Annotated in this window: 59 protein-coding genes and 3 tRNA genes (1 of these 62 cut by a window edge); 13 read left to right on the forward strand and 49 right to left on the reverse strand. The window is 70.5% G+C overall.

The window, feature by feature from the left end:
* The 8 genes from AB4880_RS12765 to AB4880_RS12800 all read right to left on the reverse strand — a co-directional run.
* Positions 1-408, reverse strand: partial view of an ABC transporter ATP-binding protein gene (locus AB4880_RS12765; protein WP_367919590.1) — the 5' portion only. 636 nt of this gene lie to the left of the window's left edge; the window shows 408 of its 1,044 coding nt (coding positions 1-408); it begins with the start codon at positions 406-408; its stop codon lies beyond the left edge, outside the window.
* Positions 405-1,295: an ABC transporter permease gene (locus tag AB4880_RS12770; RefSeq protein WP_367919591.1), complete on the reverse strand. Its 891-nt coding sequence runs from the start codon at positions 1,293-1,295 to the stop codon at positions 405-407. The genes AB4880_RS12765 and AB4880_RS12770 overlap by 4 nt, the downstream gene beginning before the upstream one ends.
* On the reverse strand, positions 1,282-2,334 hold the full coding sequence (locus AB4880_RS12775; RefSeq protein WP_367919592.1) for an ABC transporter permease: 1,053 nt from the start codon (positions 2,332-2,334) through the stop codon (positions 1,282-1,284). Before AB4880_RS12775 ends, AB4880_RS12770 begins: the two co-directional genes overlap by 14 nt.
* Complete coding sequence (locus AB4880_RS12780; protein ID WP_367919593.1) at positions 2,331-3,752, reverse strand: ABC transporter substrate-binding protein; 1,422 nt, start codon at positions 3,750-3,752, stop codon at positions 2,331-2,333. Before AB4880_RS12780 ends, AB4880_RS12775 begins: the two co-directional genes overlap by 4 nt.
* A 1,214-nt stretch (positions 3,753-4,966) precedes the next feature.
* Positions 4,967-6,106, reverse strand: a complete 1,140-nt coding sequence (locus AB4880_RS12785; protein ID WP_367919594.1) for a DUF2306 domain-containing protein — start codon at positions 6,104-6,106, stop codon at positions 4,967-4,969.
* Positions 6,107-6,115: 9 nt separating this feature from the next.
* Positions 6,116-6,379 (reverse strand): WhiB family transcriptional regulator, encoded by a 264-nt coding sequence (locus AB4880_RS12790; protein ID WP_179729359.1) that lies wholly within the window; start codon positions 6,377-6,379, stop codon positions 6,116-6,118.
* Positions 6,380-6,392: 13 nt separating this feature from the next.
* The gene (locus AB4880_RS12795) at positions 6,393-7,856 is read right to left on the reverse strand and encodes an NAD-dependent succinate-semialdehyde dehydrogenase (protein ID WP_367919595.1); all 1,464 of its coding nucleotides are present in this window, start codon (positions 7,854-7,856) and stop codon (positions 6,393-6,395) included.
* Entirely contained in the window at positions 7,853-9,169 is a 1,317-nt protein-coding gene (locus AB4880_RS12800; RefSeq protein ID WP_367919596.1) for a purine-cytosine permease family protein, read from the reverse strand. The genes AB4880_RS12795 and AB4880_RS12800 overlap by 4 nt, the downstream gene beginning before the upstream one ends.
* A 153-nt stretch (positions 9,170-9,322) precedes the next feature.
* Here AB4880_RS12800 and AB4880_RS12805 point away from each other — a divergent pair, with 153 nt between their 5' ends.
* Positions 9,323-9,748 carry an SRPBCC family protein gene (locus tag AB4880_RS12805; protein ID WP_367919597.1) on the forward strand — a complete coding sequence of 142 codons (426 nt, stop codon included), beginning with the start codon at positions 9,323-9,325 and terminating at the stop codon, positions 9,746-9,748.
* Here the strand turns inward: AB4880_RS12805 and AB4880_RS12810 are convergent.
* Positions 9,739-10,872, reverse strand: coding sequence for a PucR family transcriptional regulator (locus AB4880_RS12810; protein ID WP_367919598.1), 1,134 nt, complete (start codon positions 10,870-10,872; stop codon positions 9,739-9,741). The genes AB4880_RS12805 and AB4880_RS12810 overlap by 10 nt on opposite strands.
* 92 nt (positions 10,873-10,964) lie before the next feature.
* Between AB4880_RS12810 and AB4880_RS12815 the strand changes: the two genes are divergently transcribed.
* Both AB4880_RS12815 and AB4880_RS12820 read left to right on the forward strand, forming a co-directional pair.
* Positions 10,965-11,930 carry a 5-oxoprolinase subunit B family protein gene (locus AB4880_RS12815; protein WP_367919599.1) on the forward strand — a complete coding sequence of 322 codons (966 nt, stop codon included), beginning with the start codon at positions 10,965-10,967 and terminating at the stop codon, positions 11,928-11,930.
* Positions 11,927-12,916 carry a 5-oxoprolinase subunit C family protein gene (locus AB4880_RS12820; RefSeq protein ID WP_367919600.1) on the forward strand — a complete coding sequence of 330 codons (990 nt, stop codon included), beginning with the start codon at positions 11,927-11,929 and terminating at the stop codon, positions 12,914-12,916. Before AB4880_RS12815 ends, AB4880_RS12820 begins: the two co-directional genes overlap by 4 nt.
* A gap of 65 nt (positions 12,917-12,981) precedes the next feature.
* Here the strand turns inward: AB4880_RS12820 and AB4880_RS12825 are convergent, their stop codons facing one another.
* From AB4880_RS12825 to AB4880_RS12885, 13 genes are read right to left on the reverse strand one after another with little or no spacing between them, the layout of a single operon-like run.
* The gene (locus tag AB4880_RS12825) at positions 12,982-13,965 is read right to left on the reverse strand and encodes a 5-oxoprolinase subunit C family protein (RefSeq protein WP_367919601.1); all 984 of its coding nucleotides are present in this window, start codon (positions 13,963-13,965) and stop codon (positions 12,982-12,984) included.
* Positions 13,955-14,836, reverse strand: coding sequence for a 5-oxoprolinase subunit B family protein (locus AB4880_RS12830; protein ID WP_367919602.1), 882 nt, complete (start codon positions 14,834-14,836; stop codon positions 13,955-13,957). Before AB4880_RS12830 ends, AB4880_RS12825 begins: the two co-directional genes overlap by 11 nt.
* Positions 14,829-16,202, reverse strand: a complete 1,374-nt coding sequence (locus tag AB4880_RS12835; protein WP_367919603.1) for an acetyl-CoA carboxylase biotin carboxylase subunit — start codon at positions 16,200-16,202, stop codon at positions 14,829-14,831. The genes AB4880_RS12830 and AB4880_RS12835 overlap by 8 nt, the downstream gene beginning before the upstream one ends.
* Before the next feature lie 5 nt (positions 16,203-16,207).
* Positions 16,208-16,450 carry an acetyl-CoA carboxylase gene (locus AB4880_RS12840; RefSeq protein WP_367919604.1) on the reverse strand — a complete coding sequence of 81 codons (243 nt, stop codon included), beginning with the start codon at positions 16,448-16,450 and terminating at the stop codon, positions 16,208-16,210.
* A gap of 11 nt (positions 16,451-16,461) precedes the next feature.
* Positions 16,462-17,193 carry a 5-oxoprolinase subunit PxpA gene (gene pxpA / locus AB4880_RS12845; RefSeq protein ID WP_367919605.1) on the reverse strand — a complete coding sequence of 244 codons (732 nt, stop codon included), beginning with the start codon at positions 17,191-17,193 and terminating at the stop codon, positions 16,462-16,464.
* Between the two features lie 38 nt (positions 17,194-17,231).
* The gene (locus AB4880_RS12850; protein WP_367919606.1) at positions 17,232-17,489 is read right to left on the reverse strand and encodes a tautomerase family protein; all 258 of its coding nucleotides are present in this window, start codon (positions 17,487-17,489) and stop codon (positions 17,232-17,234) included.
* Positions 17,490-17,539: 50 nt separating this feature from the next.
* On the reverse strand, positions 17,540-17,875 hold the full coding sequence (locus AB4880_RS12855; protein WP_179729346.1) for a monooxygenase system ferredoxin subunit: 336 nt from the start codon (positions 17,873-17,875) through the stop codon (positions 17,540-17,542).
* A 23-nt stretch (positions 17,876-17,898) separates the two neighbouring features.
* On the reverse strand, positions 17,899-18,924 hold the full coding sequence (locus AB4880_RS12860; protein ID WP_367919607.1) for a 2Fe-2S iron-sulfur cluster-binding protein: 1,026 nt from the start codon (positions 18,922-18,924) through the stop codon (positions 17,899-17,901).
* A gap of 4 nt (positions 18,925-18,928) precedes the next feature.
* A complete protein-coding gene (locus AB4880_RS12865; protein WP_367919608.1) occupies positions 18,929-19,924 on the reverse strand; it encodes a ferritin family protein in 996 nt (331 codons plus the stop codon).
* Positions 19,921-20,265: an MmoB/DmpM family protein gene (locus AB4880_RS12870; RefSeq protein WP_179729343.1), complete on the reverse strand. Its 345-nt coding sequence runs from the start codon at positions 20,263-20,265 to the stop codon at positions 19,921-19,923. The genes AB4880_RS12865 and AB4880_RS12870 overlap by 4 nt, the downstream gene beginning before the upstream one ends.
* Before the next feature lie 11 nt (positions 20,266-20,276).
* Positions 20,277-20,531 (reverse strand): toluene-4-monooxygenase system B family protein, encoded by a 255-nt coding sequence (locus AB4880_RS12875; protein ID WP_179729342.1) that lies wholly within the window; start codon positions 20,529-20,531, stop codon positions 20,277-20,279.
* A 12-nt stretch (positions 20,532-20,543) separates the two neighbouring features.
* The gene (locus tag AB4880_RS12880; RefSeq protein WP_367919609.1) at positions 20,544-22,040 is read right to left on the reverse strand and encodes a YHS domain-containing protein; all 1,497 of its coding nucleotides are present in this window, start codon (positions 22,038-22,040) and stop codon (positions 20,544-20,546) included.
* Positions 22,041-22,069: 29 nt separating this feature from the next.
* Entirely contained in the window at positions 22,070-22,780 is a 711-nt protein-coding gene (locus AB4880_RS12885) for a hypothetical protein (RefSeq protein ID WP_367919610.1), read from the reverse strand.
* A gap of 69 nt (positions 22,781-22,849) precedes the next feature.
* On the opposite strand from AB4880_RS12885, the gene AB4880_RS12890 reads away from it, so the two are divergent.
* Complete coding sequence (locus AB4880_RS12890) at positions 22,850-23,302, forward strand: hypothetical protein (protein WP_367919611.1); 453 nt, start codon at positions 22,850-22,852, stop codon at positions 23,300-23,302.
* 135 nt (positions 23,303-23,437) lie between these two features.
* Here AB4880_RS12890 and AB4880_RS12895 read toward each other — a convergent pair whose 3' ends face one another.
* From AB4880_RS12895 to AB4880_RS12905, 3 genes are read right to left on the reverse strand one after another with little or no spacing between them, the layout of a single operon-like run.
* The gene (locus tag AB4880_RS12895) at positions 23,438-24,547 is read right to left on the reverse strand and encodes a serine hydrolase domain-containing protein (RefSeq protein WP_367919612.1); all 1,110 of its coding nucleotides are present in this window, start codon (positions 24,545-24,547) and stop codon (positions 23,438-23,440) included.
* A complete protein-coding gene (locus AB4880_RS12900) occupies positions 24,535-26,127 on the reverse strand; it encodes an amidohydrolase (protein ID WP_367919613.1) in 1,593 nt (530 codons plus the stop codon). The genes AB4880_RS12895 and AB4880_RS12900 overlap by 13 nt, the downstream gene beginning before the upstream one ends.
* Positions 26,124-27,593 (reverse strand): APC family permease, encoded by a 1,470-nt coding sequence (locus AB4880_RS12905; RefSeq protein ID WP_367919614.1) that lies wholly within the window; start codon positions 27,591-27,593, stop codon positions 26,124-26,126. The genes AB4880_RS12900 and AB4880_RS12905 overlap by 4 nt, the downstream gene beginning before the upstream one ends.
* An 84-nt stretch (positions 27,594-27,677) precedes the next feature.
* Here AB4880_RS12905 and AB4880_RS12910 point away from each other — a divergent pair, with 84 nt between their 5' ends.
* The gene (locus tag AB4880_RS12910; RefSeq protein WP_367919615.1) at positions 27,678-28,319 is read left to right on the forward strand and encodes a TetR/AcrR family transcriptional regulator C-terminal domain-containing protein; all 642 of its coding nucleotides are present in this window, start codon (positions 27,678-27,680) and stop codon (positions 28,317-28,319) included.
* 560 nt (positions 28,320-28,879) lie between these two features.
* On the opposite strand, the gene AB4880_RS12915 is transcribed toward AB4880_RS12910, so the two are convergent.
* The 12 genes from AB4880_RS12915 to AB4880_RS12970 form a co-directional block, all read right to left on the reverse strand.
* Positions 28,880-30,232: an MFS transporter gene (locus AB4880_RS12915; RefSeq protein ID WP_367919616.1), complete on the reverse strand. Its 1,353-nt coding sequence runs from the start codon at positions 30,230-30,232 to the stop codon at positions 28,880-28,882.
* 76 nt (positions 30,233-30,308) lie between these two features.
* A complete protein-coding gene (locus AB4880_RS12920) occupies positions 30,309-30,821 on the reverse strand; it encodes a flavin reductase family protein (RefSeq protein ID WP_367919617.1) in 513 nt (170 codons plus the stop codon).
* Positions 30,822-30,834: 13 nt separating this feature from the next.
* A complete protein-coding gene (locus AB4880_RS12925) occupies positions 30,835-31,191 on the reverse strand; it encodes a cupin domain-containing protein (protein WP_367919618.1) in 357 nt (118 codons plus the stop codon).
* Positions 31,188-32,660: a 4-hydroxyphenylacetate 3-hydroxylase family protein gene (locus AB4880_RS12930; RefSeq protein ID WP_367919619.1), complete on the reverse strand. Its 1,473-nt coding sequence runs from the start codon at positions 32,658-32,660 to the stop codon at positions 31,188-31,190. Before AB4880_RS12930 ends, AB4880_RS12925 begins: the two co-directional genes overlap by 4 nt.
* Positions 32,660-33,352 (reverse strand): DUF2848 family protein, encoded by a 693-nt coding sequence (locus AB4880_RS12935; protein ID WP_367919620.1) that lies wholly within the window; start codon positions 33,350-33,352, stop codon positions 32,660-32,662. The genes AB4880_RS12930 and AB4880_RS12935 overlap by 1 nt, the downstream gene beginning before the upstream one ends.
* Entirely contained in the window at positions 33,349-34,164 is an 816-nt protein-coding gene (locus AB4880_RS12940) for a nitrilase-related carbon-nitrogen hydrolase (protein ID WP_367919621.1), read from the reverse strand. Before AB4880_RS12940 ends, AB4880_RS12935 begins: the two co-directional genes overlap by 4 nt.
* A gap of 100 nt (positions 34,165-34,264) precedes the next feature.
* Positions 34,265-35,248, reverse strand: a complete 984-nt coding sequence (locus tag AB4880_RS12945; protein ID WP_367919622.1) for a helix-turn-helix transcriptional regulator — start codon at positions 35,246-35,248, stop codon at positions 34,265-34,267.
* A 130-nt stretch (positions 35,249-35,378) separates the two neighbouring features.
* Positions 35,379-35,927, reverse strand: coding sequence for a creatininase family protein (locus AB4880_RS12950; protein WP_367919623.1), 549 nt, complete (start codon positions 35,925-35,927; stop codon positions 35,379-35,381).
* Positions 35,924-36,091: a hypothetical protein gene (locus AB4880_RS12955; RefSeq protein WP_367919624.1), complete on the reverse strand. Its 168-nt coding sequence runs from the start codon at positions 36,089-36,091 to the stop codon at positions 35,924-35,926. Before AB4880_RS12955 ends, AB4880_RS12950 begins: the two co-directional genes overlap by 4 nt.
* A 151-nt stretch (positions 36,092-36,242) precedes the next feature.
* On the reverse strand, positions 36,243-37,832 hold the full coding sequence (locus AB4880_RS12960; protein ID WP_367919625.1) for a ParB/RepB/Spo0J family partition protein: 1,590 nt from the start codon (positions 37,830-37,832) through the stop codon (positions 36,243-36,245).
* Positions 37,829-38,152, reverse strand: a complete 324-nt coding sequence (locus AB4880_RS12965; RefSeq protein ID WP_367919626.1) for a hypothetical protein — start codon at positions 38,150-38,152, stop codon at positions 37,829-37,831. The genes AB4880_RS12960 and AB4880_RS12965 overlap by 4 nt, the downstream gene beginning before the upstream one ends.
* Before the next feature lie 26 nt (positions 38,153-38,178).
* Positions 38,179-38,937: a hypothetical protein gene (locus AB4880_RS12970; protein ID WP_367919627.1), complete on the reverse strand. Its 759-nt coding sequence runs from the start codon at positions 38,935-38,937 to the stop codon at positions 38,179-38,181.
* Between the two features lie 499 nt (positions 38,938-39,436).
* Here AB4880_RS12970 and AB4880_RS12975 point away from each other — a divergent pair, with 499 nt between their 5' ends.
* Positions 39,437-39,634, forward strand: a complete 198-nt coding sequence (locus tag AB4880_RS12975) for a hypothetical protein (RefSeq protein WP_367919628.1) — start codon at positions 39,437-39,439, stop codon at positions 39,632-39,634.
* Positions 39,635-39,906: 272 nt separating this feature from the next.
* On the opposite strand, the gene AB4880_RS12980 is transcribed toward AB4880_RS12975, so the two are convergent.
* On the reverse strand, positions 39,907-40,128 hold the full coding sequence (locus tag AB4880_RS12980; protein WP_367919629.1) for a helix-turn-helix domain-containing protein: 222 nt from the start codon (positions 40,126-40,128) through the stop codon (positions 39,907-39,909).
* A 124-nt stretch (positions 40,129-40,252) separates the two neighbouring features.
* Here AB4880_RS12980 and AB4880_RS12985 point away from each other — a divergent pair, with 124 nt between their 5' ends.
* On the forward strand, positions 40,253-40,585 hold the full coding sequence (locus tag AB4880_RS12985) for a helix-turn-helix domain-containing protein (protein WP_367919674.1): 333 nt from the start codon (positions 40,253-40,255) through the stop codon (positions 40,583-40,585).
* On the opposite strand, the gene AB4880_RS12990 is transcribed toward AB4880_RS12985, so the two are convergent.
* Positions 40,544-40,616: transfer RNA gene (locus AB4880_RS12990), tRNA-Arg, on the reverse strand. The genes AB4880_RS12985 and AB4880_RS12990 overlap by 42 nt on opposite strands.
* A gap of 86 nt (positions 40,617-40,702) precedes the next feature.
* On the opposite strand from AB4880_RS12990, the gene AB4880_RS12995 reads away from it, so the two are divergent.
* Positions 40,703-41,710 carry a LuxR family transcriptional regulator gene (locus AB4880_RS12995; RefSeq protein WP_367919630.1) on the forward strand — a complete coding sequence of 336 codons (1,008 nt, stop codon included), beginning with the start codon at positions 40,703-40,705 and terminating at the stop codon, positions 41,708-41,710.
* Positions 41,711-41,740: 30 nt separating this feature from the next.
* Here AB4880_RS12995 and AB4880_RS13000 read toward each other — a convergent pair whose 3' ends face one another.
* From AB4880_RS13000 to AB4880_RS13010, 3 genes are all read right to left on the reverse strand, one after another.
* On the reverse strand, positions 41,741-41,875 hold the full coding sequence (locus AB4880_RS13000) for a hypothetical protein (RefSeq protein ID WP_367919631.1): 135 nt from the start codon (positions 41,873-41,875) through the stop codon (positions 41,741-41,743).
* A gap of 214 nt (positions 41,876-42,089) precedes the next feature.
* Positions 42,090-42,180 (reverse strand) — tRNA-Ser (locus AB4880_RS13005).
* Between the two features lie 90 nt (positions 42,181-42,270).
* A complete protein-coding gene (locus tag AB4880_RS13010) occupies positions 42,271-42,729 on the reverse strand; it encodes a hypothetical protein (RefSeq protein WP_367919632.1) in 459 nt (152 codons plus the stop codon).
* 103 nt (positions 42,730-42,832) lie between these two features.
* On the opposite strand from AB4880_RS13010, the gene AB4880_RS13015 reads away from it, so the two are divergent.
* Positions 42,833-42,917: transfer RNA gene (locus AB4880_RS13015), tRNA-Ser, on the forward strand.
* Positions 42,918-43,120: 203 nt separating this feature from the next.
* Here AB4880_RS13015 and AB4880_RS13020 read toward each other — a convergent pair.
* The 3 genes from AB4880_RS13020 to AB4880_RS13030 form a co-directional block, all read right to left on the reverse strand.
* Complete coding sequence (locus AB4880_RS13020; RefSeq protein ID WP_367919633.1) at positions 43,121-43,354, reverse strand: biotin/lipoyl-binding carrier protein; 234 nt, start codon at positions 43,352-43,354, stop codon at positions 43,121-43,123.
* Positions 43,355-43,414: 60 nt separating this feature from the next.
* Positions 43,415-44,434, reverse strand: coding sequence for a hypothetical protein (locus AB4880_RS13025; protein ID WP_367919634.1), 1,020 nt, complete (start codon positions 44,432-44,434; stop codon positions 43,415-43,417).
* 91 nt (positions 44,435-44,525) lie between these two features.
* The gene (locus AB4880_RS13030) at positions 44,526-45,320 is read right to left on the reverse strand and encodes a carbon-nitrogen hydrolase family protein (protein ID WP_367919635.1); all 795 of its coding nucleotides are present in this window, start codon (positions 45,318-45,320) and stop codon (positions 44,526-44,528) included.
* Between the two features lie 38 nt (positions 45,321-45,358).
* Between AB4880_RS13030 and mobA the strand changes: the two genes are divergently transcribed.
* From mobA to AB4880_RS13045, 3 genes are read left to right on the forward strand one after another with little or no spacing between them, the layout of a single operon-like run.
* On the forward strand, positions 45,359-45,958 hold the full coding sequence (gene mobA, locus AB4880_RS13035; protein WP_367919636.1) for a molybdenum cofactor guanylyltransferase: 600 nt from the start codon (positions 45,359-45,361) through the stop codon (positions 45,956-45,958).
* 38 nt (positions 45,959-45,996) lie between these two features.
* Positions 45,997-46,320 (forward strand): DUF6457 domain-containing protein, encoded by a 324-nt coding sequence (locus AB4880_RS13040; protein ID WP_367919637.1) that lies wholly within the window; start codon positions 45,997-45,999, stop codon positions 46,318-46,320.
* 55 nt (positions 46,321-46,375) lie between these two features.
* Positions 46,376-47,353: an NAD(P)H-quinone oxidoreductase gene (locus AB4880_RS13045; RefSeq protein WP_367919638.1), complete on the forward strand. Its 978-nt coding sequence runs from the start codon at positions 46,376-46,378 to the stop codon at positions 47,351-47,353.
* 1 nt (position 47,354) lies between these two features.
* Here the strand turns inward: AB4880_RS13045 and AB4880_RS13050 are convergent, their stop codons facing one another.
* Positions 47,355-47,741 (reverse strand): VOC family protein, encoded by a 387-nt coding sequence (locus AB4880_RS13050; protein WP_367919639.1) that lies wholly within the window; start codon positions 47,739-47,741, stop codon positions 47,355-47,357.
* A 150-nt stretch (positions 47,742-47,891) separates the two neighbouring features.
* Between AB4880_RS13050 and AB4880_RS13055 the strand changes: the two genes are divergently transcribed.
* Positions 47,892-48,509: a bacterial proteasome activator family protein gene (locus tag AB4880_RS13055; protein WP_367919640.1), complete on the forward strand. Its 618-nt coding sequence runs from the start codon at positions 47,892-47,894 to the stop codon at positions 48,507-48,509.
* A gap of 4 nt (positions 48,510-48,513) precedes the next feature.
* On the opposite strand, the gene AB4880_RS13060 is transcribed toward AB4880_RS13055, so the two are convergent.
* Genes AB4880_RS13060 through serS form a run of 3 tightly spaced genes read right to left on the reverse strand, consistent with a single transcriptional unit; the run spans position 48,514 to position 51,327 of the window.
* Positions 48,514-49,188 (reverse strand): hypothetical protein, encoded by a 675-nt coding sequence (locus tag AB4880_RS13060; RefSeq protein WP_367919641.1) that lies wholly within the window; start codon positions 49,186-49,188, stop codon positions 48,514-48,516.
* Positions 49,185-50,042 (reverse strand): HAD family hydrolase, encoded by an 858-nt coding sequence (locus AB4880_RS13065; protein WP_367919642.1) that lies wholly within the window; start codon positions 50,040-50,042, stop codon positions 49,185-49,187. Before AB4880_RS13065 ends, AB4880_RS13060 begins: the two co-directional genes overlap by 4 nt.
* Complete coding sequence (serS, locus tag AB4880_RS13070; RefSeq protein ID WP_367919643.1) at positions 50,035-51,327, reverse strand: serine--tRNA ligase; 1,293 nt, start codon at positions 51,325-51,327, stop codon at positions 50,035-50,037. The genes AB4880_RS13065 and serS overlap by 8 nt, the downstream gene beginning before the upstream one ends.
* Between the last annotated feature and the right edge of the window lie 86 nt (positions 51,328-51,413).

Genomic DNA, 51,413 nt, shown 5'->3' on the forward strand with positions numbered 1-51,413 from the left:
ATGCTCGACCGCCTCGGCGAGCTGCCGACCGACCCGCATCACGGGATTGAGGGAGTTCAACGAGCTCTGCGGGACGAAGCCGATCTCGCGTCCGAGGAGCTTGCGCTTGGCTGCCGGCGCCATCCGGGCCATGTCGACGCCGTCGAATGTCACCGAACCGGTCGCGCTGAGGCCCTTGCGCTCGAGGGCGCCCATCACCGCTCGGCACGTCAGCGACTTCCCCGATCCGGTCTCGCCGACGAGACCGAGGCGCTCGCCGCGACGAAGCTGGAAGTCGACGGACGTCACCAACTCGAGCGGCCCTGCCGTGACGTTCAGGTCCTTCACCTCGAGAAGCCGGCCTCTCTCAGACTTCCCTTCCGCCTGCGCCATGCGGGAGTTCTCGCTTTCCATCAGGTGGCTGGTCATGCGTCTTCGCCTCCGCTGAGGATGCGCGAGCCCTGGCCCATCAGGCGTACGGCGATCCCGGTCGCGACCACGACCAGTCCCGGGCAGAGCGACACCCAGGGCGCCTGGCCGAGCAGCGATCGGCCGTCGTAGATGATGCTTCCCCACTCGGGCGTCGGCGGTTGCACACCGGCGCCGAGGAAGGGCAGCGACGCGATGACGCCGATGACCAGGACCACGTCTGACAGCGCGTAGGTGAACGTGGCCGGGAGGACATTGGGCAGCAGGTGGCGTCGAACGACCGTCCATCGGCTGAGACCGGTGACCTGGGCGGCCACGACGAAGTCTCGCTGGCGGATGGACAGCGTCTCGCCCCTGGCGATGCGGGCGTAGACGCTCCAGCTCGTCACGAACAGAGCGACGAGGATCGCCGGCGCGCCGGCGGGAAGTACCCACAGGTTCCAGTCGGGACCGATCACGACGCTGAGCGCGAGGATCAAGATGGCGAACGGGAAGGCCAGGATCGCGTCGACGATGCGCATGATGACGCGATCCAGGACGGTGCCGGCGGCCAGCCCTGAGACCACCCCCAGGAAGGTCCCGAAGATGAGGGGGACCGTCACCCCCAGGGCCGCGACCACCAGGTCCAGTCGGCCGCCGGCCATGGTGCGGACGAAGACGTCACGGCCGAAGTTGTCGGTGCCGAACGGGTGCTGCACCGAGGGCGCTTGGAGCGGGGTGCCGACGAAGTCCGTGGTGGAGACCCCCGACAGCGGCGGCCAGAGGAAGCACGCGAGGGTGATCACCAAGAGCAGGCCGGCGCCGATGGCGAAGGTACGGGATGCCCGGCGACGCCGAGAGCCGATGGCGCGGGCGGTGCTGGTGGGATTCACTTCAACGACGGCCATGGTCTCCTGCCCGTGGGTCGACGACGGCGTACAACATGTCGGCAATCAGGTTGCCGGCGATGACGAGGAGCGCTGTGATGACGGCAGCGCCTTGAATGGTCGGGTAGTCACGTTGCGACACTGCGTTGACCATCTGTGTTCCGATGCCCGGCAGGTCGAAGACCGCCTCGATGACGGCAGCGCCGCCGACGAGCGTTCCGATGTTGAGTCCGACCACGGAGATGGCAGGCAGCAGGCTGTTCGGCAGCACGTGCCGAACAGCAACGTGCATGGGCCGGTACCCGCGCAGCAGCGCGGCCTCGACGAAGTCCTGGCGCATGACGTCGCGAGCGCTCGTGCAGACCGAGCGGTGTACGAGTGCCCCTAGATAGGCCGTCAGCGCCAGGGAGGGAAGCCACAGGTACTCCAGATGCCCTGGCCAGGCGTCGCCCCACCCGCCGGCCGGCGCGATGCCCGCCTGGACTGCGACGAGGGTGAGCATCACGAGGCCGAGAAGGAAGGGAGGGGCGGCCAGTGCTGCCGTCGAGAGGAACTCGAGCACGGCACTCACGCCGCCGGAGCGCGTCAGCGCTGCAGTCAACCCGCTGATCGAGCCGCCGACGACCGACAGCACGATGGTCACGGCAACGACCGACATCGTCACGCCGAGCGGCGGGAGGAGCAGCTCGGCGACGCTCGTGCCCGGGCGGGAGACGGACATGCCGAAGTTGCCCGTGGCGACATCCTTGAGGAAGTCGACGTACTGGCGCCAGAGCGGTTGATCCAGACCAAGGGCCGCGCGAAGCGCCTCGACCTTCTCGGGCGACGCGCGGACGCCGAGAATGGTGCGGGCAGGGTCGCCCGGGACGAGGTGGACCAGGACGAAGCTGAGGGTCACGACGATGAACGTGACGATCAGCGACTCCACCGTTCGGTTGAAGCCGGTCACCATCATGCGCCGGGCGCGGCCTCTCCGCTGATCGGCACCCGATCCCGCATCGGCAGCAGGCTCGAGCGGCGGGCTCGCCGACGACCCCGACGAGGTCACGCTCGCGGTCACTCCCCGGGCCCCTTCGTCTCGGTTCCGACCTGGAAGGTGCCGCTCGCCGTGAAAGCCACCAGCCGCGGCGAGACGCGGCTGCCCCAGACGGTGGCGTGGTCGACGAGCGGGATGAACGGCAGCTCCTCGGCGAACAGGCGATTGATCTCGTCGAGGATCTCGGCGCGCTTCTGCGGATCGTCCTCGGCGGCGACCTGCCTGACGAGCTCGTCCATCTTGTCCGAGCGATAGTCGGAGAAGAGCGCACGAATCCCGCCCGCGCTGCTCAGCCCATAGTTGAGCATCACGAGCTCGGGGCTGTTCACCACGTCGTAGAGGTTGCCGACCTCCACCTGGAAGTTGCCGTTCTGCTCATTGGTGTTGGCCGTCGCCTGGTCGACGGTGTTGATCGCGACATCGATGCCGATATCCGCGAGGTTCTTCTGGATCACGGTCGTGATGGCGTCGTACGGGGCATATCCCGCTCGCTGCATGGCCGTCAGCTTGCAGCCGTTCTCACACGCGGTGCCCTGCAGGAGCTCCTTGGCCGCATCCAGGTTCCGCGCGACGGACGCCTCACCGTCGTGACCCTCCATGACCGAGGGGAGGAAGCCGCCCAGCGGCTTGTTCTTCCCGAGGAAGGCGATCTTGTTGATCTCGTCGCGGTCGATCGCCGCCGACATGGCCTTCCGGACGCGAGGATCTCCCAGCGGACCACTGCTGTTGTTCACGTAGAGGTAGATCCCGCCGTACTGCTGCGTGGCGTAGGCCTTGCCGGGCGACTTGACCTGGGCGGCAAGGTTGGCCGGCAAGGCGTAGGCGAGGTCGAGCTGGCCGGTGTTGAGCTGCGACAGCCGGGTGCTGGTGTCGACGACGGCGTCGAACTTGACCGTCCGAACCACCGGCTGGAGCTCCGTGGGGTAGTTCGCATTCCGCACGAAGGTCATCTCACCGCCGCGGTTCTTCGTCAGGGCGTACGGTCCCGAGCTCACGGGCGTCGTGAAGAAGCCTGGCTTGTCGAGGCGGTCGGCCGGGAAGACGCCGAGTGCACCTTCGGTCAGGGCGAGCATGAAGCTCGGCGTACGACGCTTCAAACTGAACGTCACTTCACGCGGATTCGCGGCCTCGACGGCCCGCAGGGGCGCGACCAATCCACCGTTGACGTTCGCCGGATCGTTCATTGCGCGCTGGAAGGTCGCCACGACGTCGTTCGCGTCCAGCGGGCTGCCATCGGAGAACTTCAGACCGTCCCGAAGCTGGCATCGGACCTGCACACCCGACGGACTCGCTTCACACCGCTCAGCGAGGCCGGGGCTGGGCTTGCCGCCCGATTGCCGCAGCAGCGTGCCGGAGATCATGGCCAGCGCCATCACGTCGACTTCTTGGACGACGCGCAGCGGATCGATGGTCGTCAGCTCCGCGGTCACCCCGATGGTCACCGAAGACGGGATGTCGGCCGGCAGAGCGCCGGTGACGTCCGCGTCCTTGGTTCCATCCGCCCCTGCTCCCCCCGAACATGCCGATACGAGAAGTGACAGCGTTGCAGTGGCGACGAGTGCGGAGCCCCGGAGTCCGGCGTGCACGCGGACAGCTCGGGCGATAGCTGTGCAGGACTTCACCTTATCTCCTCATCAACAGATACTATGAGTAGTAGAGCAGTGGCGGGCGTCACTGTCAACAAGGATCCGCACCGGAGAGCCGGGTACGCACGAGGCTGAAGCAATTGCAGGGTGGCGCACTCTTCCAAGTGCTCCGCGACGTCGAGCCACGGTGCGAGACCCTGATCCCGACCAGCGGGTCAATCGGCGTCGACTTGTCCGCGGCTGGGGTGTCAGGCGTGGCTCCGCCGCCAGCGGAGACCGATCTCAGGAACCGGCTGTCCCCTGGCGTCGCGGAGGTGGTGGCTCGACGGGCCAACGCGGGGGAAGAGGTGACCTACCCCGCATACGACGGAAGCTCAGGTCAGCGGGCTGACCTGAGCTTCCGTGTCGTGCGCGCCTGTAGGGATTCGAACCCCAAACCTTCTGATCCGTAGGGATCAGAAGGGGCGTCCCATGCCGACCCGGCGCGCCCACGGCCGACACCTTGATGTGGCCAAGGTAGCAGGTCAGAGGTGTGTCTCATGCTGATCACGGGCTGGGGCGCGAGGGGTCGTGATGCGTCGTGAGAGTGGAATACTGCCTGGACCTTGGGCCGTATTTGGGCCGGGCTTTCATGTTCCTCAATGGGCACGGGCAGTGGCCACCCGGCTGCCCATTAGATCGGGCTGGCGACTTCGGATTCACAACAACGGTCGTAGGTCGCGATGTCAGATGGCTCCTGGCAGGCGTACGAGACGGCAATGGGGCGGCTGGCGCGGTCTTGGACGATGTGACATGGCTGCCCCGCGGCGGTGCGGTCTACACGCAGTGGATGGAGCTCAGCGACCTATTCGACGCGCCCCGTTTCGATCACATCGCTCCGGAGGACGCTCAGCGGGTGCTTCGACTTGCGGCAGAGAAAGAGAAATGGCTAGCCGGCGTAGCTCGGCGAACGAGAAGTCATTGGACTCGATGGTGCGACACGGACTTCTGGAGCGAGACATGGCCGGGTCGAGCTTTACGTCCCGAGTAGGTGCCCGACCATGCCGCGATCCGGACGGCGTGAGGAGGCGCTAATGCGCCGCTCGAGGGACACGAAATGGCGGCCCGGTGGTGTCGCGGCTCGTCGGGCCTCGGTCCAGGGCCCGGCGGCTGGTCGTCGACGACCTGAGTGCGAAGGCCAGCGACGCGACCAGTGGCGCCCCAGGTCCGCACAGCAGCCCCGCCCGCAGGCTCTCGCTCACGCCGAAGGAGGGCGCGAGGGCGGCGGACGTGACGAGGACCGCCCACGGCGCGGCGGCCAGCCCCGCGGCAATCGGCCCATTCCGTGCGCGACACGCGACAAGCAGGGCGAAGATCACCATCGGTACGACGTGGAACCACGGGTACGACGCCGGCGTTGCCTCGCCGGACGCGGCGCGGAAGCGCGCGAGCACGAGCACCTCCCCCACGACTCCGGCGGCGGCGAGGAATGCCAGCTGCCGCCGACCGGCCGAACGGTGCGAGCCTCGCCGGACCTCCCAGGCGTGCGCGGTGGCGCCAGCCGCGGGGGCGACGACGGCCAGCGAGACGGCGCTCACCTCGAGGTTGGTGAGCATCGTGTGCTCAGGAACCAGTGCGCCGAGCGTCGACCACATCGACCGCAGGATCGGCGCCGTCGCGAGGAAGCAAGCGTTGAGCACCATCCAAGCGCGGTGGGCGTCGCGGTCACCTCGGCGTGCCGCGGCGGCCCCTGCGGCGAGGGTGCCGATCGTGCTTGCTCCGAGGAGCCAGAGCTGCAGCCGGAAGGCGGCCTGCCCAGGCAGGTCGACATGCGGGGCGCGGGCCAGGAACACGAAGGAAGCCACCATGCTCAGGACCACCGCACCGGCGTAGGCCCGTCCGACCCGACGATGCAGCGCACCCGCCAGGTCGAGAGCACCGCGACGCGCACGCACGAGCACGACTGCCTGCACGAGCAGCAGGCACAGCGCCACCGCACCGAGCATCGTGTGCGCAAGGAGCGCCACCCGGTGGTCGACGTAGGCAGCCGTCCGCACAGCCGCGACCGAGCCGGAGCCCCAGGCATAGGCGTGACCTCCCAACCGGGCGTCCAGCTGCTCCTGGAGGCGCGGGAAGCCCGGCAGGATCGTGAACCACATCGACGTCGCTGCGAGCGGGACGTAGGCGAGGAGCACGAGCGCCAGCATCGCGAGGACGATCCGACGCAGCACGGCCGCAACCTAGCGGGATCCGACGAGCACGACCGGCTGGCGTCTCATCCCACGTCGCAGGCGCCGTCGCTCGTTCGGAGTGGTACCGCCCCACATGCCGTCCTGCGACTCGGTGGCGAGCGCGAGGTCGAGACAGGGCCTGCGGACGGCGCATTGCTGGCAGATCCGGCGAGCCTCCTCTAGCTGTGTCCGGGCCGACTCGCTCGTACCCGTCGGGAAGAAGAGATCGGGGTCCTCGAACCGGCACCGGGCGCGTGACGTCCAGTCGTCCATGGTTGACGTCCCCCTACGGAGCGATGCCGACGTACTTGGTGTCGAGGTACTCCTCGATCCCCTCCACGCCGCCCTCGCGGCCAAGACCGGACTGCTTGACGCCACCGAACGGAGCGGCCGCGTTCGAGATCACCCCCTGGTTGACGCCCACCATGCCGAACTCGAGTCGTTCCACGACGTCGAGGACGCGGGACAGGTCGCGTGAGAACACATACGACGCCAGCCCGTACGGCGAGGAGTTGGCGAGCCGGATCGCTTGGTCGGTGTCGGCGAAGGTGCCGACGGGCGCGATCGGGCCGAAGATCTCCTCCTGTGCGAACCCCGCGTCGCCAGGCGCACGCACGACCGTGGGCTCGAAGAAGTGCCCGTCGCCGGGGAGTGCGTGGCCGCCGGTGAGCACCTCGCCGCCGTCCGAGACCGCGTGGTCCAGCAGTCGTTCGGCCTTCGCGACGGCACGGGCGTCGATGAGCGGACCGACCTGGACGCCGGCTGCGGTGCCCGGCCCGACGACCAGGCTCGCCATGGCGGCGCTGAGTCGGCGGGAGAACTCGTCGGCGACGGACTCGTGGACCAGCATCCGGTTCGCGGCGGTGCAGGCCTGACCGACGTTGCGCATCTTCGCGTCCAGCGCTCCCTGGACCGCGGTGTCGAGGTCGGCGTCCTCGAACACGAGCAGGGGCGCGTTGCCGCCGAGCTCCATCGACGTGCGCAGCACCTGCTCGCTCGCGGCCGACAACAGCACCTTGCCGACCGCGGTGGATCCGGTGAAGGTGATCTTGCGCAGGCGCGGGTCGCGCAGCAGCGGCATCGTCGCGTCGCCGGCGCGGGAGGTCGTGACGACGTTCAGCACGCCCGGAGGAAGCCCGGCGTCCTGCATCAGGTCGGCGAACAGCAACGAGGTCAGCGGGGTCAGCTCCGATGGCTTGAGCACCATGGTGCAACCGGCGGCGACGGCAGGGGCGACCTTGCGCGTGGCCATCGCCAGGGGGAAGTTCCAGGGCGTGATCATCAGGGTCGGACCGACGGGCGCCTTCATGGTGAGCAGGCGGGAGGTTCCCTCGGGCGAGCGGCGCCAGGTCCCCGAGATCCTGGGTGCCTCCTCGGAGAACCAGCGCAGGAACTCGGCGCCGTAGCGGACCTCACCTGCCGACTCCGTCAACGGCTTGCCCATCTCGGACGAGATCAGCCACGCGATCTCGTCGGCGCGTCGGATCACCTCGTCGAAGGCGCGCCGCAGGATCTCGGCCCGCGAGCGGGGCGAGGTCGCGGCCCAGGCCGGCTGAGCCACGGCAGCCGCGTCCAGCGCGGCCACCATGTCGGCGGCGTCCCCGTCGGCGACCTCGACGAGCACCTTCCCGGTGGCCGGGTCCTCGACGCCGATGCGAGCGCCGGCGGCAGCATCGCGCCACTCCCCGCCGACCAGGACCCCGGTGGGGATCCTGGCCAGCAGGTCGTCAGCCCGTGTGCCCGCGGTCACGAGCCCACCGCGGCAGGCTCGGCGGCGGACCTCGGCGAGCGCTGGCTCACGAGCACGGCGCCGAGAACGGCGAGCGCAACGGTGACCGCGGGCGAGAGTGTCGCGAGCAGGGCGCTGCTCCCCTGCTCGAGGAGCGCGATGCCGACCGCTGCGGATCCGACCCAGATGACGAACAGGCCCGCCGACGGCTGGCGCCGAGCAAGGCTCGCTGCGTCGTCTCCGGCGCCGCGCAGCAGGACGTGGACCAGGACCACTCCGGTCCAGGCCATGATCAGCACGCCCTGGTAGGCGAGCGCCTCGAGCAGGTAGCTCAGCACGTCGGTCAGCATGAACAGGTAGGCAAGCGCACCGCAGATGAGGACCCAGGCGATGTGGGGCAGGCGGATGCCGGCGACCTTCTCCAGGACGACCTCGAGGTTGTTCGAGGCGAGGAAGTAGTTGGCGGTGTTGATCCGGGTCTGCGAGATGACGATCAGCAGGACCCCCGCCAGGCCGAGCGAGCCCGTGACACCCTGAACGACGCCGGTCTCCGTGCCCTCGACACCGTAGGCGTGGACGACGTACATCCCGACCAGGCCGTTGATCCCGAAGGTGCACAGGTAGAAGAACGGTCCGAAGGTGACCCGCTGGTGGAACCGGGTGTCCTCCGCCTTGCCGAGCGCGGCGAAGTCCATCGTGAACAGCATCATCACCCAGATGCCCATGTAGATCAGGTACGAGCCGACCCAGCCCGGAACGACCGAGTCAGGAGCGGTGACGCTGAGCCACCCGCTGGGGTAGCCGCGGTCGATCGAGCTCGCCACGACGAGAGCGACCAGTCCGATGCAGTAGAAGGGCAGCAGGAAGCCGTTGAGCCGGTCGAGCCAGTTCCGCACGCCGCCGAAGGCCAGTGGCAGGGCGTAGGCCACGCAGACGAAGTACCAGAGCTTGATGTCGCCTCCGAACCAGGTCTGCAGGGTCGCCGCGATCACCGAGCCCTCGAAGACGCCGTAGTAGAGCGCCGTGATGCCGATCAGCAGCGCCGCGAGCGTCGATCCGACACCGCCGAACAGGGCCTGCGAGATCCGTTCGACCGTGCTGCGGGTGCGCAGGGCGTAGGCCGCGAGGACGCGGTTGATCAGGCCGAAGGTCACGATCGCGAGCACCATCCCCACGAGGGTGCTTCGTGCGCCGTACGCCGCGGTCGATGCGGTGGCGACGTAGAGCCAGAACATGGCGCTGAACAGCGCCCACCAGGCCATGGTGAGCGACCATCGCCCTACCTGGGTCTCGTGGGCGGACTTCTCGATGTCGTGGATGTCGAGGGGCGGCATGACGGGTACCTCTTCTCGGGACGTGCGGTGTGCCTCCGAGGAGGGTGGCGGCGATGTGGCCTGGGCCACAGTGCGCCCGTTCGTACAAAATGGCGGACGGACCTGTCCAAGCCGCGCACTCACGACGGCACCACGCTCGACCAGCCTTGGACCATGACCACGCTTCGATCGCACGCCGTCCTGAACGTCCCCGCCGCCGAGGTCTGGGAGGTGATCCGCGACGTCTCTCGCATCGCCTCCTGGTTCCCGGCCATGTCCTCCTCCACCGGCGACGACCGGCACCGCGCGGTCGTGCTCGGCGACGGCAGCACCCTCGAGGAGGACATCGTCACCCTGGACGACACTCGGCGCCGACTGCAGTACCGCGCCGTCGGCGGCGATCTGCCGGTCACGTCGCACCTGGGCACGGTCGACGTCATCGACCTCGACGCCGACCGGACGATCGTCGTCTACAGCACCGAGATCGAGCCGGCCGAGCTGGCGCCGGCCTTCGACGCCGCGATCTCAGAGGCGGTCGCCGGGCTGGGCGGCTTCCTCGACCGTGGCTCGAGGAGGCAGGCCGCGACCGCTCACTCGTGAACGAGCTGCAGGGCGATCCACAGCTCTGCCCGGACGGTCGGGTCGTCGAGGTCGCGCTCGAGGGCGGTCGCCAGCTGCGACATGCGGTAGCGCAGCGTGTGGCGGTGGATGTCGAGTGCACTCGCCGAGGCGTCGGCACGCCCGTTGTTGGCCAGGAAGGTCCGCAGGGTCTGGACGAAGTCGACCTTCGAGCCCTTGTCGAGCGCGCGCAGCCCGGCGAGGGTCGCCTCGGCCCACGCGCGGGCGTCCGGACCGTCCAGGTGCCGCAGCAGGCCGGCGTCGGTGACGTCGCGGGCCTCGTACAGCCGGCCGGGGTCGTCGAGGGCGGCACGGAACACCGAGCGGACCCGGGCCCACGCGGCGGGAAGCTCAGTGGGGTCGGTCGAGTCGCTCACCGCCCCCCGGCCGTGCGGGACACGACGCAGGATCGCCTCCAGTGTGCGGGTGTCGCCCTCGGCCTCCGGGAGCAGGATGGCGACTCGTCCGGGACGGAGCTCGGCACTGAGGGTCACGATGCGGCGCAAGGCTTGGTCCTCCTCCGCCGTCTCGAGGAGCTCGGCGCCGTGGTTGCGCGGGACGCCGAGCAGCGCGACCCGCATCGGCCCATCGGGAACCGGGACCCGCAAGGTGGCTGCGGTCCGGCGGGCGCGCACGATGTCGCCGTCGAGCATCAGCTGGAGCACGGCGCGACGGTCGTTGCGCACCGCTTGTCGAGACTCGTCGGTGCGGCGCAGGTCCTCGGCCATCAGGTAGGTCGCCGTGTCGACCAGCGACCTCTCGATCGGATCGAGCGGCTCGGCGCGGCCGATGGCGAGGAAGCCACGCGCCCGCCCGGCGGTGACGACAGGGCGGATGGCGACGGACTCGCCCGGCATGGACACGGTGAGCGCCGAGAGCTGGTTCGCCGCCGTGAACCGGGTCAGCTCGGTCTGGATGCGCGGCAGGTGGGCACGGGCCGTCGCGGGGACCGACGAACGCAGTCCCCCGTGCTCGTCGAGCAGCAGCACCCAGCCGCCGACCGAGGACACCACCCGCTCGGCGATACCCCTGGTTCCGTGGCTCGCGACCGCGACGCGAACGAGCTCGCGGTGCGCATGGGCGACGGCCTCGACGTCAGCTGGCATGGATGCGGCATCCTCTCCACATGGGGTCGACCGGGTCCGAGCATTCCAGAGCCAGCGTCACATCGCACCCACCTCGATCCGAGGAGCACCCCATGGCGAGCACGTCGATCCTCCGGACTCTCGAGGACCGTCCCGGGCGTCCCACCATGTGGATCCGTCAGGCGGGGGACGACCAGGTCCTCGTCGAGTACGACATCACCGAGGAGGTGCTGTCGCTCAACTTCCGGGTGCACGCCCTCCTCCAGGAGCTGAGCGAGCACCCGGTCCCCGGAGTCCTCGAGACGTCGGCCGGGCTCCGTTCGGTGATGGTGACGTTCGACCCCGACGCCATCGACCGTGAGCGGCTGATGGACGACCTCACCGCTCGCGAGGCAGCCGCCGCGGACCTGACCTCCCTGGTGTTGCGGAGCAGGGTCCTCGAGCTGCCCATCGCCTTCGACGACGAGGCAACCCGCGACGCCGTCAACCGCTACCGGATCACGACCCGCATGGACGCACCGAACGTCCGCGACCGCGACAACGTCGACTACATCGTGCAGTACAACGGATTCGCGGACCGAGAGGCGTTCTTCGACAGGTTCCTGAGCACGATGTGGTGGACCGCGTCCATCGGCTACTTCCCGGGCCTTCCGTCCTTGCTCGCGCTCGACCCCCTGGCCCAGCTGTCGGCGCCGAAGTACAACCCCACCCGGATGTGGACGCCCGAGGGTGCCGTCGGCATCGGCGGCTCTGCGGTCGTCATCTACCCGATGGAGTCGCCGGGCGCCTACGAGCTGTTCGGACGTACCCTCCCCATCTGGCGACCGGTCACCGGTGACGTCGACGTCACCGAGCTCCAGGTCTTCCGGCCGTGCGACCGGGTCCGGTTCCGACGCGTCTCGGAGAGCGACCTGCGTAGCCTGCGTCTGCGCGCCTTCGAGGGCTCGTACCCGTGGCAGATCGTGGAGGAGGAGTTCGTGGTCGCCGACTACCTCGACGAGGTCGAGCGCACCCACGACGCGGCTGAGGTGGTGGCGCGGCACCGTCACGAGGCCGCAGAGGGAGTGGAGATCCCGTGAGCGCCGAGACCGTCGAGATCATCGACCCCGGGCTGCAGACCACGGTGCAGGCGTGGCCGGGACGACTCGGCCTGCGCGCCTTTGGCCACGCGGCCTCCGGACCGATGGACCACGTCTCCTTCCGGGCCGCGAACGCGCTGGTGGGCAACAAGCCCGGCGCACCCGGGCTCGAGGTTCCGATGATCGACCTCAGTATCGCCCTGCTGCACGACACCCAGGTCGCGGTGACGGGGCCCGACGGCGTGCGCCTGCTCCACAACGACACCGAGGCGCCGATGTGGGAGACCCTCGACGTGAGGGCCGGAGACGTGTTGACCACCGTGAACACGAACGGGCCGGGGTTTCGCGTGTACGTCGCGGTCGCAGGCGGCATCGACGTCCCCGAGGTGCTGGGGTCGGCTGCGACGTCGTTGGTCTCGGGCATCGGCGGAGTGGAGGGGCGTGCTCTCGGCCGCGGCGACCTGCTCCGCTGCCACGGCGGCCCCAAGGTCGCGCGGCGCCGTCTCCCCGAGTCCATGCGGCCCCGGTTCACCACCGACTGGGAGGTCGAGGTCATCCAGGGCCCGCACGGCCAGCCCGACTTCCTGACGGCCGAGGACTGGGAGACGCTCACCGGCACGACCTGGCGCGTCGACCTGAACTCCGACCGCATCGGGACCCGTCTGCACCCCCACCGCTTCACCTGGACGCGCAGCGACGCGGGCGTGTGGGGAGGCCATCCGTCGAACCTGCTCGACACCAGCTATCCCGCGGGCGGCGTGCTCGCCAACGGCGACGTCCTCACGATTCTCGGGGCCGACAGCAACACGTCAGGGGGCTTCGCGGTCGTGGCGACCGTGCCGCGCTGTGGCCTGTGGAAGGTCGGCCAGGTCCGCCCCGGGCGCGACCGCCTCCGGTTCCGCGAGGTGACCTACGACGAGGCCAGGGCGCTCAACGGCCGCGTGGACTTCTCCATCGACCCCGCGCGCATGACCGGCAAGGGCTGAGCGAGAGCCGAAGCGGCCCGACCGGAGGTTTCCGATCGGGCCGCTTCAGGTGGACCTGCGCCGACTCAGCCGGCAAGGACCGCGCGCACCTCGTCGAGGTTCTCGCGCGCTTGCGCCCGCGCCTTCAGGGCATCGTCGAGGGTGACCGGTACCAGCCGAGTGACCGTGCCCGGAGCACACTGGCCGACCAGGTCGAGATCGACGCTGACCACCGTGCCGACCTGGGCGTAGCCGCCGCCCGAGACAGCGTCGCGGTGCAGCACGATCGGCTCCGATCCGCTCGGGACCTGGATCGACCCGATCGGGTACCCGGCGTCGACGATGTTCGAGGGATCCGAGCCGGCCCCGAACGGCTGCTCCCGCTCGATGAAGTCGAGCTGCGGTCCCTGGTAGCGAAAACCCGTCCGGTCGGCGACCGGGGTGAGCTTCCAGTCGGACTCGACGAGGAGGTCACGCGAGTGCTCCGAGAGCCGGTAGTCGTAGAGCCCGAGCACCACCCGCAGGTCGACCTCCCGGCTCCACGTCGGGAAGTACCGCTCGGGCAGGGTGCGGAGCGGCTGGTCCTCCACCGGCACCCCGCCAGCCTCGCCGACGGGAAGCCGGTCGCCGGCGACGAGGGCCCGGCCGTCGTGACCTCCCAGTCCACCCAGGACGTAGGTCGAGCGGGAGCCGAGCACGGCCGGCACGTCGATCCCACCGGCGACCGCGATGTAGACACGGGCTCCGGCGGTCACGAAGCCGAGCGAGAGCACGTCGCCCGCCCCGACCCGCACGGCCGACCAGCTGGGGCGCTCCTCGCCGTTAACCAGGACCTGAGCGCTCGCGCCGGTGACGGCCACCACGGCAGGGCCGTCGAAGGACAGCTTGGGGGCGAGGTACGGCGCCTCGAGCAACGCCGCCGTCTCCGGGTTGCCCACCAGCAGGTTGGCGATCCGTGCGGAACGCTGGTCGAGCGCACCCGACGGCGGGATGCCGACGTTGTAGGCACCGGTACGGCCGAGGTCCTGGACCGTGGTGGCCAGGCCGGGTTCAACAACCTCAACGAACATCGAGGGCTCCCAACAGGTCGGCGTTGTAGGCGTCGGGGTCGGCGAGGAAGGACTGCAGCTCGAACTCGACGTCGACGATCCGGTAGACGCTCTCCCCCCGGTCGACCGCGGCCTCCAGCTCGCGGTACTCCCCCTCGCGCACCGGACGGAACTTCACGATGTCTCCGGGCCGGAACAGCACCATCGACTCGGCGAACACCTCGTGCCCCTGCGCGGGGTCGTAGATCGGCAGCGGGGTGAGCCCGAACATCTGGTACCCGCCGGCACCCTTGACCGAGTAGATGCAGGCGAAGCAGCCACCATGACCGACGGTGAGGCGCGGGGTCTCGGTCCGCGGCCGCAGGTACTTGGGCAGCTCGATCTGTCGTTCCTGCGGCACCATCTGGAACATGAACGGCAGGCCCGCCACGAACCCGACCATCGAGACGATCCACGGCGAGCCCGAGTGCCGCTCGACGAACTCCTCGACGCTCGCCAGGCCGAGCTCGGCCATGGCGTACTCGAGGTCGGTGCCCTCCGGTCGCTGGTGACGGTCGCGGAACTTCGCGCCGACCTCGCGGGTGAACGGGTCGTCGTACCAGACCGGGATCTCGATCAGCCGGGTCTTGATCGACGGCGACTCCTCCTGACCGACGGACGCCTCGATGTCCCGGACCGTGCGCTCGAGCAGCTCGGGCTCGAGTCGGTCGGGGTCGAACCGGATGAGCAGGGAGGCGTTGGCCGGACAGATGTCCCAGATCCCGTCGAGGCCCTGGGCAGCGAGGGCCGAGCTGATGGCCATCGCCTTGAAGTTGGCCGCGAGGCTCATCTCCTCGTCGATCTGGACGACGAGGTGCTCGTCGGCCCCCCAGGAGTAGCGGCTCTCACCCATCGCAGACTCCGTGTCCGAGCCGCTCCTGCTCCGCCATCCAGCCCTCGAGCCAGGTGGTGTGGTAGTTGCTCTTGCGGAACTCGTCGGTGTCGATGATCGCCTTCACGAACGGTGCGGTGGTGACCACGCCCTCCACCGTCAGCTCGCGCAGCGCGCGGTCGAGACGTGCGATCGCACGGTCGCGGTCCTCGGCCCACACGATGACCTTGCCGATCATCGAGTCGTAGTAGGGACTGACGACCGAGTTCGCGACGAACCCGCTGTCGACCCGCACGAACGGACCCGCGGGTACGTCGAACCGGGTGATCCGCCCCGGGCTCGGCATGAAGCCGTTCGCGGCGTTCTCGGCGTTGATCCGCACCTCGATCGCGTGCCCACGGGGCACCAGCTCCTCCTGGGTGAAGGACAGCGGCATGCCGGAGGCGACCTTGAGCTGCTCGGCCACGAGGTCGCGGCCGTAGACCATCTCGGTGACGGGGTGCTCGACCTGGATGCGCGTGTTCATCTCGATGAAGTAGAACTCGGCGCGCTCCTCGTCGTACAGGTACTCCACCGTGCCGGCGCCGGTGTAGGCGACCGACTGCGCCAGCCGCACAGAGGCGCCGGTCATCTCGGCGAGGACCTCCGCCGGCACGTCGATGTCGCCGGCCTCCTCGACGACCTTCTGACGGCGGCGCTGCATCGAGCAGTCCCGCACACCGAGGTGTACCGCACGCTCGCCGTCACCGAAGACCTGGACCTCGATGTGCCGGGCTCGAGGGACGAAGCGCTCGATGTAGACCGCGCCACTGCCGAAGGCCGCTCGGGCCTCGGCCTGCGCGGTCGAGATGGCACCGGCGAGCTCCGACTCCTCCTGAACGACCCGGATGCCGCGACCACCACCGCCGGCTCCGGCCTTGATGGCGAGCGGGTACCCGATGACTTCGGCCACCGCCAGGGCTTCGGTGAGGTCGTGGACTTCGCCGTCGGAGCCGGGCACGGTGGGAACACCGGCCGCCTGGGCGCTGGCTCGCGCCGCGACCTTGTCACCCATCTGGCGGATCGCGGCGGCGTCGGGGCCGATCCAGGTGACGCCCGCCGCGGCCACCGCCTCGGCGAAGTCGGCGTTCTCGCTGAGGAACCCGTAGCCGGGGTGGACGCCGTCGGCACCCGACTCCTTGATGGCCTCCAGGAGCGCCGGGACGCTGAGGTAGCTGGCTCCGGCCGGTGCCGGGCCGATGTGGATCGCCTCGTCGGCGACCTTGCGGTGGACGGCGTTCTTGTCCGCCTCGCTGTAGACGGCCACGGTCGCGATGCCGAGCTCGCGGGCGGCCCGGGCGATGCGGACCGCGATCTCGCCGCGGTTGGCGATGAGGACCTTGCGCATCGCGCTCACCCTTCCTTCACCACGGCGATGGTGGCGCCGGGCTCGACCATGCCGAGGTCGTCGATCTCGAAGCTGAGGACGCCCGCGGCCTCGGAGCGGATCTCGGTGAACTGCTTCATGATCTCGACGAGTCCGATCACCTGGCCCTGGTCGACCGTTCCGCCGTCCTCGACGAACGGCGGCTCGCCGGGGGACGGACAGCGGTAGAAGACACCGGGGAGGGGCGATGTCACGGCGTGCTCGCTCATGCTGGTTCCTCTCAGATCGCAGACGGGGTGTGGGAGTCGATGACAGCCCGGACGGCCTCGGTGACCTCGACCGCGTTGGGGGTGTCGGAGTGGACGCAGACGGAGTCGACCCGCATCGGGAAGTCCTCGCCGGTGTCCGCGGTCGCGAGTCCCTCGGTCAGCGCCTTGAGCGCGCGGGCGCGGGCCTCCTCGACAGGTGTGGCCCGCGGACGGCGGGCGATGATCAGGCTGCCGTCGGCGCGGTAGCCGAGGTCGACGTAGAACTCGGCGACGAAGGGGACGCCGCGCTTGTCGGCGACGCGCTCGTGGGCGGTGCCGGCCATGCCGAACACCGGGACCTCGTACTGAACCGCGACATCACAGATGGCGTCCATGATCTCCTCGTCGCGGGCCGCCATGCCATACAGCGCGCCGTGCGGCTTGATGTGGTCGAGCGGGAGCCCCTCGGCGTCGAGGAAGCCGACCAGCGAACCGACCTGGTAGCGGACGATGTCGGCGGTCTCGTCGCGCTGGAGCTTCATCTCGCGCCGGCCGAAGCCGACCAGGTCCGGCAGGCCGGGGTGGGCGCCGACCGTGATGCCAGCGGCGGCGGCCTTCTGGACGGTCTCCCGGATGCCCGTGGGGTCGCCGGCGTGGAAGCCGCACGCGACGTTCGCGGTGTCGATGAGCTTGACCAGCGCGTCGTCGTGGCCGAACGAGTGGATGCCGAAGGCTTCGCCCATGTCGGAGTTGAGGCTGACCATGGTTGTTCTCCTTGCGTGGTGGTGGGTCGGTGGCCGGCTCAGCTGCCCGGCGCGGAGGTGTCCTCGGAGGAGCTGTCCGCGGGCGCGTCCTCGGGGTCGTTCTCGTACTCGTACTCGTCGCAGAACAGGTAGCCGTTGCGGCCCCAGTCCTCGCGGGAGACGTCGGTGAAGATGAAGTTGATGGTCTCGGGCTTGCACTTGGCGATCCGGCTGACCTCACGGGTCAGCACCTCGGCCAGCTCGCGCTTCTGCTCGAGGGTGCGGCCGGGGAACATGTCGATGCGGATGAACGGCACGTGTCCTTCTCCTACTTCAGTGGTCGGTGAACGGCGGTCGGCGGGTCGGTTCAGGAGTGGGCGATGCGCGGGGTGTCGCCATCGGGGTCGACGTACACGTCGTCGCCCTCGACGCGGACCGGGTAGCGGGCGATCTCGGTGTGGCCGGGGTTGATGCCCTTGCAGGTGCGCAGGTCGAACTGCCACAGGTGGGCCTTGCAGGTGAGCTCTGCGCCGTCGAGCTCGCCCTCGACGAGCTCGATCTGCTGGTGCGGGCAGATCGCCTGCGTGGCGACCACCTCACCGCCGTCGAGGTGGGCGACGAGGATCTCCTTGTCGCCGACCTCGAAGGACTCCATGTCGCCTTCCCACAGGTCGTCCAGGGTGGTCACGAGCTGGAATGCCATCGGTCTTGTCTCCCTCGGTTCGGTCAGAAGAATCGGTCGTAGTGGATCTGGTCGACGGGAACCTTGAGCTCGCGCACCAGGAGCCGGGTCACGGCGTCGGTCATAGGCGGCGGGCCGGCGACGTAGATGTCGCGATCGACGAGGTCCGTCAACCCGGCGGCCGCGACGGCCTCGTGGACGAAGCCGCGCGCTCCGTCCCAGTCGTCGGGCGCCTCGTCGGAGACGACGTCGACCAGGGTGATCTCGGCGAGCCGGTCGGCGACCTCGGTGACGAACTCGCCGGCGCACAGGTCGCGAGGCGCCCGGCCGCCGTAGAAGAAGTCCAGCCGACGCTCGCTTGCGTCGGCGGCCGCTGCGAGCCCCCGCGCAATGGAGACCATCGGTGCCAGCCCGGATCCGCCGGCGATGCACACGACGTCGCGTCCGGTCGCCTTGAGGTGGGCGTGTCCGTAGGGGCCGTCGACCTCGATGGCGTCGCCGAGCGCGATCTCGTCGACGAAAGCGCCCGACTCGGCGCCGCCCGGAACCCGTTTGATGTGGAACTGCCACACACCGGTGCCGGGCGTGTTCGCCATCGAGTACGCCCGCTCCTCGCCTCCGGGCCGGCGCAGCATCGCGTACTGCCCGGGAAGGAAGTCGGCGTCGAGGGCCAGGCTCAGCTCCCGCAGGTCGTGCGTGAGCATCCGTTCGGCCACGACCTCGCCGACCCGACGAGCGGGGAGCGACAGGCCGGCGTGGAAGGGGTCGACCGGGTCGATCAGCAGGCTCACCGTGCAGTCCGACTGCGGCACTGACTGGCAAGCGAGGAGCCGCCCCTTGCGACGGTCCCGGTCGGTGAGGCCGGCAGGCGCATCCTGCACCTGCCGGACCTCACCCTCGGTGAGCGTGAACTTGCAGCTTCCGCAGCCACCGCTGTTGCACTCGTAGGTCGCCGGGACGCCTGCGCGCAGGGCGGCCCGCAGCAGGGAGTCCCCGTCCGTGCAGGTGAACTGGTGGGCTTCGCCGTCGCGTACGTGGAAGATACGGGTGGCGACCTCCGAGTGGGTCATCGGCTCAGCCCCGCAGCGGAAGGGAGCTTCGGAACGTGCGGGCAGCGGCGATCGCGTTGCTCGCGGCGTCCGGGTTGTCCAGCAGCTCCGAGCAGAAGGCCTCGATCGCAGCGTCGGCGAGCGGCACCCAGGTGTCGATCCACCGCTCGATGACGAGCACGTTCTCCGGACGCTGAGCCATGTGCCGGACCAGCTCGACCGACCAGCGCCGGGACCGCTCGCTGTCGCGCAGGGCTGCTTCGGCGGTGAGGGCGAAGAGCGTGTCCCCCTGACGACGGGCGCTGATGCCCTGCTGACGCCAGAACGCCTCGTCGATGGCCGGCTTGGCGACGAGGTTGAGGGCGACGAACGCCTCGGCCCAGTCGCGGGTCGCCAAGACGCACTCCAGCAGCTCGCGGAAGCGCTGCCAGGCCGGCAGCTCCTGCCAGTGAGCTCGCTCGGCGGTACCGAGACCCACGTCCGGATGCGTCTGGGAGAGCTCGGCGGTGCGGTACGCGACGTGCGAGAGCCAGCGCAGCTGGTCGGCGGACTGGAAGGCCGCACAGTTGCTGATCGTGCTCGCCGGCGACATGTGGACGAGGTAGGCACTGGCCATCTGCACGGTGTGCAGGAGGTAGCGACCCGGCGCGTAGTGCGCTGCGAGGCTGCGGACCCACTCGGCGTCGAGGCCCTTGTCGTGCTCCTCCTCGTTGTGCTGGTCGAGCAGGCCCTCGACGTAGGTCTCCTGCCCGTCCTGGAGGATGTTGTAGGTCCGGTAGACCAGCTCGTCGGGATCGCGGAACCCGTCCCAGTCGTCGTGCTGGACGGCGCTGCCGTTGCGGTAGGTGCGGTACCAGTCGGCCATGGGGCCTTCGTGGGCGACGTCCCACGGCTGCTCCTGGTCCCGCATGTGCCACAGCAGGTTGGTCGAGACGATCTCGTACTCGCTGGGCTTGCGACGGCGGGCCGCCAGGTGACTCCAGGTCTTGAGCGGCCGGAGGGCCACGGGAGCGGTCGTCATGAGGGAACCTCCTGGGTGCTGGGCTCGGTGGTGGCGGGCTGTTGCGCCAGCCAGAAGCGGAACTGCTCGGTGCCGGTCTCGATGCGACCGACGAAGGACGGCATGCTGACCTCGAGGTCGCGCATGTTGAACGGCCGGCCGAGCTGGTCCTCGATCGTGGTGCGGCGCAGGATGCACTCGCCGCCGTCGACCTCGATGCGGACGTACGACCCGCGGTTGCGGACGTCGACCCGCTTGCCCTCGTTGTCGATCCGGACCGCCTCGGCGACGGCCTCGGCCAGCTCACCGGCCTGGACCACCGGTCCGACCGGGTCGGTGATGGGCGTCGATTCGTTGCTCATCGTCGAGCTCCTCACTCGAAATAGAACTCGACCGTGTCGGTCGGTCCCAGGCCGGTCTCGGACAGCTTCATGTCCAGCGGGTACGGGTCGGCGGCTCCCTCGGCGCGGGCACGGATGACCTTGCCCGGCTGGTCGGGGACGTGGACGCCGACCGAGTGCTCGGCCGCTGCGGCCGCCACGGCGGCCATGGTGTCGTCGGTGTCGACGGGAACGAGCTTGAGCACGAAGTCGCCGTCGAACTTGGAGGAGATGGGGAACAGTGCCATGTCGTCGTCCTCTCAGCCTGCCGGCGCCAGGGCCGTCTTGTACGCCTCGAGCCAGGCATAGTTGTGTGCGTCGTCGCCGCCGGGGCTGACCACGCCAAGGCCCATGTACTCCAGGACGCCGTCGAGGTTGGCGGGCTGGATCTCGCCGCCCAGGAAGCGGTCGATGAGGTTCTTGTGGTGCTTGTAGCGCTCCGGGTCCTGCTCGAAGATCCACTTGTCCACCTCGGAGGCGAAGTGGTACTTGCGGCCCTCGAAGACGATGCTCGTGTCCTTCAGCGAGCGACCGGGGGTGCCGACGATCGGCAGCTGGGAGACGTTGCAGATCATCGGGAGCGTGCCCGGCACGGTCTTCTCGGGCCGGCCGCTGACGAAGTTGTCGATCATGACGTCCCAGACCTTGCCGAAGGTGTCGTTCCAGCCTGGGTACTTCTCCTCCAGCCAGTCGCGCTCCTCCGGGCTCACGCCGGCGGCGGGGTTCCACCACAGGGTGGGGCGCCACGAGTAGGTGCCGAGGTGCTGGCCGTGGTGGTGCTCGTCGAGGTCGCGCAGGAAGATGTCCCAGTACCAGGGCTTCGAGAGCCCGAGGTCCTCGATGGACTTCATGAACTGGGTGACGATCCACTCCTCCATGAACTCCTTGAAGGACGACTCGCGGACCTCGAGCGGGACGTAGTAGTCCATCGGGATGCCGGAGAGGATCGTGAACAGGCGGTAGGAGCGCCAGAACGCGATGTCGATGAGGTTCTGGGCCTTGGCCTTCTGCCCGTTCTCGATCATCATCTGCAGCAGCGGGGTGCCGAGCTGTGCGTGGCGGGCCTCGTCGGACTGGATGGACTGGATCAGCTTGGAGAAGGTGAAGTCGCCCGCGTTGGCGGCGTCGCCCGAGAGGCCGATGAACTGCAGGTTGGTGAAGCCCGTCTCGAAGGCGAAGTTCGCCGAGATGGAGGTCTCCGCCGCGCCACGGGTCATCAGCATGTCGTCGAAGAAGTGCCGGGCACCGAGCGCGACCCAGTTGTTGGACCACATCATCTGGTGCGACCAGTCGAACTGGCGGTCTTTGCTGACGTACTCGTGGGGGAAGTACAGCTGGATCTGCCCGTGCCGCATCTCGTCGAGCATCCCGAAGGTGGCCATGTTGCGCATGCCGGGGGCCTTGGACCAGCGAACGTAGCGGGCCTCCTGGAAGGAGGCGCCGTACTCGACGAGCGCGACGGCGGCGTAGTGCTCCTTGAGGATGCTGACCCAGCCGGGATCGGCGTTGTTGTACAGGTCGGCGCGCTCGAGCGCGGCCTTGACCGAGTAGGCGCCCTCGTCCTTCTGTCGCTGGACGTCGACGTACTCGCGGTAGGTGACCTTGTACGGCTCGTCGTAGGTCGACCAGACCTCGGCCGGGATGCCTTCGCCGCCGGACATCTCGGGCGGGAACAGCTCGTCCTCGCTGATGTAGGAGGGAGTCCACTCGGTCGACCGCGCCAGGTCGTACCAGGCGCTCCGTTCCAGTAGTGCCATGTCAGTTGTCTCCTGTTGGTTGGGCTGGATCAGCTGCCGTGGAAGCTGCCGAGGGGGCCTTCGCCGCCCGGGTAGCAGAAGGTGATGCTCGGGGAGTAGAAGCCGAAGGTGACCTGCAGCGGGTCGGCCGGCCGGAAGGCGTACAGCTCGTGCTCCGGGTCGAGGAACTCGAGGGAATCAACGACGAAGCCGCTGGCGAAATCGGCGACGAAGGGATAGCGGCCGCTGGTGAAGCCGTCGCCCTCGCCGCGGGTGATGTAGCGCAGCTGGCCGGTGGAGCGGACCGTCGGGCCGTCGTCGATGCTCGCGACGGTGCGGATGACCGGGCGCTCGTCGAGGTAGGTCGTCGCCTCCACGCGGCCGTCGCTCACCTCGAGGGTCGTGCGCCCGACGCCCGTCGGAACACCGCGTTCGGCCGCGTAGCGGTTCATCGCCTCGGAGCTGTTGTAGTAGTGCGTCCACCACCGCGCCGGCACACCCGCCTCGGTGTCGAGGCCGGCGAGGTCCGCGCCCAGGTAGGTGAGGGAGTAGGCGCCGAAGGCGTCCACCGGCTCCGCACCGTTGGAGGTCTGTGCGCCGTCCTGGACGACGTACTGGTTGAGGTAGACCGCACCGTCGGCCCGAGGCGTGAGGCCCTCGGGAACCAGCTTGGCGACGGTGTCGGGGTCCGCCGGGATCCAGACCAGGTACAGCATCTGGCTGTCGAAGATCAGCTGCGGAGCGTGGAGTGCGCTGGCCATGTCTCTCCCTGTCGTGTGCGATGGGCGCTGCGAGTGGCTTCACTCTCGTGGCGCGCGTCACACGGGAAGATGCGCGTTCTGTACAAGTTGGCGCAGTCGCTTGGACATTCGGGCAACCGCAACCGCGGGGTGCGCGGTCGGGCCAACATCCGCGATGAGGATGGCCAAGGTGAGCAGCGCGCAGGGTGGCATCGCGGGTCTCCACTGGAGCTCCACCGCACGACCACCGAGGTGATCTCGATGAGCAACCACTCCGATTCAAACCCCAACGGCTCGCGTCCGTTGCAGGAGGCCGGCTCCACGGCGCTTCAGCTGATTCGCGCCGAGCTGGTGCGGCTTGCGTCGCGCGAGGACCGGCTCGCCGCTGAGGAAGCAGTCCGGGCGGCGTATTGGGAGGCGACCCCGCCGTCCGTCATCAGCCGCCGACTCGCGGCCACGATCCTGCGCGAGGCGGCCGAGCAACTCTCGACCGCACCCTCGCCGTCCTTGGCTCGACCGCTCACCACCGGGTGGTCGCGATGACCTGGCAGACGGTCACGGTGCCGGTCACCGCCCTGGTGGCAGAGCTGGCTCGGATCCGGGGCGCGGGCGGTACCGTCACGCATTGCTGCCGTGCCGGAAACTGTTGCCTGGTGACCTGGTTCTCGGTCGGTTGAGTCAGGCAGCGACCCGGGCGGCGATCGCCCGGAACGCCTCCAGGTCGGCACGGCTCCTGACCTCGTCGACCGGCAGCGGCCAGCTGGAGAGCTTCACGCCGACGACGTCCCTGGCGCGGTCGACGTAGACCATCTGGCCGTGGATGCCCAGGCACAGGACGACGTCACCACCGGCGGCCGGTGACCAGAACTGGCCGCGGTAGCTGCCTCCGGCCAGGCCGTGGTCGTGGTCGGCGGCGGCGAACGCAGATGCGGAGTCGGATCCGCCGCGGAAGAGGTCGTCGATCCAGGCAGCAGGGACGACCTGCTCGCCGATGAGGGACCGCCCGCCGGCGGCGACGAGGGCGCCGAGGCGGGCGAGGTCGCGCGGGGTGGCGCAGATGCCGCCGTCGTACATGCTGGTGCCGACCGGGTCGACGGTGACGTACGCATCGTGTGCGGCGCCGATGCGCGACCAGAGCAGGTCGGAGGCCAGCTCGGGGAAGGGTGCTCCGCCGGCGGCTTCGCAGACCAGGCCGAGTGCGTCGGTGATCGCGCTGCTGTAGGCGAACGGCCCGCCGTGCGGACGGTCGCTGCTCAGCTCGGCGAGGAAGGCTCGGAGGTGGGCGGGGGATCGTGGTCCGCGTGCGGCCCAGCCGACGGACTCGTCGAGGCGGCGGACCTCGGAGGCCGGGTTGAGGTAGTCCTCGGAGAAGCGGATGCCGACGCGCATGTCGAGCAGGTCTCGAACGGTCGATCCGTCCCACCCGGTGCCCGCCAGGTCCGGGAGGTACGACGTCACGAGGGCACCCTCGTCGAGCCGGCCCTGCCCGCAGAGGATGCCCGCGACCAGACCCACGACCGACTTGCTGACCGACATCAGGAGGTGCCGGGTCGCCGGTGTCATGGTGCCGGCGTACTCCTCGGCCGCGACGGCGCCGCGGTGCAGGACCAGCCAGGCATCGGTGTGCTCCATCGGCACCGACAGTCCCCCGAGGTCGGCCTCGGCCACGGGGAGCGGGATCTCCGCACCCCGGAAGATGGTGGCGACGGGTAAGAGGTCCGCCATGTGCTGGAAGGACCAGCGCAGGTGGGCGGGCTGCTGCCAGTTGCCGGTGGTCACACCGGGCACGTGACCTCCCCGCGGTGCGTGACCCGTCCGCCCGAGACCGTCAGCCGGATCGGGGCCTCCGCGACCTCGTCGGCCGGCGCGTCGACCGGGTCGAGCGTGAAGGCGGTGAGGTCGGCGCGGCAGCCGACCGCGATCCGCCCGGCGTCGGCGGTGGTGCCGTCGGCGACGGCGGCGTGGGTCGTCATGCCCTCCAGGGCCATCAGGCCGGTGAGCGCCTGCTCCGGCGTGACCGGGGCGTCGCTCGTGCCGGGGCGGCGGCGCAGGCGGGCGTACCCGAGGACCTCGCGGGCGTCGTACCCGGCGATGGGCCAGTCGGAGCCGAGCACGAGCACTCCCCCGGCGTCGCGCACGTCGCGGCACACCCAGGCGCGCGCGGCACGGTCGGCGCCGAGCCGGGTCGCCCACTCGTCGGTGAGGTCGGCGCGCGTGTAGCCGGTGTGCGAGGGCTGCATCGAGGCCACGAGGCCGGCCTCCACGAGGCGGCGAACGTCGTCGAGGGGCAGCGTCTCCAGGTGCTCGACCCGGTGCCGCACACCGCCCGTGTCGACGCCGGTCAGCGAGTCGATCACGTGGCGGACGCCGGCGTCGCCGATGGCGTGGGTCGCGGTCTGCACCCCGGCGGCGGCGAAGTGCCGGACTGCGCGGGTGTACGCCGCCGGGTCGCGCCAGAAGGCGTCGGTGCCCTGTCCGTGGCAGTCGGCGTGCTCGAGCCACGCGGTGCCGCCCTCGACCGTGCCGTCGATGAAGAACTTCACCCCGGCCACGGCCCAGCGGCGGCCGCGGCGGCCCTGGAGCGCGTCGATGGCGGCGAGGTCGTCCTCGGGCATGCACCACGGCATCACCCGCAGTCGTACGGCGAGCTCGCCGTGCGCCTCCGCGTCGGCGAGCGCGGCCAGGGCGTCGCCCTCCGCGTCCATCATGGTCGCGCCGGTCAGGCCGGTCGCAGCCATCCCGTCGAGCACCGCCTGCAGGCGCGAGCGCAGCTCCGCAGCAGGCATCGGCGGTACGACGTCGCGCACCACCCCCATCGCGGCGTGCTCGAGCAGCAGTCCGGTCGGGCGCCCGGCGTCGTCGCAGACGATCTCCGCGCGCTGCTCGAAGCGGCGCGGCCCGGTGACGCCGGCCCGGCGCAGCGCCTCGCTGCTGACGAGGGCGGAGTGACCGTCGTACAGGACGACGAGGACGGGGAGCCCGGGCAGCACCTCGTCGAGCACGGCGTTCGTGATCGGGGCGCCTCCGAAGGCGTTGTGGTCGAGTCCGAAGCCGGTCACCCAGCCGTCGGCGCCCGGGCCTGCACCGGCCAGGGCGGCCCGCAGGTCCGCGAGGTCGCGGCAGGCCGACAGGTCGACGCCGACGAAGGCGGTCGCGCCGAGCAGCGGGTGGGCGTGAGCGTCGACCAGACCCGGCGTGGTGACGGCGCCACCGAGGTCGACGACCTCGGTCCCTGCGCCGCGCATGGCGAGGGCGTCGTCGTCCAGGCCGACGATCCGGTCGTCACGGACTGCCACGGCGTGCGCGGTCGGTCGGGCGGGGTCGAGGGTGCGGACCGTCGTACCGACGAGGAGCAGGTCTGCGCTCATGCGGACACCTCCGCCGTCTCGCAGGAGGACGCGACGGCGTCGAAGGCCTCGCGGCGGTTGCGCCGGAGCCACGTCGCCCAGGCCAGGCCGAGCAGGCAGGTCACCGGGATGGTGAGCAGCAGGACCTGGTTGACGGCGCCGGTGGTGCCGGTCAGGAACGAGATGTTCTTGGCGGAGAGCACGATCGCGAGCAGCATCAGCCCGGCCGAGACGACCGGCGCCACGACGGTGCGCCAGGCCCCCTCGCCGGTGGCACGCTTGCGGAAGTAGGCGACGACCGAGATCGCCGCGGCCACCTGCAGCAGCAGGATGCCGAAGATGCCGGGCGTGTTCACCCAGATCAGCAGCTGCGTGTAGGGGTCGGCCTTCGCGATCGCGAAGCCACCGACGATGGCGAGGGACAAGGCGGTCTGCACCAGACCGGCGACGTACGGCGCGCGGGTGCGTGGGTGCACCTTGGCGAGGACGGCCGGGAGCAGGCCCTCGTCGGCGATGGCGAGCGAGTAGCGGGTCACGGCATTGTGGAAGGCGACCAGGCTGGCCACGACGCTGGTCGCGATCAGCAGGTGCATCGCGGTGGTGAACCAGCTGCCGAGGTAGGTCTCGCCGGCGACGAAGAACATGCCGACGCCGTTGGTGGTCGCGGCCTCGACGGCGCCGCTCGCGCCGAAGGCCTGGACGATGCTCCACACGATGAAGGCGTAGGTGCCGGCCAGGATCGCGACCGCGAGGTAGGTCGCGCGGGGGATGGTGCGGCGGGGGTCGCGGGTCTCGCGGCGGTAGATCACGGTGGCCTCGAAGCCCATGAAGGCGGCGAACGCGGTGGGGAGGATGACCGTCATCGGCTGGACGAACATGTTCCCGGGGGCGAAGGAGTCGAGCCCCAGGCCCTCCTTGCCACCGCCCTGCACGACGATGGCGACGGCGAGGACCAGCAGGAGCGCGGTCTCCGCAGTGAGCAGCACCGCGAGGAACTTCGCGCCGAAGTCCACGCTGCGGAAGCCGACGTACCAGACGATCGCGATGCAGGCGAGCGCGTAGACCCACCACGGCTGGTCGATACCGAACACCTCGACGAAGGTGCCCTGGATGGCGACGCCGGCGAGGCCGTAGACGCCGATCTGGAGCGCGTTGTAGGACACCAGGGCGACCAGCGCGGAGATCACGCCGGCGGTGCGCCCGAGCCCGACAGCGATGTAGGAGTAGAAGGCGCCGGCGTTGTCGATGTGCCGCGACATCGTCGTGAAGCCGACCGCGAAGATCGCGAGCGAGATGCCCGCGAAGACGTACGCCGAGGGCGCACCGATGCCGCCGATCATCAGGGCGAGCGGCGCGACGCCGACCATCACCATGAGCGGCGCGGCCGCGGAGACGACGATGAAGACGAGGTCGCTCGTGCCGAGGGCGTTGGCCTTGAGGCCAGGCCCGGAGCCGTGCTCCGTGCTCGCTGGGGAGGTGGTGGACATCTGGTGCTCCTTTTATTGAAACCGTTTCGATTTTGATTTCCGGGCTAGAGTAATCCCGATCACACCCGGAGGGAAGAGGAAGTCGTGAACGAGATCACCCAGCGCCGTGCGGGGCGCCCCCGCAAAGCGGTCCTCGACCGCGCCAAGATCGGCCGCGCTGCCCTCGAGCTGGTCGACGAGACCGGCGACGTCAACCTGCCCGAGCTGGCCCGGCGGCTCGGCGTGACGACGTCCTCGCTCTACCACCACGTCGACGGACGATCCGGCGTGATCGAGCTGCTGCGCGAGCAGGTGAGCACCGAGATGGACGTCGCCACCCTCGAGCAGCACTCCTGGGACGCCGCGATCCCGGCGTTCTTCCGCTCCTACCGGTCCGTCTTCGCCGCCCACCCGCGCGTCGTACCGCTCCTCACGACGACGACCGTCCGTTCGCCGCAGGTGCTCGCTGCGTACGACCGGATGGTCGTTCTCCTGGAGGAGGTCGGCTTCCCCGTCGACCGCGCCATGGAGGTGCTGACGGCCGTGGAGAGCTTCGTCGTCGGCTCCGCGCTCGACCTCGCCGCGCCGGACGTGATGTGGGAGATCCCCGCCGGGGTCGAGACGCCCCGGCTGGCCGCCGCGCTCGCCCATCAGCGGGACGCCACCCACCGGGCTGAGGCTGCCTTCGAGTGTGGCCTACGGATGATCCTGACGGGGGTGGGCGCGGAGCTGCGTCAGACCGTATGAGTTGACTGCCTCGCGCTGAGGTGGTTGCGGGCCGGGGCCTCTCCTGCGCATGTTCGTGGGTTACCGAGCAGGGGCTGCCTGCTCGGCCTATCCACAGTCGTAGGGAGGCCCGGTGATTTCTGAGCGTACGAGTGTTGGGCTCGATGTGCACGCACGGTCGGTCGTGGCGACCGACGAGGCCGGCCCGACCGGTTTCGGTCTGTACCGGACGCTGAGCGCGGCCGGCACCAACTTCGGGCTCGTGCCGCCCGAGCACTCCAGCGCCCCTTCACGCCGCCAAGGCAGCATCACCAAGGCTGACAACACAGACCGAGCTGCCCGGACCGAGCTGTCCGGACCGAGCTGTCCGGACCGACATCCGGTCTTGGAGCTTCTGGCCCGCAGCCAGCGGAGCGCTCCCGCTGAATCGCGGCCCTGCGGTCACCGACCCGCGCATATCAGTCTGACCACGTGCGCCGACAGACCCGCTCGAGACGAACCGGCACCCGGGCCAGAATCCGAAGCGCCGCCACGACAACCAGCCGTGGCGGCGCTCACCCTGCCCGTTGACAGGAAAGGACCTACATATCCTGACCGACAGGCTGACCGACCGTGGTCAGATCGGTCTCGCGAGTCTCCTTGGCGATGAGCGAGGCGACGAGGGAGACCACGCCCATGGCGGCGAGGTAGGCACCGATGACGTAGCCGGTGTCGAACTTCGCGTAGAGCCAGATCGCGATGATCGGGGCGAGCGAGCCGGCCAGGACGGAGGCCAGGTTGTAGGACAGCGAGACACCGGAGTAGCGGACCTCGGTCGGGAACAGCTCGGAGAAGAAGGCGCCGATGACCGCGCTGAAGGCCGCGAAGATGAGCAGGCCGCCGGCCACGGCGACGATGGTCAGGCCCGGGCTCTTCGTGTCGAGCAGGCCGAAGAAGACGAAGGCCCACACGATCGTGGCGACCGAGGCGCACAGGTAGACCGGGCGCCGGCCGATGCGGTCGGCGAGGATCGCGATCAGCGGGATCGCGACGACAGCGACGCCCTGGCCGATCATCACGGCGGTCAACGCGACCGACTTGTCGAGCTCGAGCATCTTCGTGACGTACGTGATGACGAACAGCGAGTAGATGTAGAAGCCGGCGTTCTCCCCGAAGCGCGTCGCGGCGGCGAGCAACACCATCCGCCAGTGCTTCCGCACGACGACACCGGCGGGCAGGCCCTTGGGCGCGGCGTCGGCCTTGCGCTGGGCCTCCTCGAACATCGGGGTCTCGGTGACGTAGAGGCGCAGGACCAGGCCGATGACAACGAGCAGCGCGGACAGGCCGAAGGCGAGGCGCCAGCCCCAGGACTGGAAGGCGTCGTCGGACAGGGTCGCGCCGAGGACGGCGAGCACGCCGGCGGCCATCAAGTTGCCGAGCGGCGGGCCGACGTTGGGCCAGGAGGCGAAGAAGGCGCGGCGCGTGGAGTCGCCGTGCTCGGAGACGAGGAGCACGGCGCCACCCCACTCGCCTCCCAGCGCGAAGCCCTGCACGAGGCGGAGGAGCACCAGCAGGATCGGGGCCGCGATGCCGATGGCGCCGTACGTCGGGAGGAGGGCGATGAGGAACGTGGCGACGCCCATGAGCAGCAGGCTCGCCACCAGCGTGGCCCTGCGCCCGCGCCGGTCGCCGTAGTGTCCCAGCACGACGGCGCCGACGGGCCGGGCGACGAACCCGACGGCATAGGTAGCGAACGCCAGCACGGTACCCATCAGCGGATCGGAGTCGGGGAAGAAGAGGGCCGGGAAGACCAGGGCGGCGGCGGTGCCGTAGAGGAAGAAGTCGTACCACTCGACGGCGGTACCGGCCAGGCTCGATGCCGCGATGACGGGGAGGCTGGTGTGGCCGCCGCGCTGCCGCTCGTTGCTAGGTTGTTCGAGGGTTGCGTTGGACATGTTTCTCTCCTGATGGGGCGCGTGTCCGGGTGACCTCGCCTCGGTGGCTGTTGGCGCAGCCACCGAGGCATTCCTGCTAGAAGAACCAGCGCTCGGGCTCGTGCCCGTGCTGCTGGACGTCGCTGAACTTGCCGCCGAAGAAGCCGAGCGGCTCCCCGTCGCGGGCGTCCAGGCCGATGACGGCGCCGAACACGATCGTGTGGTCGCCGGCCTCGACGACCCGCTCGACGTCGCACTCGAGGTGCGCGAGAGCCTTGGGCACGACGGGGACGCGGTGCTCGGCGTACTCGAGCTCGAGCCCGGCGAAGTGGTCCTCGCCCCGGGCCGCGAAGCGCAGGGCGATCGCCTGCTGCCGCCGGGAGAGGACGTTGACGACGAACCGCCCCGAGGCCACGGCGGCCTCGGCCGTGCGCGCTCCGTGGTTGAAGCACACCAGGAGCAGCGGCGGGTCGAGGGACACCGAGGTCAGTGAGTTGACGGTCATCCCGTGAGGGATGCCGTCGTGCTCGGTGGTGATCACCGCGACGCCGGTCGCGAAGCGGCCCATCGCCTGGCGCATCGCCATCGGATCCACGAGCGGGGCGGTCATCGTCACCATCTCCTCAGTCCTCGGCGCGAGCGTGGTAGCGGACCTCGTAGGTGGTGACGCCCTCGTCGGTGCGCCAGGGACCGTGCGGCATGCCCGGCGGGCGGCAGGCGAACTCGCCGGCCACGAAGGTCTTGTCCAGGGTGAGGTCGTGGAAGGAGCCCTCGATGATGTAGACCTCCTCCCAGAAGTCGTGCTTCTGCACGCCCAGCTCGGTGGAGTCGGCGCCGGGCTCGTAGCGCAGGATCCGGGTGGCGACACCGCCGACCGGGTCGGTGGCGAGGATCCGCTCCTTGATGAGCGGGTTGTCGCCGAGGCACAGCGTGTACTCGATGTTCGTGACCGGGGTGAACTCGATCTCGGGCTTGCTCATGCGGAGACCTCCTGGAGGGTGGGGAGCTCGCTGACGCCGTACGACGCCAGGAACTCGTCGACGGCCGCGACGGGCCGGTCGTAGTCGTAGTTGCGGAAGGCGTAGCCCTTCACGACGAAGGGGGCGCCGGAGTAGAAGAGCTCGTAGCTCTGGTGACGGCCGGCGAACTCGCTGCCGATCGCGTCCCAGGCCAACTTGAACAGCTTGACCCGCTCGGCCGACGAGACGCCGGGACTGGACACGTAGCGCTCCATGTCCTGGGCGGTGTCCGGATTCTGCAGCTCGGCGACTGAGGACGGAACCTGGAGCACTCCCCCGCCCACCAGCTCGCGCAGGATGCCGATGACACGCGGGTGGAGCTCTGCCTGCAGACCCATCGCGGCGTACAGCGACTGGGCGCCCGGCCGGAAGAGGCCCTGGGGGTCGGCAGCGGCCGTGAACTGCGCCGCGTGCAGGGCCGACTCGACGACGGACACCAGGCTCGCCAGCTCGCCGAGCTTCTCGACCACGCCGGGGAACCGGTCGACGCCGTTGACCGCGGCCACCTTGCGGGCGATGCCGGCGAGGAAGCGGAGCTTGGTCGCGAAGCGGATCTGGGCCTGGAAGTTGCCCAGGACGTGGGCGCCGGTGTCGAAGAACTGCTGGCGCAGGCCGGGCACGTCCTTGTAGACGAAGACGTCCTTCCAGGGGATGAACACGTCGTCGAAGACGAGCAGGGCGTCTGTCTCGTCGTACCGGGTGGTGAGCGGGTAGTCGAACTCGCTGGTCGCGCCGGTGGCGTAGGGCCGGCGGCAGTAGAGCTTCAGCCCGCCGGCGGCGACCGGCACGGTGAAGGAGATCGCGAAGTCGGTGTCCTCGGGCGTCAGCGGCTTGATGCAGGAGACCAGGATCTCGTCGGCGACGGCACCGCCGGTGGCGAGCATCTGGGCGCCGCTGACGACGATCCCGTCCTCGCGCTCCTCCTTGACCCCGACCTGGATGAAGTCGCCGTCCCAGGCGTGCGCGGTCGTCGCGCGGGACACCTGCGGCGGGATGATCGCGTAGGAGACGTAGAGGTCGTTCTCGACGACGCGGCGCTGGAAGGCGACGACGTTGTCGGCGAGACGCCGCTCGGTGGCGAAGGCCTCGGGGTGGGAGGCGAAGGCGGCCACGAAGGCGCCGACGTGGTCGGGCGAGCGTCCGACCCAGCCGTTGGTGTGGTCGGCCCAGACCTGCGCGGCGGCGCGCCAGGCGGTGAGGTCCTCGGCGGTGCGCGGGGCGACGTAGAGGCGGTTGACCTCCTCGCCGGTCACGGGGTCGGTGACCTGCATGCCGTTGGCGGGGTCGGCCGCGAGGTCGAACAGCTCACCCACGGTGCGCGCGATGGGCGCGAAGGCCGGATGGGTCGTCACGTCGTCGACGGGCGAGCCGTCGACGATCACCTGACGGCCGTCGGACAGGGACTTCAGGTAGTCGGCGCTGGTGCGCATCAGTTGCTCCTCCCGGGAGTGGTGACAGAGACGGTGTAGGCGAGTTCGATGGGGGCGTGACCGGGGACCTCGAGCTGCATGCGCCAGTCGCGGCCGTAGCGGAAGGTGCCGTCGATCAGCGGGCGGGTGCCGCCGAAGAGCACGAGGGCGACGTCGCCGCTGCCGCCGATCTGGTCCCACTCGGCGAGGACCTGGGTGATCGGGAGCATCGAGGCGAGGGTGCCCTCCTGGTAGAGCTCGCCGTCGACCCAGGTGCGGGCGACGATCGCGTCCCAGTCGACGAGAGCCGGCGGGTCGCCGAGCTCGATGACCCTCGAGGCGATCGGCTTGGGGCAGGCGGCCTTCGAGAGCTGGATGCCGACGGTCTCCATCTCGCGGTCGGTGTGGTCCGAGCCGACGGTGAGGTAGTAGGTGCCGTTGGCCCGGATCAGCACGGGCTCGACCTCGCCGGAGGTGGCGGCGCCGGCGACCTCGACCTGGTCGCCGGTGGTGAGCCGGTCCACGTCGAGCGGGTAGAACGCCGGGATCGTCTCGGGCTCGGGTACGCCGATGGCGGCGAGCTCGTCGATGTGGTGGCGGACGGCCTCCTGGTCGCGGCCGGTGTAGCCGGCGACGACGAGGTGGGTCGGCGCGATCTCGACCTCGGCACCGTCGACGGTGCTCAGGCGCAGACGCGTCGCGGTGGTGCTCATGCGTACTCCTTGGTGGTGACGGTTTCGGCGGACCAGCGGCGGTCGGCCAGGGCGGGGAACTCCGCGCGGAAGCGGCGCGGCAGGGCGGGGTCGAGCTCGGCGTACGTGAAGCCTTCGTCGGCGCCGGCCTCGACGATCACCTCGCCGGTCGGGGCGACGACCCGGCTGTGACCGCCGAGGGTCACGCCCTGCTGCTCGCCGACGGCGTTGCAGGCGATCAGGTTGACCTGCTGCTCGACGGCGCGGACCGAGGTGAACAGCCGCCAGTGCTCGAGCCGGGCGGCGGGCCAGGCGGCGCAGACGACGACCTGCTCGGCGCCCTCGTCGACAAGGCTGCGGTAGAGCTCGGGAAAGCGCAGGTCGTAGCAGGTGGTGATGCCGGTCGGCGGGCCGGCGACGGGCCCGATCCCGAGCCCATTGCCGGGCGTCAGGAGCTCCGACTCGCGGGAGCCGTAGCCGAACAGGTGGACCTTGCGGTACTCGACGACGACAGCGCCGTTCGGGTCGACCACGACCGAGGTGTTGTGCAGGCGGCCCTCGGCGTCGACCTCGACGAAGCTGCCGAGGTGCACGAAGGTCTGCAGCGTCGAGGCCCAGGAGCGGGCGGCGGCGAGGGTCGGGCCGTCGAAGGGCTCGGCGCGCTCGGCGTACTGCTCGAAGGAGAAGTACCCCGCCGTCCACATCTCCGGCAGGACGAGCAGGTCGACGTCGCGCAGGGCGCGCTCGGCGCGCACGGTCTGGTCGACGCGGGCGAGCCGGTCCCGGATCGTTTCGTCGTCCGGGCTGGCGAGCTGGAGAAGGGCGATCTGCATGCCCTCAGGATCATGTGACGGCGACCACACCGGATATCGGAAGTACGCCGCCCCGCACTCGGAATCGCGCGAGCACCCGGCTCAGGAGTGGGCCAAGGGGTCAGCGGCGGGACGAGAGCAGCGTCGACGGCGTGACGCCGTAGCGCGCCCGGAAGGCCGCCCCGAAGTCGCCGAGGTGGAAGAACCCGCACCGGTAGGCGACGTCGGTCACCGAGAGCCCGGGGGCGCCGCTGGCCAGCAGCGCGTGCGCGCGCTCGAGCCGCTGGGCGCGCAGCCACTGCACCGGAGTCGTCTCCAGCTCGCTGCGGAAGGCCGACTGCAGGCTGCGCACGCTGGTGCCGCACGCCTCGGCCACTGCCGTGACGGTGACCGGCTCACCGATCCTTTCGAGCATGAAGTCCATGGCCTGCCGGACCCGCACGGAGACCGGACGGCCTGACGTGCGCGGGGCGGCGAACGCCCGGTTGTTGGGCTGGGCCAGCAGCAGCGTCTCGATGAGCAGCTGCTCGAACTGCCATAGCAGCTGGGGCCGGTGCTCGGCGACTGCCGAGTCGACCAGGCTGACCGCCGATTCCAGCAGGCCGTCCAGGCTGCCGATGCCGTCGGCCAGGGCGAGGTCGAAGTGGACGGGTCCGACCTCGCCGGTGAGTGCCGCTGCCACCGACTCGACGCGCTTGCGGTCGAGCCGGACGACGACTTGCTCCCAGGCGTCGTCGAAGGCGAACTCGAACTCCCGGTGCGGGCCGATGATGACCCCGCGCCGCGGCGTACCGATCGCCTCCGCGTCGCCGTAGCGGAACCGGCCCGAGCCGGCCACCGGCAGCGTGAGCAGGTAGTCGTCGAGGACGCCGTCACCCGAGCTCACCGTGACCTCGGCCCCGTAGCGCAGCAGGTTGACCGACACGTCCTGCAGCGGGACGTGGGTCAGCCGGGTCAGGAGGCCTCGGCCACTCCCCCGCACCGTCAGGGCGTGCGGGCGCAGGGCGCCCGTGCAGGCCTCGATCACCTGGTCGGCATCGCTGGTGTTCGCGAGCACCGCGCGGCCGTGGTCCACTGTCAGCCGGGCGAGGGCGGGTACTCCCATCGCACCTCCACCCAACTCAGCCGGTGCCGACGCGTCAGCACTCCTACACCGCCGATGATCGGCGTCCGGTGGTTCGGCGTCAACCGGCCGACCAGCTGAGTGGCATCGTTCTCAGCACTGCCCCACCAGGTCACTGGACAGGGATCCCGCGATGGCGGAGGACGTCGCGCGCAACCACCCACGCGAGGCTGTCGAGGAGCTCCCTGCCTTCGTCGGCACTCGCCCGCACCTCAGCAACCACGGCGCGTGGAAGCCGGACCTCCCAGGGCTTGAGGTGGAGCATCAAGGAGGTCGTACCTCGCGGGGCCGGCACCCCCACAGCGTCACAGTCGCAGTCGACCCACGCGACATCGAGACCGGCCACCGCGAATCCAGCGGGCGCGCCATGGCGACTGACGACCACGACCTGTCCCGCCCAGGCCGCGAAGGACCGTGCCAAGTCGATGAGGTAGGCGTGCAGCACCGACCCTTCGACCGCCGCCGTGCCGACGTTGCCGCGGGCATCGACTGGCGACCCTGCTCCGTACGGGACAGCGGGCGCAACGACCACATCGATGCCTCGTCGCCGGAGCATCATCGCGGCCGACTCGGAGACGGCAACCGCGATGTCCGTGTCGGTACCGAGCGGAAGGTGCGCACCGTGGCAGGAGAGGGTACCGACGGGGAGGATGACCGTCACGTCGTCGGTGATCCCGGCGCTCCCGTCCCGCCCCGAACGCGGAAGTAGGCGATCGCCTGGAGGTCCGGCTTGAGCAGCAGATCGACCTTCACCGGGACCGGCTCGTCCTCGTGACCCACCCAGTCCTTGGGGTCGATGCCGTGGTCGAGCGCGACCGAGTACACGCAGGCGCGCAGGTCGGGGTTCTCGTCCAGGCACCGCTGGCTGTGCAGGATGTAGACCCGCTGCTCGACGGAGCTGGCTCGGGCGAGGTGAGGTTGGGGTAGCGCTGGGCGCCGACCAGGGTCTCGACTTGGTTGGCGGGCACGAGCTCGGTCACTGGTCTGCCTCCGTGGTCCCGGCGACGAGGGCGATCGCCTTGTCGCGCAGCTCGATGTCGACCGGCGTGAGGTCGTGGCCTGCGGCCGCGACGAGCTGGAACCAGGCGACGGCCTCAGGAAGGCGGGCACGGTCGCTCCTGGCCGGCTTGTCGACGTCGACGTAGCGGATGCCGTCGATGGGGCCCTGCTCGATGCGTGCGACCAGGTAGGCGGCCAGCGCCCGGATTGCGTTCTTCGGCGGGCCAGTCGTGATGGCGTCAGCGTGGGCGCGGTAGCGCTCGAGGTCCTGGTCGCGGAACTGGTAGACCCCGCTGCGCCAGCGCTGCTCCTCGGGGATGCCGTAGGCGTCGGCGTAGCGGTCGTACTCGAGGGTGCCGAGGTTGGCCACGAGCCCCGGGACGACGAGCGTGATCACCGCGAGCAGGGCCGGGTCGATCTTGATGCCGGGCCGGATCGACGACATCACGGTGTCGGCGCGGAGGTTCTCGGCGATCTTGTAGGCCTCGCGTCGCTCCGCTGCCTCGCGCTGCTCACGCTCCTCCTCGAGGCGCCGCTGGCGGCGCTCCTCGTCGAGCTGCTCGTCGTGCGCGGGGACGTTCGTGCAGACGAACTCGACCTCGTCGGCGCCGCGGTGGTCCTTCGTGATGACGTAGGCGAGGCAGCCGTCGTGGCTGGCGCGGTCGCGGGAGAAGGTCTGGCCGAGAGCGGTCATGCCGTGGTCGGCGTGGTTCAGACCCCAGGTCTGACCGCGGCCCTTGGGCATGTCGCGCTTCGGGACGCCCTGCTGCTCGAGCTCGGCGACGAGCTTGTCGGCCTTGGCCCGAGCGGCGAGCTTCTCCTTCGTCCGCGAGAGCTCCCACTTGAACGAGCTGGTGCCGGCGTACTTCGCGAGCTTGGTCTGCTCGGCGGCAGGCAGATTGGTGATCGAGAGCGCGTCGTCGAGAGTGAGCTCACCCTGGTCGACGGTCTTCCTGACCTTGTCGTTGAGCTTGAGCAGCCGGAGCCGCTTGTTGACGGTGTCGACGGTGTGACCGGCGGCCTTGGCGATCTCGCCAGGTTTCCAGCCGTAGTCGAACCTCAGCTGGCCGTAGCGCTCGGCCTCCTCCATCGGGGTGAGGTCGGCTCGTCGGCAGTTCTCGACGAGCATCGCGGCAACCTGGTCGGCCTCGTCGGTGAGATCGCGGCGGATGATCACCGTGGCGTGGGAGGCACCGGCCTTCTTGAGGCCGTCGAGCCGTCGGTGGCCGGCGATCAGCCGGTACGCCGGCCCGGGGTCATTGCCGAGCTCGGCGCCGGGGACGGGTGCGACGACGAGTGGCTGGAGGAGGCCGTTGGCGCGGATCGACTCGACGAGCTCGTCGTCGGCGACCGCGTTGTGCCGGATGTTCTTCGGGTGCGGCCGGACCAGGTCGATCTCGAGGACCGCGAGAGCGCCCGAGGTCGCCTGGACCAGGACGTCGGTGCTTTCCACGGTGTCGGCCGGCGGTGCGGTCGGCGCCGGCGACTTGGCCTTGGTGGTCTTGCCGGTGCTGCGCCGGCCGGCGAGCTCGGTGAGGTTGGACTCGACCTTCACGTCGGCGCTCATGCCGACACCCCCAGCGCCTCGGCGAGGTCGTGGGTGACGGGGTACTCCCACGTCGAGCCGGCGTAGAGCGACATCACCGGGCGGATCTCGTGGTCGTCGTCGATCTCCACACCGAAGAGCGGCGTCTCGGTGACGATCAGCCACTCAGGGCACGGGTCCTCACACCCGCAGATCCCCGCGAGGGACATGAGGTCGTCGACGTCTTCGTTGCCTCCGGCGATCAGCGTCTGGGCGTGGACTTCGCGACGGTCATGGCAGTTCATGCACTCGACGTGGGTGATGCGCTCGAGGAGCTCGAGCTGACTGGTGGGCTTGAACATGGCGTGGTGCTCGCTTCCGCTGTGGGCTAGGCGGTGCGCTTGCTGAGCGCCTGGTGGGCGTCCCAGCCCAGCCAGACGGCGATCGGGTGACCGTGCGTGGACTGCAGGGTCGAGGGCTCGAAGCCGACGCGGACCATCAGCCGGCGGCCGTCGACGCGGCGCTTCGCGAAGTGGCCGATGCGGGCGCCGACCAGGTGCTCGTCGGACACCGGGAACTGGTCTCGGATCGTGTTCGCGGAGAACCGACGGCCCGACGCGATGGCGCGCTCGATCGCTGCGTCGATGGCGAGGATGACCCGTGGGTCGGCGTGCTGCTCGACCTGAGCCATGCCGGCGTCGCTGGCCTCGCGCGCAGCGGCGATCCGCTCGTTGGCCGGCGGGCGCGTGTCCGTCGTCATCGGCCGACACCGGCCGACACCGGCCGCGATCGTCGCGCCGCTGTTGACCGCGGCCGCGGCTCCCGCGGCCGACCGCGGCGGCAGGTAGCCCGAGACCGGACTGGTCTCGACGTGGCCGAGGCTGAGCTGCATGGCCTTCGCGGCGAGGAGGTCGACGCCGACGTGCACCCAGAGGTCGGGGTCGTAGTCGCGGGCGAGGTACGCGTCGGTGAGGTGCTTGTGGGCGGCCTCGTACCTGGTGAGGATCTCCGCGAGCGCCTCGGCGGCGGCCGGGGTCATCCGCATGGTGATCTCGCCGGCGTCGTCGCGACCGACGACGACGGCCTGGCCGACATGCTTCGTGGAGAGGTGCGTCTGCGCCTCGGTGACGTTGAGCTGACGGGACATCTGTGGGTCTCCTTCGGGTGGGCGGGAAGGGGACGGGTGCGGCGCCGGCCGCGGCATGTTCGGACCGCGTGACGAGGGTTGGAGGCGCCGCACCCGGGTTCCCCGGGGGCGGGGTTCAGGGGGTGGTGGCGGCAAGCGGGTCCGGGAGGGGCGCGCGGAAGACAGGTGGCGGAGGGGGCAGGCTCGGCGTGCTGTCCGGGACCAGCTGCCAGTGGGCGCCGCAGCTCCGGCAGATGCCTGCGGGCGACAGGACGACACAGCAGGCGTCCGCATCGGCGGCAGGCGGAGGGGCCGATCCGGACGCACGGACGGCCGACGAATCGCGCCAGTCGAGGTCGGCAGCGGTCGCGCTGTACGGCGGGGCACCCGACGACGGGCTCCGGCCGTCGCAGTGTCGGGGCCCCGCCGTACCTTCGGGAGCAACCTCCGTTGCACCGGAGGGGCTCGCGGCCGACGCGCTCAGAGACGTCGGCGCAACCGAAGAACAGGAGGCACTCTCGTGCCTAGTACTGCCAGCGACCTCGTCGAGCGCAGCAACGCCCTGCTGTCCGCCATCGACGAGATCACCTCGAACCCCGGCCTCAGCGTCCGCGAGGACCTCATCGCCATCGCCGGCCAGGCCGCTGTTGTCTCGCTCCGCACCGCGCAGCTCGTCCAGCAACTCGAGGACCGGGTCGCCCGGCTCGAGGGGCACTGACCGGCCGCTGGTGGCTTCCCAAGTGCGGATGATCCGCGCCCGCTCCTCGAGCGCGGCATTCATCTGCCGCGCCTCGATCGCGTCCAGCTCCTCGACGATCAGCACGGCCAGGCCGCGCAGGTCGTCGACCGTCACGGCGCTCGAGGACGCCGGCACGTAGCGGGGCAGTTGTGCTGCGGGCCGGGACTGCGGGACCTCGTCCCCCGGCGTCGCAGGCCGGATGCCCAGCCGGCCGTCTCCATTGGTGGGCCTGGTGCGCCGGCTGAGCCGCCTCATGCGGAGGCCTTGGCGAGCAGCTCGGCGACGGTGACGCCAAAGAAGGTGGCGAACCTGGGGAGCTCGTCGGCCTGGACGCGAGCTCGGCAGTTCATCCGGTCGTTGACGGCGGAGGCGGTGAGCCCGACGCCGTCAGCGATCGCCGCGTCGGAGACTCGCCGACGGGCCTTGAAGGCGCGGAGGTTCTCGGCGATGGTCGCTTGGTCGGGGTTCGGCATGAGCCGAACAATGTCGGGAAAATCCCGACACCTCGGGGATTTCGAGAACACCGGCGTGTCGGGGTCAGCGATTCAACTCCCGGAAGGTCTCCGCAATGTCGGGATTTTCCGGTAATCTCCGGGCATGACCACCACTCACACCGAGGCGATTGACGCGCTGAGCCTGAGCAGGATCGCGGGTCGCCGGATCCGCGGCCTGCGCAGCGAGCTCGGCCTCAGCCAGCGCAAGCTGGTGCTCCAGCTCGGCGGGATCGTGTCGCCATCAGGGCTCAGCGACCGCGAGGCCGGGATCAAGCCCGTGCCGCTCGACGAGCTGCCGCTCTTCGCGGATGCCCTGGGAACCTCCGTGGCCTACCTGATGGGCCTCGTAGACGACCGAAGCCGCCCCCTTGAGGGAGCGGCTTCGGAGTACCTGCGCGCCTGTAGGGATTCGAACCCCAAACCTTCTGATCCGTAGTCAGATGCTCTATCCGTTGAGCTACAGGCGCTCATCGCGAGGCGACCGGTAGAGAATAGCCGAGCCAGTGCCCCGATGCCGAATCACCGACGACTGCCCGTGTGGAAGCATGACGCCATGGCCGGCTACCAACCCGAGGATCGGGCGCTCTTCGAGCAGCAGGCCACAGGTCTGTACGAGCAGATCCTGGCCGAGGGCGGCATGGCGGCCGACGACGACCGGATCGCCGACGGGACGCCGCTGCGGCGGGCGTTCGACCTGCTCGTCGAGCTCGGGCTGCTGCAGCTCGACGCGTCCCGGCTGACCTGGCGGCCGATGGAGCCGAGCAATGCCCAGTCGCGGGTGGTGACGCCGCTCGGCAACGAGGGGGCGCGGCTGCTCGAGGAGTCGGCGCGGTGGGCGTCGGCGTTCTCGCACCTGGCCCAGAGCTGGCGCCGGTCGCCGGCGGCCACCGAGTCCGGCCCCTTCCTCTACCTGCACGGCGAGGCCATCAACCCCTACCTCACCACCCTGGTCAGCGAGGCCCAGGACGAGCTGCTGACCGCGCAGCCGCAGGCGACCCGCAGCGCGAAGACGGTCAACGAGGCCGCCGTCCGCGACGTGGCGGCGCTCAAGCGCGGCCTGACGATGCGCACCCTCTACCAGCACAGCGCGCGCCGCCACCCCGCCACGCACAAGTACGTCGCCACCGTCACCGAGCACGGAGCCGAGGTCCGCACGCTCGACGAGTTCTTCAACCGGATGATCGTCGTCGACCGGCAGGTGGCGCTGATCCCGGCCGCCGACAGCCTCGCCACCGCGGTCGTCGTACGAGAGCCGGCGATCGTGGCCTACCTCGTCGACGTCTTCGAGCGCGCGTTCGCGCGCGGGCGGCCGTTCGCGAGCGGAGAGCAGCGGGTGCGCAAGGAGATCGCGTCCGAGCAGCGCTCGATGACCATCCGGATGCTCATCGAGGGACATGCCGACGCGGTCAGCGCGAAGCGGCTCGGCGTCAGCCCGCGGACGTACGCCGGCTACGTGGCCGAGCTCAAGGAGGAGTACGACGCGGAGACGCGCTTCCAGCTCGGCTACACCATGGCGAAGCTCGGCATCGCCGGCCAGGAGGAGGGCGACACCGAGAACTGACCCGCCCGGGTCAGCGTAGGGGGACTGTCGTCAGCGCTGGTGGTGCGCGACCACGCGCCAGCCCCAGCCGGTGTCCGCGTGCGCGGACGTCGGAACCGAGACCACACCCACCGAAACCACGGCGGCGGCGATGACGAAGGCAGTCCTGCGGGCGAGCTTCTTCATTTCGTTCCCCTCACTGCTGGTGACCGGACCCGTACGATCGACAGACCCAAACCGCATGCTTTTCCCGCGGAGAGACACGCGCAAACCATAGTGCCCCACAAATGAGGGATTATCGACAGTTCTCTAGACAAGTGGTCAGAGTTCATCTCGATCCTGCCGGGGGCCGGAACGAGCGAAGGTCCGCCCGAGTGACTCGGACGGACCTTCTTCGCTGCGGAGGCGGAGGGATTTGAACCCTCGATGGGGTTGTAGCCCCAAACCCGCTTAGCAGGCGGGCGCCATAGACCAGACTAGGCGACGCCTCCTCCGCTTCCGATCCAGAGACCGGGCAGCGCAGCAAAGGCTACAAGCACCACGCGGGTCGGACCCAATCGGTCCCACCCCGCGCGTCACGGTCAGCGGGCGGCGCGCTGCAGGTGAGCCCGTACGTCGCGGGCGAAGTCGTCCTTGTCGCCGGCGACCAGCTGCACCGGGATCGTCGTACTGCGACCGTCACGCAGGCGCAGCACCACGCACTCGAAGCCCTGCGGCGTCGCCGCGACGGCGTCCTCGACCTCGGTCCAGCGTGCCTCGGTGACGCCGGCCGCCCGGATCGCGCGGACCCGGTAGCCCGCCTCCGACAGCCGCACCACCACCAGCCGCGACCGCAGCCACCAGCTCAGCCCGATCAGACCCAGCAGCCCCAGCCCGAGGGCCAGAACCAGCAGGTCGGCACTCAGGTCGAGCGCCACCACCAGCACCGTCACCGCCACCAGCACGATCGCCATCAGGATCAGGTACGCGCCCACGAACCGCGCCATCACCGGCGGGGCCAGGCGGTAGTCGGACACCCCGGACGGCTGCGCACTGCTCATGCTGCGATTGAACAAGACCGGACGAGGACGGGGCAAAGCGGCGCGGCACCCTCTGACTAGACTCGGTCGCTGTCCGGCGGCGCGGCGCGTCGTACCGGGCTCAGGAGGGGTGCCGGAGTGGCCGATCGGAACCGCCTTGAAAGCGGTCGTAGGGAGACCTACCGCGGGTTCGAATCCCGCCCCCTCTGCGCTGTTGGGTGCGAGCGTGTCTCCGGCCGCCCGGGGGCAGCAAGCTGCCGGGGGCGGCCTCCGGCCACGCTGCCGCACCGCGGTCGAGGTTCGCGCAGTGCGGGGTTGCGTGGCGGCCAGACGTCGCTTGCGCGCGTCTTCGGCGGGATGCTGGGGGTTGGCGTTGGGGCCGGCGTGACGTGGGTGCGGCTCGCGCCGCGGGTCAGCTCAGCGTCAGCTCGACGAGGACGTCGCCCTCCTGGACGACGTCGCCCGGGTGCACCTTGATCGCGGTGACGACACCGGCGACCTCGGCGATGACCGGAATCTCCATCTTCATCGACTCCAGCAGCACGACCGTGTCGCCGACGGCGACGGCGACGCCCTGCTCGACCTCGACCCGAAGGACGTTGGCGACCATCTCCGCGACCAGCTCTGACGTCGTCACTCGGGCCATGGCTCGAAACTAGGCGTTACCGACAAGTACCCGAAGCCGGCGGGCCGGGGGGCGGAACAGTCACAGGAGGGGGGCGAAGCGGGCGGGCTCCGGGCGGACGGCGGCCTCCTGCTCGGCGACCCGGCTGCGGCGGCCACGGGTGCCGGTGAGCGCGAGGTCGAGACGGATGAGCAGCCAGCCGAGGACCAGGCCGGCGAGCAGGCTGAAGCAGACCGACAGGCTCGCCTCGCGCACCGAGACGGCGGGGTTGGCGAGCGCGGTGGCGGCGGGGGCGGTGGCCGCGACGCCGAAGGCGCAGACCCACCAGCCCTGGCGGCGGCGAGCGCGCATGTGGCAGCCGTAGGCGAGCGCCGGGACGCCGAGGATGGTCGCGACCGGGCGCGGGAAGGCGCCGAGGTGGTCGCGGCTCCACGTCACCCACGAGAGCAGCTCGTCGACGAGTCCGGTGGAGCCGTAGCGGCGCAGCAGCTCGGCGTACAGCAGGGTCGCGGCGAGGACGACACCGCCGATCCCGACGATGATCAGGCCGCGCCGGCCGAGGCCGTGGAAGCCCGCGCCGAGGCGGTGGACGAGCACGATCGCGCCGGCGAAGGCGAGGCCGAGGCCGACGTACTCGAAGCGCTCCTTCTGGATCGCCGGCTCGAAGCCGACCGTCGCCAGCGCCCCGACGGCCGCGCACAGCAGCGCGACCACGCACTCGCGGGCGGCGGTGACGATGCTCGCCGCGGGCACGGTGATCATCACGCCGAGGACGGCGGCGACCGCGGCGGTGCCGACCGCGGCGCCGGTGAGCAGCAGGTCGTTGTCGCTGAGGACGGCGACCAGCCCGCAGGCCAGGGCGAGCGGCGCGAAGATCAGGGGCCGACCACCGGTGCGGGCCGCGAGACCCCAGGTGAAGGCGGTCGCGACGGTCACCGAGCCGGTGACGCCGAGCCAGTCCGGGCCGACGGGCACCATCGCGCAGACGAGCGCGGCGGCGCCGAGGAGGACGAGGGCGAACCAGATGACCAGCGGCGCCCGCGAGGCCCCGAACTCACCGATGCGCTGCTCCAGCGGAGCACGGGAAGGGGCGCGGGACACGGAGAGGGAGCCTATCCGGTCGGCAGCACGGCGGGAGGAGCGCTCCCGGCAGCTTGCTGCCCCCACTGCTCCGCAGACGCGCTCGACCCGTTCAGCGCAGCCGACGGTTGACCAGGGACGGATTGACCCGACGGGCCTCCTCGAGCACCGTGCGCTCGGCCACAGCCCGTAGCACCTCGGGCGCGTCCGGCGAACCCGGCGTCCCCTCGACCAGCACCTCGCCGAACGGGTCGACGACCAGCGAGTGACCGCAGTAGCGCGGCGTGGGCTGGCCGGTCGCGGCGACGTAGACGGTGTTCTCGATGGCGCGGGCGGTGACGAGGGTGCGCCAGTGGTCGACCTTGCGGGGGCCCGCCACCCACGCCGCCGGTACGACGATCAACTCGGCGCCGCGGTCCACCAACGCTCGCGCGAGCTCGGGGAAGCGCAGGTCGTAGCAGGTCATCAGCCCGACCTTCCAACCGTCGACGTCGACCACGGTCGGCTCGATCGGGCCCGCCGTGAGCCGGTCGGACTCGCGGTAGCCGAAGGAGTCGTACAGGTGCACCTTCCGGTACGACACCGTGGCCGCGCCCCGCACCAGCAGCGTGTTGTAGGGCCGTTCGGGGTCGGGCCCCTGCTCGAACATGCCGGCCACGACCGTGGTCCCGGCGGCGGAGGCGGCGGCGGCGACGGTCGCGGCGAAGGGGCCGTCGAGGGGCTCGGCGTAGGGGCTGATGTCGGAGCCGGCGGGGCCGAAGTCCCGGGCGAACACCTCCGGGAAGACCACCAGGTCGGCGCCGGCGCCGTGCTCGGCGGTCAGCTTGGCGAGCGCGTCGCGGTTGGTGGCCGGGTCGAGGTCGGCGGCCGCCTGGACGAGCGCGAGCCGGAGCGTGGGGGTCGTCACGGTGCCAGGGTAGGTCGTGCTTTGGCAGGATCCAGCGTGTGGTGATCGAGCTGAGCCTCTCCGGATTCGCGGCGATCGTGCTCGCCGGCGGCCAAGGGTCGCGACTCGGCGGCGTCGACAAGGCGTCGATCGAGGTGGGCGGACGGACGCTGCTCGAGTACGCGCTCGACGCAGTCATGGATGCGGGCGAGGTGGTCGTGGTCGGGCACCAGGTGCCGACCGACCGCCCGGTGACCTTCGTCCGCGAGGAGCCGCGCTTCGGCGGACCGGCCGCGGGCCTGCTGACCGGGCGGGACGCCTTGCTGCGGACGTTCCCGACGCTCGCCGTCCTGGCCGTCGACATGCCGCGGCTCACCGCGACGACCTTCCGGCGGCTGCACGAGGCGGCGGTCGGCCACGAGGGCGCGATCCTCACCGACCCGGAGGGCCGGCGACAGCTGGCGTTCGTGGTCGAGACCGCGCGCCTGGACGCCGTCCGGCCGGACCTGGAGGGACAGCACGGCATGTCCGTCCGGGCGCTGCTTGCCGACGTCGACCTGGTCGAGGTCACGCCCCGCGGCGACGAGGGGCGCGACATCGACACCTGGACCGACCTGCGCGACGCGGCGCCGGACCTTCCCGATCCTGACGGTCCCTAGGCCTTGTCACGACGCAGCCGTCGTATCACTCTGGACAGGTGAATCTCCACGACTGGATCGATGAGTTGTGCGACACCCTCGACATCGAGGCGGAGGCCGACGAGGGCCTGCTGGTCGACCTCGCCGGGATCACGCACGAGAACGTCCACCCGGCCGCCGGGGTGGTGACCGCCTTCCTCCTCGGGTACGCCGCGGGTGAGCGGGGCGCCGACCCCGACGCGGTCGAGCAGCTCGCCGCGAAGGCGCAGGCGCTGGCCGAGTCGTGGGATCGGCCCGCCGGCGCGACCGACGAGGAGGACGACGACGTGGAGGTCGACGAGCTCTCGGACGCCGAGTACGACGACGAGGACTCCCTCGTCTGACCCTGACCGGCCTGAGCAGCCCGACCCGGCTGGCGCCGCCTGCCAGACTGCGGGCATGCGCGCCGTCACCCAGAACGCACCCGGAGGCCCCGAGACCCTCGTCGTGAGCGAGCTCCCGGACCCGGAGCCGGGCCCCGGCGAGGTCCTCCTCGACGTGGCCGCCACGGCCGTCAACCGCGCCGACCTGCTGCAGCGGCAGGGCTTCTACCCGCCGCCGCCCGGCGCGTCCGACGTGATCGGGCTGGAGTGCAGCGGCACCGTCGCCGCCGTCGGCCCGGGCGTGACCAGCTGGGCCGTGGGCGACCGGGGGTGCGCGCTGCTCGCCGGTGGCGGCTACGCCAGCCGGGTCGTCGTACCGGAGGGACAGGTGATGCCCGTCCCCGACGGCGTCGACCTGGTCACCGCGGCCGCCCTGCCCGAGGTGGCGTGCACGGTCTGGTCGAACGTCTTCATGGTGGCCGGGCTGCGGCCCGGCGACGTCTTCCTCGTCCACGGTGGTGGCGGCGGGATCGGGACCTTCGCGATCCAGCTCGCCGCGGCGTCCGGGGCGCGGGTGTTCACGACCGCGGGCAGCGCCGACAAGCTCGAGCGCTGCCGCGAGCTCGGCGCCGAGGTCGCGATCAACTACCGCGACGAGGACTTCGTCGAGGTGGTCCGTACGGCGACCGGCGGCGCCGGCGCTGACGTCGTCCTCGACAACATGGGCGCGAAGTATCTCGGCCGCAATGTCGACGTCCTCGCCGACGAGGGCCGGCTGGTCATCATCGGCATGCAGGGCGGCGTGAAGGGCGAGCTCGACATCGCCACGCTGCTGCGCAAGCGCGGCGCGGTGATCGCGACGGCGCTGCGCTCGCGGCCGATCGACGGCAAGGCCCGCATCTGCGCGTCGGTCGTCGAGCACGTGTGGCCGCTCGTGGCCGACGGCACGATCGCGCCGGTCGTGTCGGCCGTCCTGCCGCTGGACGAGGTGGCCGAGGCGCACCGGATGATCGAGTCCGGCGCGGCCGTGGGCAAGGTGCTGCTGACGCCCTGACTCAGGCGTTCCTCATGTCGTCGATGCAGAGGATGTTGTCCTCGCTGTCCTTGAACCAGGCGGCGTGCCCCATCCCGGCCATGCCGGCGACGTCGCCCTCCCACTCGGTGCCGGGCAGGTCGTAGTGCTCGAAGCTCAGGCCCTTCGCCTTGAGCTCCTCGACCACGGGGCGCACGTCGTCGACATGGAACTGGGCGATCGTGTGGCCGGCCTTCCCGGCGTACTCGGTCTGGTACAGGTGGAAGTCGGTGCCGCCTCCCGTCCGGTAGACCAGCCAACCCTGGGTCTCCTCGACGGGTTCGAAGCCCAGCGTGTCGGCGTAGAAGCGCCGAGCCCGGTCGAGGTCGGCGGCCGGGATGTTCGCGACGACCTTGGAATCCTGCAACATGGCGGTTGTCCTCTCGCTCGCGCTGCCGGCTCGGCGAGGGCGGTGGCCGGGCCCATCGGCAAACTACGCCGCCCGACCGGCACCGCCATCACCCAACGTGGGGATCACGACGCGTGAGGCCCGCGTGGCGGCATGCCCTAGGTTGGACGCATGAGCGACAACGCCTCCGCCAACGAAGAGCAGATCGTCGTCATCGGCCCCGACGGCCAGCCCCTCGGGACCGTGCCGGCCTCCGCCGTCGAGCAGGCCACCGCCGGTCACGGCGACGACGGTGACGACGACGGCGAGCGCGCGCTCACCGACCTGGTCGAGCAGCCCGCGAAGGTGATGCGGATCGGCAGCATGATCCGCCAGCTCCTCGAGGAGGTGAAGGCCGCCCCGCTCGACGAGGCGAGCCGCAACCGCCTGGCCGCGATCCACCGCTCGTCGATCGCCGAGCTCGAGCAGGGCCTGGCCCCCGAGCTGGTCGAGGAGCTGGAGCGGCTGTCGCTGCCGTTCTCCGAGGAGGCCACGCCGTCGGAGTCCGAGCTGCGGATCGCGCAGGCTCAGCTGGTGGGCTGGCTCGAGGGTCTCTTCCACGGCATCCAGACCGCGATCTACGCCCAGCAGATGGCGGCGCGGGCGCAGTTCGAGCAGATCCGGCGGGCGCTGCCGCCGGGCATGGGCATGCCCGGTGGGCCGGCGGTGCCGGGCGCGGGCGCGCCCGGGGGCCACGAGCAGGCCGCGCCGGAGTCGGACGAGGGCCGCTCCGGCGGCATGTACCTCTAGGCGCTCAGCCGCGGCGGCGGCCGGCCCGGGTGACGAGCAGCAGCCCAAGCACGCCGATCAGGCTGATCGCGCCACCGGACGCCAGCACCCGGCTCAGGTCGGGCGGGTCACCCGCCCGGTCGCGGGGCGTGTGGAAGGACACCGGCTGCGCGGACGGCGTCGGTGTGGCCGGCGGCGTCGGCTCGACCGAGGCGAGGAAGCGGCGCAGCGAGGCGGCCAGGCGCGGCGTCAGCCCCGACGGCAGCAGGGCGCTGCCGGTGCAGGCGTCGGCGACGACGTGGCCGGTCGTCTTCTGCTTCACGAAGAACAGGTAGGCGCGGTCGGGCTGCACGCTCGGGTTGACGTCGGCCGGCCAGGCGATGGTGACCAGCACCCGCTTGCCCTTCGCGATGTCGCCGCGGAAGGACTCCTCGACGGCGACGACGTAGCCGACCCTGCGCGGGTCCTTCGCCGACGGCTGCGCCGCACGGACCTTGCCGGCGAAGACGTCGTCGGCGTCGAGCGCGCGGGCGTCGATCTCGGGCTCGTCGGTGAGGTCGAGCGCCGCGCACATCGCCGGGTACGACGTCACGCGCGCCGGGCTCGCCTGGGCCGCCGGGGCGGCGCCCACCGGTGCCAGCGCGAGCAGCGCTGCGGCCAGGGCCGTGGGGGGAAGGGAGCGGCGCAGGGAGGGCGTCACGCGTCCATCCCATCAGATCCGGGCGCGGGGAACCAGCGACCGATCTCCTGCGCGGCACCGTCGTCGTCGACCGTGCCCGTCACCGCGTCGGCGTTGTCCTTGACCTCGTCGACGGACTGGCCCATCGCCACGCCGCGCCCGGCCCAGCGCAGCATCTCGATGTCGTTGCGCCCGTCGCCGATGGCGAGGACGTCGGCGCGGTCGATGCCGAGCTGCTGGGCGACGTACTCCAGGCCGGACGCCTTGGAGACGCCGACCGGCGCCAGGTCGAGCCAGGCGGTCCAGCCGACGACGTAGTCGGTGCCGTGGAGTCCGAGGCTGCCGGCGAGCTTGACGAAGTCCTCGGCGGTCGCCTTGGGGTCGCGGATGATCACGCGGCTGACCGGCTCGGCGACCATGTCGGCGACGTCGGCCACGATCGTCGTACCGCCGAGCTCGCCGTCGGGGAACGGGCCGGAGACGCGGTAGCCGACGCCCCGCTCCTCGACCGCGACCAGCGCCTCGGGGTGCTGCTCGAGGACAGCCGCGACGGCGGCGCGGGCGTCGAAGGTGACCTCGTGGACCACCTCGGCCGGCGGGTAGCGCAGGACGACGGCGCCGTTGGCGGCGACGATCCAGAGCCGTTCACCGTGGCCGTGCAGCGCGAGCTTGTCGGCGACGACCGTCATGTTGTGGGGCGCGCGGCCCGAGGACAGGACGACGTGGGCGCCCGAGTCGAGGACCCGCTGGACGGCGTCGTGCACCGGCTCGGTGACCTCCTCGTGGCTCATGCCGAGCCCGGCGACCCACTTGAGGAGGGTGCCGTCGATGTCGAGGGCGACCAGCTGCGGCTTCCAGGGCCGCTCGTCAGGCACCGGCGACCTCGACGACCGGCGTCAGGACCTCGAGGCCCCCCATGTAGGGCTGCAGCGCCTTCGGCACGCGGACCGAGCCGTCGGCCTGCTGGTGGGTCTCGAGGATGGCGACGATCGCCCGGGTGATCGCGGTCAGCGTGCCGTTGAGCGTGGCGACCGGGCCGGTCCGGTCGCCGAAGCGGCCGCGGGTGTCGAGGCGGCGGGTCTGGAAGTCGGTGCAGTTGGACGTCGAGGTGAGCTCGCGGTACTTGCCCTGGGTGGGGATCCACGCCTCGCAGTCGAACTTGCGGATCGCGCTCGAGCCGAGGTCGCCCGCGGCGATGTCGACCACGCGGTAGGCGAGCTCGAGCTTGTCGAGGAACTCCTTCTCCCACGCGACCAGCCGCTCGTGCTCGGCGGCGGCGTCGTCGAGGGTCGTGTAGACGAACATCTCGACCTTGTCGAACCAGTGCACCCGGATGATGCCCTTGGTGTCCTTGCCGTGCGAGCCGGCCTCCTTGCGGAAGCAGGGGCTGAACGACGCGTAGCGCCGCGGCAGCGACTCGCCGTCGAGGATCTCCTTGGAGTGGTAGGCCGCCATCGGCACCTCCGAGGTGCCGACGAGGTACATCTCCTCGCCCTCGATGCGGTAGATGTCGTCGCCGCCGCCCTGGTCGAGGTAGCCGGTGCCGGCCATCGCCTCACGCCGCACCAGCGACGGGGCGATCACCTGGGTGAAGCCCGCGCTGCGGGCCTGGTCCATCGCCAGGTTGACCAGCGCCAGCTCGAGCTGGGCGCCGACGCCGGTGAGGAAGTAGAAGCGGCTGCCGCTGACCTTGGCGCCGCGCTCGAGGTCGATCGCGCCGAGCAGCCGGCCGAGCTCGATGTGGTCGCGCGGCTCGAAGCCGTCGGCCGCGAAGTCGCGCGGGGTGCCGACGTGCTCGAGGACGACGAAGTCGTCCTCGCCGCCGGTCGGCGCCTGGTCGGCGACGACATTGGGGATCGCCTTGAGCGCATCGGTCCACGCCTCGTCGGCCGCGGTCAGCGCGGCCTCGAGGTCCTTGACGTCGGCGGAGAGCTGCTTGACCTGCGCGAGCAGCGCCTGCTTCTCGTCGCCGGACGCCTGGGCGACCTGCTTGCCGAAGGTCTTCTGGGCCGCGCGCTTCTCCTCGAACGCTGCGATCGCCGTACGCCGCGCGGTGTCGGCCTCCAGCGCCCGGTCGACCACGTCGGAGGACGCGCCGCGCTTGGCCTGCGAGGCGCGGACACGGTCGGGCTCGTCACGGAGGATGCGCGGGTCGATCATGGCGCTCAGGCTATCCGCCGGGGCCGCACGCCCGCGCATCGGTTTCCACAGGCGGCGGGTGTCGGAATCCCCTCTTCAGCGGGGAT

Source organism: Nocardioides ginsengisoli, assembly GCF_039537225.1.
GTDB lineage: Bacteria > Actinomycetota > Actinomycetes > Propionibacteriales > Nocardioidaceae > Nocardioides > Nocardioides ginsengisoli.

Coding starts and splice junctions, on each gene's coding strand:
- AB4880_RS12885 (WP_367919610.1), bottom strand. CDS start 22,780: ATGGCCAGCGCACTCCACGCTCCGCAGCTGATCTTCGACAGCCAGATG.
- AB4880_RS12865 (WP_367919608.1), bottom strand. CDS start 19,924: ATGACGACCGCTCCCGTGGCCCTCCGGCCGCTCAAGACCTGGAGTCAC.
- AB4880_RS13055 (WP_367919640.1), top strand. CDS start 47,892: ATGAGCGACAACGCCTCCGCCAACGAAGAGCAGATCGTCGTCATCGGC.
- AB4880_RS12870 (WP_179729343.1), bottom strand. CDS start 20,265: ATGAGCAACGAATCGACGCCCATCACCGACCCGGTCGGACCGGTGGTC.
- AB4880_RS12920 (WP_367919617.1), bottom strand. CDS start 30,821: ATGACCGCCCCGCTCGTGGATCCGATGGCGATGCGCCAGGCGATGGGC.
- AB4880_RS12940 (WP_367919621.1), bottom strand. CDS start 34,164: ATGCAGATCGCCCTTCTCCAGCTCGCCAGCCCGGACGACGAAACGATC.
- AB4880_RS12980 (WP_367919629.1), bottom strand. CDS start 40,128: ATGCCGAACCCCGACCAAGCGACCATCGCCGAGAACCTCCGCGCCTTC.
- AB4880_RS12900 (WP_367919613.1), bottom strand. CDS start 26,127: ATGAGCGCAGACCTGCTCCTCGTCGGTACGACGGTCCGCACCCTCGAC.
- AB4880_RS12995 (WP_367919630.1), top strand. CDS start 40,703: ATGGCCGGCTACCAACCCGAGGATCGGGCGCTCTTCGAGCAGCAGGCC.
- AB4880_RS12905 (WP_367919614.1), bottom strand. CDS start 27,593: ATGTCCACCACCTCCCCAGCGAGCACGGAGCACGGCTCCGGGCCTGGC.
- AB4880_RS12935 (WP_367919620.1), bottom strand. CDS start 33,352: ATGAGCACCACCGCGACGCGTCTGCGCCTGAGCACCGTCGACGGTGCC.
- AB4880_RS12945 (WP_367919622.1), bottom strand. CDS start 35,248: ATGGGAGTACCCGCCCTCGCCCGGCTGACAGTGGACCACGGCCGCGCG.
- AB4880_RS12790 (WP_179729359.1), bottom strand. CDS start 6,379: ATGGACGACTGGACGTCACGCGCCCGGTGCCGGTTCGAGGACCCCGAT.
- AB4880_RS12970 (WP_367919627.1), bottom strand. CDS start 38,937: ATGTCCCGTCAGCTCAACGTCACCGAGGCGCAGACGCACCTCTCCACG.
- AB4880_RS13000 (WP_367919631.1), bottom strand. CDS start 41,875: ATGAAGAAGCTCGCCCGCAGGACTGCCTTCGTCATCGCCGCCGCCGTG.
- AB4880_RS12805 (WP_367919597.1), top strand. CDS start 9,323: ATGACCACGCTTCGATCGCACGCCGTCCTGAACGTCCCCGCCGCCGAG.
- AB4880_RS12930 (WP_367919619.1), bottom strand. CDS start 32,660: ATGCGCACCAGCGCCGACTACCTGAAGTCCCTGTCCGACGGCCGTCAG.
- AB4880_RS12860 (WP_367919607.1), bottom strand. CDS start 18,924: ATGACCCACTCGGAGGTCGCCACCCGTATCTTCCACGTACGCGACGGC.
- AB4880_RS13045 (WP_367919638.1), top strand. CDS start 46,376: ATGCGCGCCGTCACCCAGAACGCACCCGGAGGCCCCGAGACCCTCGTC.
- AB4880_RS12855 (WP_179729346.1), bottom strand. CDS start 17,875: ATGGCATTCCAGCTCGTGACCACCCTGGACGACCTGTGGGAAGGCGAC.
- AB4880_RS12965 (WP_367919626.1), bottom strand. CDS start 38,152: ATGTTCAAGCCCACCAGTCAGCTCGAGCTCCTCGAGCGCATCACCCAC.
- AB4880_RS12890 (WP_367919611.1), top strand. CDS start 22,850: ATGCGCGTTCTGTACAAGTTGGCGCAGTCGCTTGGACATTCGGGCAAC.
- serS (WP_367919643.1), bottom strand. CDS start 51,327: ATGATCGACCCGCGCATCCTCCGTGACGAGCCCGACCGTGTCCGCGCC.
- AB4880_RS12915 (WP_367919616.1), bottom strand. CDS start 30,232: ATGTCCAACGCAACCCTCGAACAACCTAGCAACGAGCGGCAGCGCGGC.
- AB4880_RS12810 (WP_367919598.1), bottom strand. CDS start 10,872: ATGCCAGCTGACGTCGAGGCCGTCGCCCATGCGCACCGCGAGCTCGTT.
- AB4880_RS12825 (WP_367919601.1), bottom strand. CDS start 13,965: ATGTTCGTTGAGGTTGTTGAACCCGGCCTGGCCACCACGGTCCAGGAC.
- AB4880_RS12815 (WP_367919599.1), top strand. CDS start 10,965: ATGGCGAGCACGTCGATCCTCCGGACTCTCGAGGACCGTCCCGGGCGT.
- AB4880_RS12880 (WP_367919609.1), bottom strand. CDS start 22,040: ATGGCACTACTGGAACGGAGCGCCTGGTACGACCTGGCGCGGTCGACC.
- AB4880_RS12830 (WP_367919602.1), bottom strand. CDS start 14,836: ATGGGTGAGAGCCGCTACTCCTGGGGGGCCGACGAGCACCTCGTCGTC.
- AB4880_RS12840 (WP_367919604.1), bottom strand. CDS start 16,450: ATGAGCGAGCACGCCGTGACATCGCCCCTCCCCGGTGTCTTCTACCGC.
- AB4880_RS12800 (WP_367919596.1), bottom strand. CDS start 9,169: ATGCCGCCCCTCGACATCCACGACATCGAGAAGTCCGCCCACGAGACC.
- AB4880_RS13010 (WP_367919632.1), bottom strand. CDS start 42,729: ATGAGCAGTGCGCAGCCGTCCGGGGTGTCCGACTACCGCCTGGCCCCG.
- AB4880_RS12770 (WP_367919591.1), bottom strand. CDS start 1,295: ATGGCCGTCGTTGAAGTGAATCCCACCAGCACCGCCCGCGCCATCGGC.
- AB4880_RS12985 (WP_367919674.1), top strand. CDS start 40,253: ATGACCACCACTCACACCGAGGCGATTGACGCGCTGAGCCTGAGCAGG.
- AB4880_RS12925 (WP_367919618.1), bottom strand. CDS start 31,191: ATGAGCAAGCCCGAGATCGAGTTCACCCCGGTCACGAACATCGAGTAC.
- AB4880_RS12875 (WP_179729342.1), bottom strand. CDS start 20,531: ATGGCACTGTTCCCCATCTCCTCCAAGTTCGACGGCGACTTCGTGCTC.
- AB4880_RS13020 (WP_367919633.1), bottom strand. CDS start 43,354: ATGGCCCGAGTGACGACGTCAGAGCTGGTCGCGGAGATGGTCGCCAAC.
- AB4880_RS12835 (WP_367919603.1), bottom strand. CDS start 16,202: ATGCGCAAGGTCCTCATCGCCAACCGCGGCGAGATCGCGGTCCGCATC.
- AB4880_RS13050 (WP_367919639.1), bottom strand. CDS start 47,741: ATGTTGCAGGATTCCAAGGTCGTCGCGAACATCCCGGCCGCCGACCTC.
- AB4880_RS12960 (WP_367919625.1), bottom strand. CDS start 37,832: ATGAGCGCCGACGTGAAGGTCGAGTCCAACCTCACCGAGCTCGCCGGC.
- pxpA (WP_367919605.1), bottom strand. CDS start 17,193: ATGGTCAGCCTCAACTCCGACATGGGCGAAGCCTTCGGCATCCACTCG.